Annotated in this window: 37 protein-coding genes (1 of these 37 running past the window's edge); 1 reads left to right on the forward strand and 36 read right to left on the reverse strand. The window is 41.3% G+C overall.

Features of this window, described 5'->3' with window-relative positions; genetic code table 11:
- Positions 1-116: 116 nt before the first annotated feature.
- The 7 genes from OCK74_RS28045 to OCK74_RS24215 all read right to left on the reverse strand — a co-directional run bounded on the left by OCK74_RS28045 (position 117) and on the right by OCK74_RS24215 (position 6,208).
- Entirely contained in the window at positions 117-383 is a 267-nt protein-coding gene (locus OCK74_RS28045; RefSeq protein ID WP_423803178.1) for a DDE-type integrase/transposase/recombinase, read from the reverse strand.
- Positions 358-564, reverse strand: coding sequence for a DDE-type integrase/transposase/recombinase (locus OCK74_RS24190; protein WP_279299683.1), 207 nt, complete (start codon positions 562-564; stop codon positions 358-360). The genes OCK74_RS28045 and OCK74_RS24190 overlap by 26 nt, the downstream gene beginning before the upstream one ends.
- Positions 565-769: 205 nt before the next feature.
- Positions 770-2,374, reverse strand: coding sequence for an alpha-L-fucosidase (locus OCK74_RS24195; protein WP_279299684.1), 1,605 nt, complete (start codon positions 2,372-2,374; stop codon positions 770-772).
- 62 nt (positions 2,375-2,436) lie between these two features.
- Positions 2,437-3,450 carry a zinc-binding alcohol dehydrogenase family protein gene (locus OCK74_RS24200; protein ID WP_279299685.1) on the reverse strand — a complete coding sequence of 338 codons (1,014 nt, stop codon included), beginning with the start codon at positions 3,448-3,450 and terminating at the stop codon, positions 2,437-2,439.
- 30 nt (positions 3,451-3,480) lie between these two features.
- Entirely contained in the window at positions 3,481-4,509 is a 1,029-nt protein-coding gene (locus tag OCK74_RS24205; protein WP_279299686.1) for an aldo/keto reductase, read from the reverse strand.
- Positions 4,510-4,548: 39 nt separating this feature from the next.
- Complete coding sequence (gene fucP, locus OCK74_RS24210; RefSeq protein WP_279299687.1) at positions 4,549-5,796, reverse strand: L-fucose:H+ symporter permease; 1,248 nt, start codon at positions 5,794-5,796, stop codon at positions 4,549-4,551.
- Positions 5,797-5,863: 67 nt separating this feature from the next.
- A complete protein-coding gene (locus OCK74_RS24215; RefSeq protein WP_279299688.1) occupies positions 5,864-6,208 on the reverse strand; it encodes an L-rhamnose mutarotase in 345 nt (114 codons plus the stop codon).
- Between the two features lie 805 nt (positions 6,209-7,013).
- Here OCK74_RS24215 and OCK74_RS24220 point away from each other — a divergent pair.
- The gene (locus OCK74_RS24220) at positions 7,014-7,295 is read left to right on the forward strand and encodes a helix-turn-helix domain-containing protein (RefSeq protein ID WP_279299731.1); all 282 of its coding nucleotides are present in this window, start codon (positions 7,014-7,016) and stop codon (positions 7,293-7,295) included.
- Between the two features lie 260 nt (positions 7,296-7,555).
- Here the strand turns inward: OCK74_RS24220 and OCK74_RS24225 are convergent, their stop codons facing one another.
- The 29 genes from OCK74_RS24225 to OCK74_RS24365 form a co-directional block, all read right to left on the reverse strand.
- A complete protein-coding gene (locus OCK74_RS24225) occupies positions 7,556-8,596 on the reverse strand; it encodes a LacI family DNA-binding transcriptional regulator (protein ID WP_279299689.1) in 1,041 nt (346 codons plus the stop codon).
- 99 nt (positions 8,597-8,695) lie between these two features.
- The gene (locus OCK74_RS24230; protein WP_279299690.1) at positions 8,696-10,774 is read right to left on the reverse strand and encodes a family 43 glycosylhydrolase; all 2,079 of its coding nucleotides are present in this window, start codon (positions 10,772-10,774) and stop codon (positions 8,696-8,698) included.
- Between the two features lie 147 nt (positions 10,775-10,921).
- Positions 10,922-12,838, reverse strand: a complete 1,917-nt coding sequence (locus tag OCK74_RS24235) for an alpha/beta hydrolase-fold protein (RefSeq protein ID WP_279299691.1) — start codon at positions 12,836-12,838, stop codon at positions 10,922-10,924.
- Between the two features lie 139 nt (positions 12,839-12,977).
- On the reverse strand, positions 12,978-14,006 hold the full coding sequence (locus OCK74_RS24240; RefSeq protein ID WP_279299692.1) for a DUF5627 domain-containing protein: 1,029 nt from the start codon (positions 14,004-14,006) through the stop codon (positions 12,978-12,980).
- A gap of 31 nt (positions 14,007-14,037) precedes the next feature.
- Positions 14,038-15,780, reverse strand: coding sequence for a RagB/SusD family nutrient uptake outer membrane protein (locus OCK74_RS24245; protein ID WP_279299693.1), 1,743 nt, complete (start codon positions 15,778-15,780; stop codon positions 14,038-14,040).
- Between the two features lie 30 nt (positions 15,781-15,810).
- Positions 15,811-18,801: a SusC/RagA family TonB-linked outer membrane protein gene (locus tag OCK74_RS24250; RefSeq protein ID WP_279299694.1), complete on the reverse strand. Its 2,991-nt coding sequence runs from the start codon at positions 18,799-18,801 to the stop codon at positions 15,811-15,813.
- An 85-nt stretch (positions 18,802-18,886) separates the two neighbouring features.
- Positions 18,887-20,734, reverse strand: a complete 1,848-nt coding sequence (locus OCK74_RS24255) for a RagB/SusD family nutrient uptake outer membrane protein (protein ID WP_279299695.1) — start codon at positions 20,732-20,734, stop codon at positions 18,887-18,889.
- 19 nt (positions 20,735-20,753) lie between these two features.
- Entirely contained in the window at positions 20,754-23,951 is a 3,198-nt protein-coding gene (locus OCK74_RS24260; RefSeq protein WP_279299696.1) for a SusC/RagA family TonB-linked outer membrane protein, read from the reverse strand.
- A 618-nt stretch (positions 23,952-24,569) separates the two neighbouring features.
- On the reverse strand, positions 24,570-25,157 hold the full coding sequence (locus OCK74_RS24265) for a carbohydrate-binding protein (protein ID WP_279299697.1): 588 nt from the start codon (positions 25,155-25,157) through the stop codon (positions 24,570-24,572).
- Between the two features lie 2 nt (positions 25,158-25,159).
- Positions 25,160-25,915: a family 43 glycosylhydrolase gene (locus OCK74_RS24270; RefSeq protein ID WP_279299698.1), complete on the reverse strand. Its 756-nt coding sequence runs from the start codon at positions 25,913-25,915 to the stop codon at positions 25,160-25,162.
- Positions 25,912-28,464 carry a glycoside hydrolase family 9 protein gene (locus OCK74_RS24275; RefSeq protein WP_279299699.1) on the reverse strand — a complete coding sequence of 851 codons (2,553 nt, stop codon included), beginning with the start codon at positions 28,462-28,464 and terminating at the stop codon, positions 25,912-25,914. Before OCK74_RS24275 ends, OCK74_RS24270 begins: the two co-directional genes overlap by 4 nt.
- Before the next feature lie 28 nt (positions 28,465-28,492).
- The gene (locus OCK74_RS24280; protein ID WP_279299700.1) at positions 28,493-29,596 is read right to left on the reverse strand and encodes an endo-1,4-beta-xylanase; all 1,104 of its coding nucleotides are present in this window, start codon (positions 29,594-29,596) and stop codon (positions 28,493-28,495) included.
- A 27-nt stretch (positions 29,597-29,623) separates the two neighbouring features.
- Complete coding sequence (locus tag OCK74_RS24285; protein ID WP_279299701.1) at positions 29,624-30,550, reverse strand: sialate O-acetylesterase; 927 nt, start codon at positions 30,548-30,550, stop codon at positions 29,624-29,626.
- A 64-nt stretch (positions 30,551-30,614) separates the two neighbouring features.
- The gene (locus OCK74_RS24290; RefSeq protein ID WP_279299702.1) at positions 30,615-32,597 is read right to left on the reverse strand and encodes a glycoside hydrolase family 97 protein; all 1,983 of its coding nucleotides are present in this window, start codon (positions 32,595-32,597) and stop codon (positions 30,615-30,617) included.
- 56 nt (positions 32,598-32,653) lie between these two features.
- Positions 32,654-34,237 (reverse strand): glycoside hydrolase family 43 protein, encoded by a 1,584-nt coding sequence (locus OCK74_RS24295; protein WP_279299703.1) that lies wholly within the window; start codon positions 34,235-34,237, stop codon positions 32,654-32,656.
- Positions 34,238-34,291: 54 nt separating this feature from the next.
- Positions 34,292-35,572: a family 8 glycosyl hydrolase gene (locus OCK74_RS24300; protein ID WP_279299704.1), complete on the reverse strand. Its 1,281-nt coding sequence runs from the start codon at positions 35,570-35,572 to the stop codon at positions 34,292-34,294.
- 99 nt (positions 35,573-35,671) lie between these two features.
- Positions 35,672-37,447 (reverse strand): glycoside hydrolase family 43 protein, encoded by a 1,776-nt coding sequence (locus OCK74_RS24305; protein WP_279299705.1) that lies wholly within the window; start codon positions 37,445-37,447, stop codon positions 35,672-35,674.
- Between the two features lie 237 nt (positions 37,448-37,684).
- A complete protein-coding gene (locus OCK74_RS24310) occupies positions 37,685-40,348 on the reverse strand; it encodes a DUF7133 domain-containing protein (protein WP_279299706.1) in 2,664 nt (887 codons plus the stop codon).
- Positions 40,349-40,369: 21 nt separating this feature from the next.
- Positions 40,370-41,143, reverse strand: a complete 774-nt coding sequence (locus OCK74_RS24315) for a ThuA domain-containing protein (protein ID WP_279299707.1) — start codon at positions 41,141-41,143, stop codon at positions 40,370-40,372.
- Between the two features lie 115 nt (positions 41,144-41,258).
- On the reverse strand, positions 41,259-41,492 hold the full coding sequence (locus OCK74_RS24320; protein ID WP_279299708.1) for a VOC family protein: 234 nt from the start codon (positions 41,490-41,492) through the stop codon (positions 41,259-41,261).
- Positions 41,493-41,710: 218 nt separating this feature from the next.
- Positions 41,711-44,239, reverse strand: coding sequence for a glycoside hydrolase family 95 protein (locus OCK74_RS24325; protein ID WP_279299709.1), 2,529 nt, complete (start codon positions 44,237-44,239; stop codon positions 41,711-41,713).
- A gap of 85 nt (positions 44,240-44,324) precedes the next feature.
- Complete coding sequence (locus tag OCK74_RS24330) at positions 44,325-46,937, reverse strand: glycoside hydrolase family 31 protein (protein ID WP_279299710.1); 2,613 nt, start codon at positions 46,935-46,937, stop codon at positions 44,325-44,327.
- 35 nt (positions 46,938-46,972) lie between these two features.
- Positions 46,973-48,904 carry a glycoside hydrolase family 97 protein gene (locus OCK74_RS24335; protein ID WP_279299711.1) on the reverse strand — a complete coding sequence of 644 codons (1,932 nt, stop codon included), beginning with the start codon at positions 48,902-48,904 and terminating at the stop codon, positions 46,973-46,975.
- Positions 48,905-48,929: 25 nt separating this feature from the next.
- Entirely contained in the window at positions 48,930-51,347 is a 2,418-nt protein-coding gene (locus tag OCK74_RS24340) for a glycoside hydrolase family 31 protein (protein ID WP_279299712.1), read from the reverse strand.
- Between the two features lie 78 nt (positions 51,348-51,425).
- Entirely contained in the window at positions 51,426-52,388 is a 963-nt protein-coding gene (locus OCK74_RS24345) for a glycoside hydrolase family 43 protein (protein WP_279299713.1), read from the reverse strand.
- Positions 52,389-52,486: 98 nt separating this feature from the next.
- On the reverse strand, positions 52,487-54,505 hold the full coding sequence (locus OCK74_RS24350) for an NPCBM/NEW2 domain-containing protein (RefSeq protein ID WP_279299714.1): 2,019 nt from the start codon (positions 54,503-54,505) through the stop codon (positions 52,487-52,489).
- A 101-nt stretch (positions 54,506-54,606) separates the two neighbouring features.
- Positions 54,607-55,974 (reverse strand): glycoside hydrolase family 43 protein, encoded by a 1,368-nt coding sequence (locus OCK74_RS24355; protein WP_279299715.1) that lies wholly within the window; start codon positions 55,972-55,974, stop codon positions 54,607-54,609.
- A gap of 54 nt (positions 55,975-56,028) precedes the next feature.
- A complete protein-coding gene (locus OCK74_RS24360) occupies positions 56,029-56,604 on the reverse strand; it encodes a fibronectin type III-like domain-contianing protein (protein ID WP_279299716.1) in 576 nt (191 codons plus the stop codon).
- Positions 56,605-56,901: 297 nt separating this feature from the next.
- Positions 56,902-57,671, reverse strand: partial view of an alpha-L-arabinofuranosidase C-terminal domain-containing protein gene (locus OCK74_RS24365; protein ID WP_279299717.1) — the final stretch only. Its footprint extends 1,318 nt past the window's final position; the window shows 770 of its 2,088 coding nt (coding positions 1,319-2,088); its start codon lies beyond the right edge, outside the window — the gene reads right to left on this strand; it ends in the stop codon at positions 56,902-56,904.

Here is a 57,671-nt window from a genome sequence, read left to right on the forward strand (position 1 = left end):
CTTCCACTAAATTTATCATCTAAACATTATCTTCAAAGAACTTCTTAACTTCTAACCGCTAATCTAAAGGTCGCATCTGTCAAATAGAGGAAGGAATTACTGGTTAAGAATTTTGTTTATGCTGCCAGAGAACAGAATGTCTTGTAGGAAGTTGCCAAAGGAAAGTTGACTTGTTCCTTCTTTATTATTCTCACCATTTCAATACCTATTAGTGTTCGTGATGCTGATTCAAAACTTTTGAACCCAAACATGATCTGAGTTCGCCATTTAATAAAACGATGATCTGCCCCTACCCTATTGTTTAGGTATTTACATTGTCTGATCCTTATTGTTTTAAGACACCTTTTGTTGAAGGTTCTAATTCGCCTCTTTATTTGCGCCACTTTGATCAATATTAATCAATTTTGGATAACCATGATTACGGATTGCTTTAACTAGAAACTTATGGGCTGCGTACTTGTTCCTCCTCTTAGTGAGCAGGAAATCAACTGTATTTCCACCCTTGTCTACAGGTCGATACAGGTACATCCATTCACCCTTCACTTTGATGTACGTTTCATTCATTCTCCTGTAAGTTTACAGCTTCCTTCAAGGCATGGTAAATGTCCCACTTAAAGTCCTGTTACCTATATACAGATCAATGTCATAAGATCTGAAACTGATGCCAGTGCCTGGCTAAAGAACATACAATCATCTGCATCGTCATCAATCAGTGGTTGCACTGCCTATCAATCCATTCAATTCAAAAAAGAAGTGATATCCTTATTGATTACACATGATCAATGCCTGAAATTTTAAGCGTGTAAGCATGTTCACATGGCTTTTGAGCGGGTAATGTTACTTTTAATCCTTCTTCATCTCTTGTAAATTGAACCTTGCCGTAGCCAAGCAATTCAACATTATCTATCCTGCCCACCTTTTGCTCGCTGTTTGTGGATAAAGGCCTAATCACTACCTGCTGCCCTTCTGGCCAACCCATAAAGAAAGCATATAAGTTATTCCCTTTGGTGGTAAACCGCATATCCTCATGCGTAAACTGCTTACGGTTACCTTCATTGAACTGTAGTGCAGAATTGACTTCTTTCTCATTTTTTGTTACCTGCGACTGTGGGCCAACACCAAAGATCTTCCAGGGACGTGTAGCATAAATACCTTCACTATTTACGGCCATCCACTTTGTAATGCTATCCAGTACCGTTAATTCATCGCTATCCAGCATACCACTGGCTGGTAAAGGAAAGTTGAGCATCAGGTTTCCATTCCGGCTCACAATATCTACCAGCAGATCAATGACCGTCTTTGTTGATTTATAACGACCTACCCTGTCCCTGTTGTAATGCCAGTCGCCAATACAGGTGTCTGTTTGCCATGGTTGCGGCCAGACGCTCTCCACAACGCCACGCTCCACATCAAAGACACAAATACCAGTTCCCGGAGCAGAATCCTCAGGCCTTTTACTGGTATACACCGCCTGTGTTTTGCCTCCGTTCTTTGCAGCACTTTTATTATACAAATGAGCTAATAAATTGAGACCATGTTCTTCAAAGGGCATGTGACCATCGCAATATAAAAGGTCAGGTTCGTATTGATCCACAAGGTCTTTCATTCTGTCAAACCAATGCTTTTTCCAGCTACAGGGAATGCTATTCTCATTCCAATCGAGTCTGTTGAATACTTCTTCACATGTACCATAAAACTCAAAGTTCTTGGGATCAGCGCCATCGTAAGGAATACCCGCCAAAGGGCCATCTTTATCACTCCCTTTACTGGTAGAAAACCATTTATAAGTAATCCATAAATGATCGCTGATGCCAAATTTTAAACCATGCTTCTGTGCTGCTTTTTTAAAGAGACCAACTATATCTTTTTTCGGTCCCATGTTCACAGAGTTCCAGCGGTTATGCTTGGAGTTCCACAAATCAAAATTATCGTGATGCACCCCCATGGTCATGAAATATTGAGCACCAGCTTTCTTATATAAACCGAGCAGGTAATCAGCATCAAACTTTTCTGCTTTCCAGGCTGGTATGGTATCCTTGAAACCAAATTTGGATGGGTGACCATAAGTCTTCACATGATGCTCATATTGCTTTTGACCTTGGATATACATGTTACGTGCATACCAGTCACCAGCTTCTACGGCCGATTGTGGCCCCCAATGTGCCCAGATACCAAACTTGGCATCGCGGAACCAATCCGGAACCTGGTAACTTCTTAGGGAAGCTCTTGTCCCTACAAAGGGCCCCTTACCTATGGGCGGTATTTCGGCAGGAGTGTTGGTATCAACCTTGCTAAGTGCAAGAGCAGGATTCAGTTGCAATGCAGGAACCCCTAAGGCGAGACTTTTTAAAATATTTCTTCTAGAAATCGACATTTTGTACGGTTTGTTTTAATGTTTTAAAAATTAGAACTGCTATAACATCCTTCAACACTGATCTACACCAATTCAACAATGGCTTTGATGACGCCGAATTCAGGTTTCAGCCAATTGGCGAATTCATCTTTTACCTGGTTAAATAAGACGCGGTGGGTGATGTAAGTAGTGGGTTTCACCCATCCTTTCTTCATGCAAGTCACTACGTGCTCAAAGTCGATTCGGTTGGCATTGCGGCTGCTCATCAGCGTTGCTTCCCGCTTGTGAAACTCCGGATGGCTCACCACCAGTTCTCCTTTTTGCAGGCCTACCAGTACATACCTTGCACCATGGGCCATGTATAAAAAGCCGCCATTGATGGCATTTCTGTTTCCTGTTGCATCGATCACTACTGTAGGGAAATCACCATTTGTAATCTCTTTAAGGCGTTCTGTAACATTTTCTGTTGCTGCATTGATGGTATAGGCAACATTCAACTTGTCTTTGCAAAACTGCAAACGCTGGTCATTGATGTCCAGGGCAATCACCTGACCACCGGCAATGCGGGCAAACTCCATTATGCCCAGTCCGATGGGACCAGCACCCATGACCAGGACAAACTCACCGGGCTGCACCCCAGCCCTGCGTACTCCATGGGCACCAATCGCCAGGGGTTCTACCAGTGCCAATTCGTCGAAGGATAGTCCTTCACCATGGATCAGCGAGTAAGAAGGAACGCTAAGATATTCCGCCATACCACCATGGATGTGCACCCCGTATACTTTGATGTGTTGGCAGCAGTGCTCTTTGCCGCTGCGGCAGGCGATGCATTTACCACAGTAGAAGTAAGGTATAAAGGTTACGGCTTCCCCGGGTTCAAAACCTTTGGCGTCTCCGGCTACGTATTCTGCAGCCAGCTCGTGCCCTAAAATACGTGGGTATTCAAAATAAGGCTGTGTGCCTTCGTAGGCATGCAGGTCGGTGCCACAAATGCCAATGCGTTTAATTTTCAGGAGGGAATATCCTTCCTCTAATACGGGTTGTTCAATTTCCTGGTATTCGAACTGTCCGGGTGTGGTGCAAATCAATGACTTCATTGATCAATATTATCTGGTTATTAAAATTGTTTACAGGTATGGATAATCATCCCTAATTAACCCTTTTGCTTTCATAGAAGTCCAGAATTCAACAGGGATTTCAATACTGGCTAAATCTATATTTTCTTTTACCCGTTTTTGAGCAGTTGTATTTAAAGCAACACTTGCTACTCCGGGCACTTTCAATGCAAATTGCACACAAGCTGCTGCAGGCTTAATGCCGAAACTTTGACACAACTCAAAGAAGTCTGCCCTCCATTGAAAAAGTGCTTTATTGGCAGGCGCTGTAGGCTCAATTAATTTATAATCATAATAATCACTACCTATGAGAAAACCGGAATGAAAAACAGCCGAGTTAATGATGGTTACACCTTTCTTTTGTAATTCCTGAATAAAGTCCAGAAGTTCTTTTGGATGATTCTTAATGGTCAGGCTGTTGGCAATCATTACCCAATCTAGTTGCACATCATTGGCTATACTCTGAATCACTTTCCAGTTCTTAGCGCCAACGCCAATGGCCTGAATTTTACCCGTTTGCTTTAAATCATACAAGGCTTCATAAGCATCCAGTATATCCTCATATAGCTTCGCCGCATGATTAGCATCCCTGGCATTAGCGAGGTATTCATCAGGGTCATGTACGGAAACCATTTGAGGTGTGTAGCCACCAAGCAATTCATTGCCCTGTTCAAAGCATTCGATAATGCCATCATAGCTTATTTTCTGAATGGCATCATGTTGAAGGTCTTTCCAAACCCCAGGCTCAAAAGTGGGTTCATCGGTTTTCAGTTCAGTTCTCAACCATCCCAGTTTATTACTGATGATAACATTTTCTGGTTTTACATTGAGTGCTTTGAGACTCTTGCCTAGAGATTCTAGAGCCAGGCCGGCCCCATATTTTCCCGCCGTGTCAAAAACAACAGGTTTTGGAGAATGGCAGAAACATTCCTTTACGATTTCACATTTGGTAGTCTCATCCAGGGCTACATACAGATTACCCAAACCACTGGTCCCAAAAACAACAGGAGGCATATCGCTACTGGAAACTTCATTTTTCATTTTATACAAATTAAATTTCATTTGCCATACCCTAGAACATCAATGTGCCGCAGATAACTGCACGCTCCCAACACTAATGTTTTTGATGGCAAAATATAGAACCATTAAAAGACAGACTGCAGGAACAAGGTATGCCGCTTGTATATTGCTGGCATCTGATACCCTGCCCATGATTACAGGAAACACTGCCCCGCCCACAATTGACATGATCACAAGTGAAGAGCCTTCTTTTGTTTTTGTACCCAGGCCTCTTACACTCAAAGCAAAAATGGTAGGGAACATGATGGAGAGAAAAAATTGGACTGCAATCAAAGCATACACGGAAGCCTTACCATTCGTGGAAATGGCCACCAACAACAAGGACATCACAATCACACTATAAACAGCCAACAAACGTGGAGGTGCTATAAATTTCATTAAGAATGTTCCTACAAACCGCCCCAACATAAAACCTAGTAAAGCACCAGACAAATAATAAGCTGCCGAAACTTCATCAATACCAGCCACCCTTTCTGAGAAACGGATGAAAAAACTGCTGATGCAAACCTGCGCACCCACATAAAAGAATTGGGCCAATACACCTAGCATCAGGTTCTTCTCTTTTACAATGGAACCTTCCACTTCTAGGGAATCATCTTCCTTGATTTCAGGCAGTGGTGTCCTCCATAAGAATAGCGCTACCATTAATACCACTATTCCAATAACGATGTATGGTATCTGTACAGAAGATGCTTCTTTGTTCAAATAATCATTAAGCTGCCCGGCAGTCATACCGGCTTCTTCCTGGGCTGACAATGTTTTACCGGAAAGAATAAACCTTCCGCCGATCAAAGGAGCTAAAAACGCAGCCAATCCATTAAATGATTGTGCAAAGTTCAAACGCTGTGTACCGGTAGCAGGGTCTCCTAAAACAGTCATATAAGGATTAGCGGCTGTTTCCAAAAAGGCAAGCCCACTGGCGATAATGAATAAAGCACTCAGAAAAAAAGCATAGGATCTCGTAGCAGCCGCGGGGAAAAACAAAAAGGCACCAAAGGCAAATAAGAGCAGGCCAAGGATAATACCGCCTTTATACCCAAACCGGTTCATAAATTTACCGGCAGGAATGGCTAGCAGAAAATAAGCAATGTAGGATGCTGAATCAATGAAGGCCGATTGTGTATCACTCAACTGACACGCCTTCTTTAAATGCGGAATTAAAATAGGATTTAGGTTTAAAGCAAAACCCCACAGGAAAAACAAAGAAGTAATCAAAATAATAGCAAAACCGTTATTGTGTGTTTTCATTGAACAACTTTTTTATCTATAAACACCTTTTCAAAACTATTTTTATCTATTGGATTTTATATGAGTCTTATACTCCATGAGCATATAACTGAAAAATTTTGTCCATCAAAATCCACTTCTCTCCTGCTTTGGCCCAGGGCAGGGGTTTTTGAAATTTCCACATGAGCTCTTCCCACTCCTGCACCTTAGCATTAGCGGCATCCATTACAGATTTCCGCTCAAAGGAAAAAGAATCATCAGTGTCCATGATCATGAACAAACGGTTGCCTGTCCGGTAAATCTCCATGTTGACAATACCACTATCCACAATACTCTTTTGCACTTCGGGCCATACATGCTGGTGCCATTCTTCATATTCTGCAATCAGAGTAGGGTCTTCCTTTAAATCCAGGGCTAAACAGTATTTATTCATATTCAACACTCTTGTCGCTTAATTAATAAATGTTATTGATGCTTTTTTTATTAAGTATCCGGTTTATTGAATGAAAGGTGAAGGGCTCATTGCGCTGAACAAATTTAAATGAGATACGTGCTCTCAGTATTGCATGAAAAAGACTTTGTCTTATACAAATCCGACATTTCACCATAAATTTGATCAGTAAAAATCAGGTATAAGCAGAAGGATATTAAAACATTTCTTTTCCCTGCTACACGTTGACTATGTGAAGTTGAATTAGAAATGGAATTAGACCAATGTCATCAGCCCTTATTACCGTTTGTATTTTATTGATGAAGGTAAAGGCTTTATTTCCAATTCCCAGGAAACCGTAACATTAGAGGCCGGGTATATGTATATCATTCCTAGTTATACCTTGTGTAATCTTAGCTGTCAGGATTATTTGAGTCAGTATTTCATTCATTTTTTTGAAGAATCTCCGGACGGCATTTCCCTATTCCACAATAACCGGACACTCAAAAAAGTACCAGCGAATGAAACAGATATTGCCAACTTCAAAAGAATCCTACAAATCAATCCAGGCAGGGGCATTAACCGTTCTGATAATCCTTAAGTTTATGAAAAGAATGTTTATTATAAGGGATACCAGGAACTGAACAACATGCAGAGTATGTCTGCATACTTTGAAACGCAGTGAATTATTTTACAATTACTCTCCAGGTTTTTAAGTACGAGCCGGCTTACGCAGAAGAGTGCAAACGCTATCTCGTCAAAGATCCTGGATGCCATCAGCTACATTCAGGTCAACTTAAATCAAAACCTGACTGTTACGCATCTTGCAGAAAGAGCGAATCAACACCAGGATTATTTTTCAAGAATGTTTTTTCAATATGCGGGTATAAGACCACTTGCCTATATTCATGAAAAGCGGATTGAACGGGCTCAATACCTGCTTACTACCACTAATATGTCTTATGCCGAAGTAGCCGCAGAAACAGGATTTGAAAATCTGCCTCATTTCTCCAGAATTTTTAAAAAGGCTACCAGCCTAACTCCTGGTCAGTACAGACAGCAAAATCAATCGGTTAATACATTACAATAACATACGTCTTAATTGTTGAAATGAATGAAACAAATGTTGGAAACACTATTAGTCAGGCAATCAGTGGATCAATAACATAAACATAATTGATCGCAATGATAGATTTCTCTTTTTATACAATGAGATAAAAAAGCCCACTGTGGAAACAGTAGGCTTGCTGTTTTCTATGCTATTTTCCTTACTATAACATCATGGCTTTTGCACATAGGCTTGAGCACCTCCCCTGTATACATCAACTAGTTGCTTGACCAGGTAAACATCTACCTTTTGATCTTATTGCTTTTGGTCCTTGTAGTTGATGCGCGAACAAGCAATTCAGAATTCATTACGATGCAATAACGCTCCTGAGTGGTGCCAAAGTTTATTTCCTCTATCAAAGTTTCTGCTGCCTTGGCCCCTATTTCAAAGCCAGGATAATTGAAAGTTGTCAATTGAGGCTCTACCACCCAGCTGACCATATCATTATTGAAACCTACTAAGGCAATGTCTTCCGGAATCTTGATACCTGCCCTTTGAAAGCGTTGTGTAAAAAGGGCTGCACATAAATCATCAGCTATAAAAATACCATCCGGCAATTCTTTTCTTTGCATGATCTGTTGAGCAATCAGGATACAGTCTTCTTCACTAAAATCACTAACCAGCAAATCATCTTTTCTACACCGTAAACCAAATTTTGACAAGGCACTTTGATACCCTTTCCACCTGTCTGAATACGACTTTTTATTCAGGCTCCCTGCAACATGCATGAGGTTCCGGCAGCCCTGCTGAATTAAATGTACCGCAGCCTCATAACCTGCTTTATAATTATCGACCATGATTTTGATTCCAGGACCATCTTCTTCCACATTATCAATGAAAACGACTGGCATTTTCTTATTGCTAAATACATCAAAACGCGACAGAATATTGGTATTACAGGACAGAGCTACGATCAAGCCATCCACTCGCTTATTAAATAGATGGGCAATCTGCTCTACTTCTCTTTCAGGAGACTCCTCAGAAAGACTGATCACAACATCATACTTAGCCTTTGTTGCTTCTTGCTCTATACCACTTAGTACCGAAGTCAAAAAATCCCTATTGAGCTTAGATACCAATACACCAATGGTATTGGTTTTCTTTGACCTGAGATCAGATGCAAATCGATTAGGGCGGTAACCGAGTGCACCAGACAGTTCGATGATCTTCTTTTTGGTTAATTCATTAACAGATGGATTGTCTTTTAATGCGCGGCTCACCGTCGAGGCAGAAACATTCGCAATTTTCGCCAAGTCATATATGGTCACTTCCTTTACCTGCATTTGATGTATTTACTATTACCAAAAATTTATGAAATTTTAAATTATTTATAAATATCTGACATTGAAAGCTGACAGCTATATTCGCACATAAAGGCCCCTTTAAAAGCTATGCTTTGTAACAACATCAAAATTTGCAGTATTTGCCTTTTTCTTATTTGCTGATCTAGAGCCAAAAGTTTTTATTGCTGCTTTACGATAGGTAAACTGAATGCTATTGATATAAAACGCGTTTTGAACTGACGGAAACTTTAAGTATACATCATGTTGGCCGTATACATTGGAAATCGCTTGGCTAAAGCTTTTCCATTGATTCACGCCACCTGTCTTAGTAATTGGAATTGTCGCAATGAGGGTACCCGTTTGCAGGTCATCTAACCATACTTCAAGATTACCACCAACAGTAGAGGAAGCAGCAACATCAATCTTAACCGGTGCCCTCAGATCTTTTCCTAGATCTACTCCGGATAACATCAACCACCCACCATGAGCTGAAGTATTGGTAACCACCTTACCTGGTGACATGTTTACCTTTTCAATTCCATAGAAATTTTTATATCCAGCAACAGGCAATTCTGAAAAACCATCCTTATAAACAAAAAAGTCAAAATCGGCGGCTTTTCCTTCAGCAAACAAACCAACACTAGTACCTACCCAAGAATTAAAATTAGGCTGTTCCTTATCTAAGTTAACAGAACTGATTGGAGCACCTACAGCAATCCAGGTATTTCCATCACCACTATAATAAGCAGTTAAGCTATGTTCCTTTCTTTCAATTTTCAGCCAAACTGTATTACCAAATGTATTGGAGATGTTGCGCCTGGCCGTATCAAATTGAAACACGATTTTCTTACCATTATCAAATCCACTGTAAAGCCGTGCAAATACTCTTTGATTTCCATTAGTGAGATAAATACCGGCTTTAGCTACCGTATCAGTTGCATTCAAATCAACACGGGTTACAGCAGAATAATAATGATCTGTCTCTTTTTGCACAAGATGTGCTCTGGCTGTATCAGGAGTTAGCCGCAACCAGCCCCTTCTTGATGAAAGCGAGTATTGGCTGGCAGACTTCCTGCTTAAAAAATGCCACCAAACTTCCAAAGAATCACCATCGAAATAATCAGAACGAACACTTCGCCAAGGAATGCCGGACTTGGGTAATTTGGGCTTTGCAAAAGGGGCACTTGCTGGTGCTACACCCCATGGCCTATCACCTTCCCAAATCACCTGGTATAATGAGGATTGCCGACCCAAGCCCGACCAGTCGTCTCCATTAACCCGTTCATAGCTTTGACCAATGGTCCACCATGTACCTTCAGCTAGCTGAATAGGCGCGGATATATGATTAGGACTTCTGAATTTATTATTTGGATCAGTGATCGGTTTAAAAAAATTACCCAATCTTTCCCATTTGGAAGAGTCTGCCGTCAATGCAGAGGCTCTCAAGACATATTGCCCACCTGAAACATCGCCAGCAGGAAAATAATAGTAGTAGCCATTTCGCTTGCACATCACTGGCCCTTCTGCCCAACTGTATTGCAGTTTGGCATTGATCCAATCAAGATTGATCACAGTATCTGTCAATTGCCCGTCTCTTCCAATAGCTTGTATGCGGTTGGTTTTCTGGCCGTTCTTGATCAGCATATAAGGTTTGCCATCGTCGTCTACAAAGATAGAGTTGTCATAGCCCAGAGGCCCTGTTGTGGAATTGGTTTTTACTTGCTCAGGTGCAGACCAAGGTCCCACTGGTGAAATAGCCTTGGAAAACCATTGACCGTTGGCAGAAAAATAAATCCAGTAAGAACCATAAAAATAAGTGATAGCTCCCTGCCAAATGCCTGCTGAAGGTCTATCTGTTACAAAACTTGCATTTGATGGAAAAACTACTCTGCTAATTACCTCCCAATGAACCAGGTCATTTGAATGGTATATAGGAAGGTAAGGTGTAAAATGGAAAGATGACCCACAGTGATAAAAGTCATCACCAACTTTTAACAGGGTAGGGTCAGGGTGATCGCCCGGCAATACAGGATTGACATAGGTATTGACCTGTCTGTAATAGTCTGAAGAATCAACGACCATAATACTTTGCACATCTGCTTTCGGACCTTGGGCCATGAGATTATCCTTCAATACAAATAAAGAGAGACAAGCAATTGCTATAATTCTTAAAAACATTTTCTTTTATCAATTTCGTTAGTAGCAAGGAGGTAAAAGTATGCGGATGCATATTTTTTTAATAGATCATTTGTTGATATAAATGAAACAAATGTTCAAAAGACATACTATATGTAAGGATCAAGAGTTGCTTTATGTTGTATCTTTCTATTGAAACAACTGCTGTGCAAAATTGTAAAGGTTATTTCTCCACACAGGCCAGGTATGCCCCCCAGGATATTCGCTGTAGGTATACCTTACATTATATTCATTGAATTTTGAAAGCATGATCTTACAGTTATTGTATGCGATATCTTCCTTGCCTCCCATGGCGATCCAAAGTAATTTCAAATTGTTGTTGATCATGGTTGCATTAGTCTTCATAAAAACATACTGCGGATCCGAAAGCGCAGGTTGATTAGCGAACCAGCCAGAACTAAATACGCCGAGATAAGAAAAAAGTTGTGTGTTTTTAATTCCTGCATACATGGTTTGTATTCCACCCATGGACAAACCGGCCAATGCTCTGTTTTTTGAATCGGTTTCTGTTCTATAGTTCTTCTCAACAAAAGGAATCACTGATTGCTTTATTTCGTTCTCAAATGATCTTAAAGCATTTTCACTGAATGCCGCCATACCCATATTGCCATCCAGCATCACCACAAGCATGGGTTTTGCTCTCTTTTCAGCAATGAGGTTATCCAGAATAAGATCTGTTCGCCCCTGTGTAGCCCATCCTCTTTCGTCTTCACCACCTCCATGCAACAGGTAAAGAACGGGGTATTTTTCATTTGGATTGATATCATAACCAGGCGGAGTATAGATACAAAAGCGACGCCATGAATTAGTAACTGTGGAGTAATACCTCTTTATTCTTACATCCCCATGAGGGACATCTTTTTCGGCATAATAGCTTCCGCCAGCAAAAGGTATTTCTATACCACTTGCCATACGGCCCATACCATAAAAAGTTTCACTTGCCGGATCTGCAACGGCTACGCCATCAATCAATAGTGAATAATAATGAAAGCCCTCTCCTATGGAGTCTGTAGTTACCACCCAATATCCACCCGTGTCTCTCGTCATATCATATTTCTTAACCAGATCAATTTGCACCTTTTGTGCTTCCGGAGCTTTGATGCGGAAAACTACACGGTTATCGGGTAAAATCTGCGGGTACTTTGCAGATCGTATATTGGTAGATGCAGGCGTTCCTAATACCGTATATTTTGAAAATGAAGAAATATCTACAGGTTTGAACAGTAATTGTGAAAACATGTACAAACCATTTTTCCAAACTTTAAAATCATGCACTCCAGGTTCTATGTAATAGATATGTGGAACATTTTTTTGGTAGAGAAAATCGTGTGTCCGCCTGCTGAATGTGATCAGGCCATCATTGTCACCGCAAGAGATCCAAAGCAGCTTTAATTTCCTTTTGGCTTCTTCCGGATCTGGAACCAATTCTTCTGGTCTTTTGGTATTAGGAGCTGATGAAAATCCACCCACCCAGGCAAATTTGTCCAGGTTACCCAATCCGAAGTTTAGAGATTGTCCTCCTCCCATGGAAAGCCCTGCTATGGCACGATGTTGCTGGTCCTTAAGTACTGGGTATTTCTTTTCAATAAAAGGAATCAAATCATTGAGCAGGTCTTTTTCAAAAGTAGCAAAAGCCTGAACTTTATCCGGAGCCATAATATTCCCTGTTGCACGGTCATTTTTCATGGCCCTGCCATTCGGCATGACCACAATCATGGGCACAACCTTGTTGTCAGCATACAAGTTATCCAGGATCACTTGTGGCTGTCCCCCGTTCAACCATTCTTTTTCATCGCCACCAATGCCATGTAGCAGGTACAAAACCGGGTATTTTTTCTTCTTGGAAAAACCGGGTGGTGTATAGATTAAGGCCTTTCGGGTGGTATCTACAGTATTGGATGTATAGCTAATGGTATCAATCTTTCCATGTGGGATACCTGCACGTTCCACATCAAAACCTTGCGGAGCCTGTTTCACTATTTCCTGCGCATAGCCATAGAAGTTAAACATTGCAAGGAGGGATAAAGCGAAAACTAGTTTTTTCATTTCTTGTATCGTTTAATAATCACTGATAAAAAGCGAATAGACATGACACATTTCAGGAATATTCAGATCAGAGAAACATTTATGCCCTTTCATCTGAATGATTGGGTAGTGTCATGTCTATTACAAGTCAGTCTATAACTTATTGAAATATGGGTGTAAATGTTTCCATCTTTACTCCCCTGTCACGTATAACCAAAGTATCGGTAAGATTATGCGTGGTTGTTCCGAAATCAACTTTATATTTCAAATAAAGTACGTCCCTTTTTTCATTTCCCCACATATCGCCTTTTTTCACCAACTCACCATTACCCGAAACTGTATAGGAAGCAGATGCTGGGCCAGAAACCGTGCATTTACCACTATTGTCAAAGTTCAGAACCAACTGGAAGGGCGCATTGATATTGCCTTTGTTTTTTGCATTCAAAAACATTGAGTCCTGTGTCATGGACTTTGTAAATAAATTGACTACTTCATCCTTTTCCACATAGGAATTATGATAAACAATTGTTGTATCCAGAGCAGTATTACCATTGCTTCCTTTCACTTCATCAACGCCCCTTCTAAGATAAGCACCATGAAAAGGATTGATGTATTTTATTCCAAAAAGAACATAGTCTTTAGGTACGACACCCCAATCGGTAGCTTTGCGATGATCAGGAGAAGACAGGGTGCTTTGACCTCTCAATACAGAATCTGCATTTGTTACAGAGTTCATCTTCAGAGGGATAACAAATGTGTTCTTTATGGCACGAGGGTCAGCGAAAAAGGCATCTGTTAGCTGAACTTCAAGACCACCCATTATCTTGCCCGAAGGAATTGAAATTTTCATATCCTTTGGCAAGATGTAATAATTAGCAGGCATGGCAATAACCTGATCTCCATTTGATGCGTTAAATTTCAGATTCTGGGCAAGAGCATTGTCAACCGATACTTCAATAGAAATATCTTTTTTGTTTTCATACACACCACCCATGGTAGCCATGACCAGGAACTTGTGCTGATTATCCAAAGTATTGTCATAGATATCCTCTCCCAATACAAGCGTTCTCAGAGGTGATTGATAAGGGAAATATACCGTTGTGTACTTGTAATCGGCAAACTCCCAATCTTTATTACATGCAGTAAGTATAGAGAGTAAAATAAATGACATTAAAAAAACTCGTTTCATTTCATTATACATTAATGATTAAAGATTAGTGTTACCACCCTTTGTTTTGTTGAAGGTTTGCTTTCATAACCTCAGTGATAGTAATAGGACCATAATACATGAAATCAGAATACTGCCTGTTTTCTACAGGTTGCACGTTATAAGTGTTGTTTGTAATCATTACACCCTTTGCCTGTTCAGTCAGATTTTCTTTCCAGCGGCGCAAATCCCAGAAACGAAAACCTTCAAAGCTTAATTCCAATCTTCTTTCATTACGGATCAACTGACGCATGCCTTCCTTTGTGGTGATAGACACCTGATAGTTATCGGGTTGTGTGATTCCGGCTCTTTTACGAATGGCTGCAATAACGTCGCGGGCAGAATAGCCATACGAACCGGTACCCTCAGGCCCCCAGGCTTCATTGGCAGCCTCGGCATAAGCAAGGAAGATTTCGGTATACCGGATATGAACCGGATAATGTTTCTGAACAGATGTTGAGGTTGGATTCAAATTCACATCTTCTCTCATCAACTTACGTAAGTAGTACCCGGTTCTGGTTGATGTAGGAAGAACGTTAACCGCATCATTGGTGGGATTATCTGTTTTGGTCCAGATGGTTTTATTTGATATAGTTCTACCGTTAACCAGGATATAGTTCCTTAACCTCGGATCACGGTTCGCATATGGATCTGTTGCCACATAACCACTAGCTGGATCTGATATTGGGTATCCGTTAGACATAGGAAAGGCATCTACCAGGTTTTGAGTTGGATTCACCCTTCCGTTCCCGAACAGTGTTGGTGGGAAGTTATTTTGCTCCAGGTTATTACTTTGTACGATACTGCCTCTCCACAACATTTCCTTTTGATCAACACCCGTTTCAAGATTAAGTGGGTTAACATTATTCGCGGTATAAAACAATCCACCCTGGGGATCCAGGCCATTCAAGCCACCATTGAGCTTAAGCACCTCACCTGCATAGTTTGCTGCGGCTTCCCATTTGACCATATCTCCTTGTGGGTTATAAGCAGGGCTGGCTGCCAGTAAAGCTGCTTTTGCCCGGATTGCTTTTACGATGCGTGCAGAAACACGTTGCCTATTGAAATTGCCAAAAACCCTATTGTAATCTTCCAATTTGATACCGCTATATTTAGAGGGCACCTGTCCTACATTAGCATAATCTAAGGGTAAATATTTCTCTGCTTCAGCTAAATCAGTATAAATCTGCTGAATGCATTCGGCAAACGTGTTGCGCTGTTTTGAAAAATCAGAATTAGGTTCAAGTGCTTCTGTAATGATGGGCACACCTAACAATTCACCACTGGCGCTGTATCCGGCATGAGCCTGAAGAAGGTTCAACAGAAACAATGCCCGCAAGCCGTAAGCTTCGCCTTTTAAACGATCATTGAACAAAACTCTCAAATCCTTATTTGTCGAAAACCAGTTCACACTATCTACTTCCCTAAGGAAAAGGTTCACATACATGATCGCGGTATATGAATTATTCCATTGATCCATAGGGTTGTTTGCTGCCGACCATGCACCTGTTGCCATATACAAAAGCTGACTACCCTTATCATTGGTTACGGCATCATCTGTAGCTACTTCACTAAATGAGTATCCATTTGTTGGAAGCCTGGTGTAGGCATTCATTAATATACCCTCTGCAAAATAGGGATCTTTATAAATATCTTCCAATGTACGGTGATTATCGTCAAGCGGAGACAAAATGTTCTTTTTGCACCCGGCAAACAGCATCCCGATAACAACAAGTACCAGTATTTTTTTACACATGTTTATCATTTTATTCTGTGAGGTCATTTTTTAGAATTTGGCTCTGATTCCAACATTATAATTCCTGAACTGAGGTGTGCCGGCAACAGATAACTCCATGATTTTTCTATTCTTTGAGAATGTGTACAGGTTAGCGCCTGAAACATATACGCCAAGATCCTTTACAAATGAATTACCCAAAACATTGCTAGAAAAATTGTAAGTAAGCTGCACTTTGCTCAGTCTGAACCCATCTGCCTTAAATAACCAAAAATCAGAGTTCCTGAAATTATTGTTGCTTTGTTGGGAGCTCAGGCGTGGGAATGTCGCAGTTGTTTTGGAATTTTCTGTCCATCTGTTGCGCACCACTTCTGAATACTTGTTGTCACCATCTACCCAATAATAGTCATTGTTCTTTAAGCCATATCCACCATTAGATCCTGTACCCAGCAAAAACAAATTGAAGTTTTTGTAGGTGGTGGTGAAGTTGATTCCGTAAGTGAAAGGAGCTATCCAACGGCCAATCATCACTTCATCCCTGTTATCAATTACATTATCGCCATTTTGATCAACGTATTTAATATCACCCGGTCTTATATCACCGAACAACTGTTTTGGACTTTTGGCTATATCATTTTGATCCATGAAGAAACCGTTACTAACTAGCCCAAATATGGCATCAACAGGTTTACCTGCTCTGTTTTGATAAGCATCGGGATACAGTTCATCACGTTTGGTAAATGTTGATTTAACATAAGTGGCGCTTGCTCCCAAACTCAGGGCTACACTACCCACTTTCTTGTTCACGTTCAACATTACATCTACCCCTGTTCTTTGATGTGCATTGTAGTTGGTATACGGAATGAATGAACTGAAATAGTTTGGATATTGTGAAAAGCGCTGGGTTGGAAGTTCAACCATCTGTGTTCTAAAGAAAGTGGTTTGAAGATTCAACAGGTTGTTGAAAAAAGCACTTTCTAAACTTGCATTCAACTCTTTTCGCTTTGGAAAAGAAAGATCAGACCTCAATCCATATAAAGAGGTAGTTGCCTGGTTGAAAGCTTGCAGGCCATCATTCCATGTAAAACCTCCCTGTCTTGTATAAATGTTGTTATATTGATAGTATCCGCTTATATCCAAATCGGTGTTCAAAATACCTGCAGAAACTGATAGCTTTAAATGGTCCACAGACTTGGAACCAGCCAGGAAGTTTTCAGCACTCAACAACCAGCCGAGGCTTACTGTGGGCGAAAATGCAGCCCGTCTGCCTTCTGGTAATTTTGTAGAATTCACATAAGCACCGGTAAAATCAGCCCAATACTTATGTTTGTAATTATACGCAAGTTGAAGTCCTAGATGTGTATTCATTAATGGTTGGTAGATGCTATCTTTCTTAAAGGAAGTGGCATAACCAAGCAACATTGCCGAAATATTGTGAGTTTCATTTAGAGATTTCTCATAACTGAGCCAGGATGAAAAACCAAGATTCTGGCGCTGGGTAGTGTTACTTATATTCTGGATACCCGGACGGTTATCGTTTCCAAATTTTTGGATACTGGTAATCGAATCAGCAGTAGCATTCCAGGTAGGCGCATAAACTGCATAAGTGTTGCTAATGGATTGAATATAAGAATTGGCATAGTCCAGATTGAACAAGGTATGGAAAGACAATCCTTGCAAAACCCTGCTTAGGTTGAAGTCGATACCATTGGTCACCTGGAAGGTACGCCTGATGAATTTATCATAACCCGCCACGTACAAGTCGGCAAGAGGGTTTGTCTGAAACTGCTGCGCTCCACCCAACAAGTATTGTTCATCAATAATATTGCGGCTGCTTTTTACCAAATCCTGGGAAGACTTGGCACCGTCAACTATCAAGCTTGTTGGGATCAACGGAGTCACCCTGTGTGGCAACAGCGTTGCAGCGTTATTCCAATAGTTAGTTCTTCCCCTTCGGCTGTCGTTAAATATAGCTGAAACATATACAGAACTAGATATAAAATCATTGAGCTTTAAATCTACATTTCCTCTAACATTAAAGCGATTGTCGCCTTCATTCTTACCTTCACCTACATTCAACAAAGTAGATCCGTTATACCAGCCAATATTAGAATAAAACCTGGCAATATTATTTCCACCAGAGAATTCAGCATTGGCATCGGTAGCATGCTGATACTTCTTAAGATAATCTGATGAATAATAATCTACACTTGGGTATCTGTATTTATTACCACTACGATAGTTTTCAATAGTAGTGGCATCAAAAAGCTCAGGTAAGCCATCATTGCGGCGGGCTTCGTTATAAAGCGACATGTACTCAGCCGAGTTGAGGTACTGAGGGAGCTCTTTCGGGGTGGCAATTCCGGTATTCACCCTCACGCCTATTTTGCGACTGTTTGCCTCTCCTTTTTTAGTTGTGATCAGGATAACGCCTTTTGCAGCCTGGCTACCATAAAGGGCTACAGCATTGACACCTTTCAATACAGTGATCTGCTTTACTTCGTTTAGTGTAATATCACTGTATTCGCGACGCACACCATCAATCATCACGATTGCATTTTCCAGTCCCCAGATATTATCGCTCCACAACAATCCGCCTACTCTTCCATTGATACCTCCTTCAACTGAAAAGTTGTAATCGCGGTCAAGGTATTTTTCTGGATTCAACACACTTATGGCACCATTCAAGTCTTGTTTATCTACTTTTTTAAAGGCTACATTCACTTCGTCAGACTCGTTATCTCTTGCAAGTGTGATTCTTCCCGACAATGCTCCCACTCTAAAGCTTTGCATTTTGAAACCTTTGGCATTGATCAACATAATTGAGTTCGCAGGCAGCTGTATTGAGAACTGGCCTGATTTATTGGTACTGGTTACCGTCTTTCCCTCATTACCTGTAACCAGCGCACCTGAAACAGGCGCGCCTTTTTCATCATAAACTGTTGATTTTACAATGACTTCATTAGCATTCTGCGCTTTTACATTCCCGTAAAAACAAAAGAACACTACACAGAAAGCCATCCATATTTTGATATACTTCATTGATTTTTTTTTAGAAATGATATCTTTTGTTTGCTGCTTTGTTGATAGTCTTGTCATCTTTTAAACTAGCAAAGCTGAATACCTGTTACCATCCAGGGTTTTGTCCGAATGTTGGATAAAGATTTACCTGGTTGGTTGGTAAAGGAAGCCAATTGTGCTTCTTTTCAAATATCCTTGTAACCACCACTCTTTCTCTCAGGTTGGTTGGCTTACCATCTGATCCGCGGCCAAAATCGACAACCGTTTTTTCCCTGTACTTTTTCTCACCGGCAACATTCCACCTGCGCAGGTCGTGCCAGCGCAAACCTTCAAAGGCAAGCTCCACGGCTCTCTCTCGCATCAATTCTCCCATAAATGCATCTTTGGAGCCTGTATATCTAGCATCTACTGCTGGAACATTTGCCCTTGCTCTTACAATGTTTACAGCTTCCTCCGCTGTTTTGTATCCCGGATGGCTACTTTGAGGTGTTCCGTATCCTTGCAACACGGCTTCAGCATACATCAGATACACATCTGCCAAACGCAGATAGGGTATTACTATATTGATATTGTTCCATTCATTGTCGACATTATTGCAACCATCTGTTACAAACTTGCGAACTAAGTAGCCTGTGCGGCTTGCAGTACTTTCAATCCGTAAATCACCCTTCAAATTCTGTGGTTTATTATCAGTATAAAGTATCGCAAAACGATAGTCAGCGTTACCACTACCTCGAATCATCCGTACCCCGTCGTAAGTAATGCATTTATAAAAGCGGGGATCGCGTTTTGTCCATGGATCTGTAATATCATAGCCAGAACCTGCAGCATCGATGGGCAGGCCGTTGTCCATACCAAAATAATTGACATAATTGGCAGCGGGTGAAGATATACCAGCCTCACCGCCTAATGGTGGTGGTATAAACATGTTTACCAACGACCATCTTGATTGCCATCCTGCGTAGGTAGGAGGACCAAAGATAACCTCAGGATAACCGGGATGCTTCCCATAACCTGAGATGGTATACCAGTTTTCGCTGTATTTTTCCCAAGGCAATAGCTTGTAATAAGCTTGTCCCTCATCTGACAATTTCAGTACCCTGTAAAAGGCCTCGGCTGCCTGTTTGCACAAATCCTGATCATATGCTGCAGGTCCACCAGATGCCTGGTTCATCATTGGGCTTGCTGCATAAAGCAGATTTTTGCCCTTAAATGCCAGCGCAGCAGATTTGGTTATACGTTGCTGGTTGTTATTTTTTGTTTGCTCACCAACAGCGGTATTATCCCAATTGGCAGGTAATAATGCAGCTGCATCCTCAAAATCTTTAGCAGCACGAAGAGCAGTTTCACGATAGCTTAATCTCGGTAATTCCAGCTTTGCTGAACTAGACAGCACCGTATCGATATAGGGAAGACCGCCCCAGAAACTCATTAACTGGAAATGGAAATAGCCACGGAAAAACAGGAGCTGTCCTTTGATCACATTCTTTTCCTCTTCGGTGGCATCCACCAGTTTATCCAGGTTTGCCAAGCCAAGATTGGCTTTGCGTATACCATACCAGCTCAATGGCCACAAACCCTTGTCATGACCTTCATTTGGGTTAGTATTAGGTCCGCTGTCATCCAGCCAGCTGTTATCCCAGCCGCCTCCCCCTGTTCTCCATGCCCAATAATTACCATTGTCGAATTCAGCACTCAATCTGTAGTTAGCATTGGTGGTCGATAAAATATCATCACCTGTATTCCACTCATTATTCCAGGTAGACTTAGACATATCGGGCAGGCAGGCATATAACTCTTCCGTAAAACCCTGGAAATTGCGGAAATTGACAAACACATCTTTCTCAGAAATATTGGCATCCAATGGCCTGTCCAGATATTTTTTACAGGACACTACTCCAAGGACCATCAGGAATATGCCTGTTGATATAATTATTCTTCTAAAAACTTTCATTGTATAAACTATTTGCTGGTTATAAACTCAGATTCAAGCCCAGGTTGATGCGACGAACGGTTGGGTATGCACCTTGTCCCGCATAGTTGCTTGAGCCAATATTTGCTTCGCGATCGTCTGGCATTTTACTCCAGAAAAGGAGGTTGTTACCATTAACATAAACACGCATGGATTGGATCCCAGCCCTTTTCAACCAAACAGGATTCAAAGAATAAGCTATTTCAGCTGATTTCAAACGGACATAAGAACCGTCATAGTTGTAGAAATCTCCATAGCTATACACCCTTGTTTTCCACCGGGGCAGATAGGACGTTGCATCTGGGTTATCCCTTGTCCAATAGTCTCCCTGTTTGAAAACGGAATTCAATGCCGCACCGAAGTTGGTTTGCGTAAGATTCCTTGTTACATTATTGACACCATAGAATTGAAGGAATACAGATAAGCGTTTGTAGTCAAAACCAATACTACCTGTATACGTATTCTGCGGTCTTTCCGGGTAAGCATATGGTACAACATCGTAGTCATTGATCGCTCCATCGCCATTGAAGTCAATAAGATTAAAGTTTCCGGGCAGTTTATTATTATCATACTGATTGACAATAGTGCTGCCATAAACTTCATCCCATGTATTGTAAAACCCTGTGCGTATCTGAGATGTATATTGTCCTATTTGGAAACCTGCTCTTTTTAGATAAGCATCCAACAATTGAGGATCATCACGATCAATAATTCTGTCTTTTGCATGGGTTAGCGCTATATTCGACCACAAGCGTACATCCTTATTCAGTTTTTTATTGAACTTCAATTCTAATTCATATCCTTTCACCTCTGTTTTACCCAGGTTGGCAACAGGAGGTTGACCACCAAAATAAACAGGTACAGCTCTTTGGCCGCCGGCTATTAATATATCATAACGATAATCCCGGTACACATCAACACTACCTTCCAGCATTCCATTCAGGACCGAATACTCCAGACCAACGTTTGTTTTTGCTACGGTTTCCCAATGTACATCCGGGTTTCCTATGGCTGTTTCTCTAAACCATACATAAGGGCTGTTATTACCTCCCGCATCACCCATATGCACTTGACCTCCATTTGCCCATTGTGTCAGATACAGATAACGTCCAGCACCAACGCGGTCATTTCCTACCAAACCGTATGAACCGCGGATTTTCAATGTCCTTAACCAGGAGATATCTTTCATGAAGTTTTCATTCGTCAACGTCCAACCTACAGCTGCAGAAGGGAAAAAGTCAAACCTGTAATCAGGTCCGAACTGGTCAGAACCATTATAAGCTCCGTTGAACTCGGCAAAATAGCGGTTAGCAAAATTGTAAGTAGTACGGAACACCCAGTCCTCACGATAGTTAGCAAAATTGCTACCTGTCGCATTTTCATCACGGCTAAACAGGCCCATTGCTGTGATATTATGCTTGCCAATTTTAGCCGAATGGTTTAATTGCAATTGGTAGAACTTTTTTCTTCTTGTTGACCCATTCTGCATAGCATCAGCCCTTACCGACCATTGCGGCACTATATACTCAAATTGATTGGCGCCTGTTGTATTACGATATTGAACGGTTCCATTAGGGTAGATATATTTCTGGATACCACTTCCATCATCAAAAATGCCACCCTGAGAAACAAAAGTGTTATCCAGAGAAAATGTTCCTTTAAAATTGAGGTTCTTTACCAACATACTCAAATCCTGGGTAAGCGTGAAATCGGTATTGATCGTGGTGGTCTTGGTGTTTCTTACACCGTTATTTCCAAGTATTTGAGCAGGGTTATTGGTAGACACCGGATCAAGTGGATAATAACCATAAGTACCATCATTATACTGAGGATAAAAAAGATCAGGTGCATTACCATATATCCCCTGGTACCATGAATACTCAAAACCACTCCAGGAATCTTGCCTGTTTCCATGAAGTCCGGAAAGGTTTGCTGCAAGGTTGGTAGTACCTGTTAATTTAAAATCAAGATTGGCACGGATATTCAACCTGTCATAAAAGAATCCCGGTTCATAGCCTTTTCCATTGCTTGGGATCTTCATGATGTCGCCTTCATGGAGCACGTCTACTGCCGTAAAATATTTTACAAAACCCGATCCTCCTGAAATATTGATGTTCGCATTTTGCGCCCAAGCCATCTTTTTAACGGACTCATCCTGCCAATCAATATTAGGGTATTGTTGGGCCTCCTGCTCGTTGGCCGGATGGCGGTATTTATCAATAATAGCAAAAGGGGTATAATCCTGCCATGATGCGGGACTCAAGGCAAGTTCCCTTTCAATAGCCTGATTTCTGATTGTTAAGGCATCGTAAGCATCATACTTTTGTGGCAAACGGGATGGGATTTTCATAGTAGAGTTAGCGGTGATATTGATGTTCGCTTTCCCTTCAGCCCCTCTCTTGGTAGTAATCAATACTACACCATTGGCACCTTTCACACCAAAAACTGCTGTAGCAGAGGCATCTTTCAACACAGATATACTTTCTACGGAACCAACATCCACTCCGCTCAGCGAGCGTTCGATCCCGTCCACTAATATCAGTGGACCGCTGCCGTTCCATGTACCCTGACCTCTAATATAAATAGTGGGATCTTCTGCCCCGGGAAGTCCCGTACCTTGTACTGTAATGACACCCGGTACATTGCCGGTCAAAGCCGCACCGATATTAGACACACCTCCTGCTCTTTGCAATACAGCGCCAGTTGTTTGGGTTATAGCACCTACAACACTCTCCTTTTTCTGTCTTCCATAGCCAATAACAACCACATCCTCCATTGCCTGGGCTGCAGGTGATAACTGAACAAAGAGATTAGTTTGTTTTTCTGCCACTCCTATTTCTTTTGAAGAATAACCCACAAAAGAAAAGACCAGAACAGCTTTTGAATTTGCAACTTTAATGGTAAATGATCCATCACTTTTCGTTACTGTTGCATTATTGGTACCCTTTTCTGTTACACTTGCCCCAGCAAGCGGTTCTCCCTTATCATTTACTACTTTTCCGCTTACCGTTTCTGCGAAAGGGTCGGACACTTTTTCCTCATCACTAAGGCTTAAGCTGTTGTGATCGGGAGCGTTGCCAACTGCAAAGGATTGAATAGAAAAATTACAAATTAGAAGCATGGTAAACTTTGCCATTAACAGGCATTTGCAAGCCAGGCGGGTCCTACCAGGCGATAGGCCTCGTTCATTTTTTTTCATTCTCTAGTTTAATGTTTAATGAAAGGAATTTGCTCAGGGGAGAGCATTAGATTACTGATTAAAACACAGTGGAAAATGTCTCTGCATTCTCCGTTTCTTAGTAAGTGTGGGATTCATTAAGTAACTCTTTTCATATGCAGTCGTTTTAAGTTGACAAAAAAGCAATCATCTCATCTGCTGACAAAATGACTTACAGCATTCATTAACAAAATAGCTATTACAAAAAATAAAAGTCTATCCGCCTTCAGGTGATGCCAAAACTAAATACTGGACAATACCTTGACTGATTCATTTGTTGAAACTTATGGAACAAATGTTTTTAGCACTTAAAAAAACTGCTATTAAGCAGAAGAATCCAGGATTTAAGGAGGCTTTCAAACTCGTTCGTGTGTGGCTGTTTTAGCGAAAATGCAAGAATGTCCCTCTGCCAGTGAACAGTAACTGTACATCTGCAATTCCAGAATGCACTGTTCCTCACCTTCCTGAATTTGCAGATGTACAGTTACTTGGCTTCCTTGCTCGCAACCGTTCTTTTAATTTTATAATGATATAATTTATGTGTTCAGGCAAAGAATCAAAATGGATAAACCGTCAAATTGACACCAAGCAGCTGGTTTGCTATTGGAAACTAATCCAGTCAACATCCACCTTTCCATTACCTTTTAATTGTACAACAAGGTTTTTGATTCCAGGTTGCACGGCTGCAATTGATTTTTTTACAATATGCCAATTGCTTCCTTTGGGGATATTTACTTCAGCAATGACGGGGCCTGAAGCATCTTTTGTCCTGATGACCAATGATGCCGCTGTTGCTGAAGCAGCTCTTATACTTACCGACTTTGCAGCTTTCTTTCCGAATTCAACGCAGTTGTATTGTATCCAGGTACCGGGTTTATCAAGAATTGTTTTCCAGCCCTGGAACTTGTTGAGTGTGTCCAAAAAATCTATAGCAGCTTCTTCGCTTTTAGTACTGAAGCGATCCATCTGAATTTGTGTAGTTGCATCTGTTACACCAATACCACGTAACGTAGGTATTACTTTTTTAATAGTACCATCTTCGTTAAAAAACAAACTATCTGCCCTGATCGATCTTGCTTTATCGAAATTTGGCGAATAATCATTGTGATGATAAAACAAGTACCATTGATTTTTAAATTGTATTATTGAATGATGATTTGTCCAGCAACCTGTTGGAGATTCATCCATAATTACACCGGTAACTTTAAATGGCCCCAATGGATTATTACAATGGCGTATTCCAGTCTTTCAATTTTATGCTCCACATGCGGGTAGGTTAAATAATAAATCCCATTCCGTTCAAACAGGTATGGACCTTCTTTCAGTCCTTTGTCAGGGAGCTCTTTTAATATAACAGGGTCGGAAGCCAATTCCAACATGTTTTCTTTTAGCTTTGCGCAATAAATATTTCCCTGCGACCAATATAGGTAAGCCTGCCCGTCCTTATCAATAAACACATTCGGATCAATGCCCCGGACATTTTTAATGGGTGTTGGCTGAGGGACAAAGGGGCCCTGGGGCTTATCAGCCACAGCCACGCCAACCGTAAATCCTCTTCCATGGGTAATGGTGTCTTTAGGCGAAGTTGGAAAATAGAAATAATATTTTCCGTTTCTGTATATACAATCCGGCGCCCACATACTATAGCTGTCAGGCCTTACCCATGGCACTTTGTTCTGGCTTACAATCACGCCATGATCGGTCCAGTCGGTTAAGTTTACTGAAGAAAACACGTGATAATCTTCCATACAAAACCAGCCAACACGGCCTTTGCCGGGTGTGGCCAGAATATCATGTGAAGGATAAATATATACCCTGTCTCCGAATACTCTTGCAGAGGGATCAGCAGAATACATATTCCGGATGAGTGGATTTTGGGCAAAGGTGCTGATCGTCAAAAAAATAATTAAACTAATGAGCACTAAATATGACTTACCGTATCTCATAACTTTTTTTCTTTACCTTTTGCTAAATCAGCAGCAGCAGCGGCAAGAAAAATATAGTCACCACAACCACCCACCGTTACTTCATTTTCACCCCAGAAAAATGGCCAGTCTTCTTTGTTCTCGGGAAAATCTGGTTTCAATACCAGTATGCCAGGTACAATGCCACCTGCAATAAAACTGAAATCGGCCCTATTGTTTCCATAAGTAATTTTTTTGGAAACAGTACCTACAGATGAAACAAACGAGACATTGGAATAAGGATGACAGCCAAAAATATAATTGAGGCCCCTGTACACGTATTCAGCCGTAATAATATCGGGGAAATATTTATTGGCGTAATAGTTTGTAGTGGCAAAATTCACCACTCCCCCACTGCCACCCCATCCACCCAAGGCAATCGGCACGCCAAACGGATTTTGTTTTTCGTACTGATCACAAAATGCTCTATACTTTACTACATAATCGTGCAATTTCTGTTTATACACCTCATCCATGTAAGGATAAGCCTGCAACGCTAGCTTTATCCCAAAGGAAACATTCCTGTCGAGTGATTCCCAAATACCTTCCTTGAATGCTGCTTCGTAGCGCTCTTCTTTTGTGGTGATATAAAGCTGCAATGCTGCACCTATCTTCAGGTTTCTACCGAACCTTGTCGCAAATCTTGTTGTATCAGTCCCGTTTTCATTTTCATTCCATAGCTGCTTTGCAAAGGCCAAACATTGTTGAGACAAGGTATCGTTATAGCCCTTTAATGCACGGCTGGCTGCTGCCAACGCAGCAGCAGTTGAGTAGTCAAGAAAAGTTGAGCGCTCTGTAAAAGCCCACCGGTCATCCATAGTACCGCTCGACCTGCCATCGCTATGGTATGGCTTCAGATTGGAATTATAGGGAAGGTTATCTGTTTCAGTGGAAGCGTCGCCCAGATGATGGTATTGATGCAGATTGGGAACGATGATGCCCCGCACGGGGTGACCGATATTTTTTACCTGTGCCACCATGTTCAATGTGCCATGCTCTATTTGTTGCAGCATATCCGGTTTGCCATCAGGTCGGTGGATATCCACATAACGCGATGGATAATCAACAAATGTTTGATCTCGGTCAATTCTGAAATGCTCCCAAGCATCTACCAGGCTTGATACGGCATTGCAATGTGAGCCGGTTTGGATATCAAAATCACCCGCGTCAAACCAACCGCCTACATCCAGCCCGGGTATACGTTCCAGCGGTTTATATTTTGTTTGCGTGGAAGCTCCCATGCTGTAACCATCAAAGAACGGAATATTGACAGGTGCCTGGAGTGCATCATCCAGAAAAGGAGCGCCATGCCATACGCGATACGCTTCATTCACCTGCATGTGATCCATTTGCACGGGAAACCATACATCCAGTGTTGGATGCCAGCTATCATTGTATACACCGGCTTTAATAGAGAATGTATTTGTTTTCTGGTTGCCATATTGAATATAATATAGCCCCGGATCTTTCACAGTACTAAAATCAAACTTCAAATAATTATACCGCAGGTATCTTCCCCAGAGTTTTACGTTACCTTTTAATTTTTCTATTGAATTCCCTTCGACTGTAACTTGGAAAAGGGATGCCGTTTTTAAAGGTGTATCATTTTTGTCCAGTTCAATAACGGCAACCTTCTCCTGGTGGGAATTATATCCTACCTGCGAAAAGCCAATCACTGGTTTACGTTTCCAATTAGTGATCGCATTTGGTTCAAGGTACCAGGATAGTACTCTGCCTGTTTTGTTTGCCGGCAACAAACTGCGAACAATAAACCAACCGTTCTGACCCAGATTACGTCCGTCAAACAGCATGATATCATTAGCAGATTGAATTTTTATTTGATGCTCAGGATCTTCCGGCGCCAGCACAATAGTTTTACCGGAAGCAATTGATTTCGGAACAATGAATTCTCCCCTCCCCCGATCATCAAATGTTGTAAAATTGGCAAACTGTTGTATTTTTTTACTCCCCGGCTCAATCTTCATATCGCTTGAAGGATACAATGGAAAATAACCGGGTTTGCCATCGGCGAGATAAGATTTTTCAAAATAAGCAGAGGGCAAAAACTCAAGATTCAATCCGGCACTGCCTACCAGTTTTTCGGGAACGGGTTGATCCAAATAAACGCTGATTTCAATGCCTTTATCCTTTGCTGTAACTACCAATCTTGAATTGAAGTCAAATTCTTTATAACGCAAAGTTGCTTCAATTTTATTGCTGGCCTTATTCACTTTGCGATTTACCAACTCCGGTATCTGATCCCACTGTTCCGGTGTGTTTTGCAGCCTTACCGCACCACCGGTAGCAGTTCTTACTCCATGATGAATCATTTCAATACCGGCAGTTTTTTCATCGAAGAACATACCGTTGTACTGACTATTGAAAACCAATACATTCACACCTCTGGTTTCAAAATATCCTGAATCATTGAGCTGAAGCTTTTGACCAAAAGAAAAATTTGCGAACAGGACTAAACAAATAGCCAGACTGAAAGCTTTTGATACCCCTTTGAAAGTATTCCTCGTTTGCATTATTATTTATTTTAAAGGCCAACAAGCATTACTGATTAAAACTCACCACATCCCAATAAGCTTTCTTGGGTTGACGATTCATATCAAAGAGCAAAGGATAATTTTTTCTACCCCTTCCATCCAACCAACTATAGCGGTCACTGACATTCCAGAAGGTCACACCGGTTATCTTGTCTTTGTGTTGGCGGAAAACATCAAACACCATTTTGTATTTATCCCGTTGCAGTTGCTCCATTTCAGGAGTAAAGGTGGCAGTCGTGTCACGTTGCCCCTGAATAAGCTGACCACCCTGGCGGCCACCATACACCGATACATCAAGTTCAGTTACCTGTACCTGTAAGCCAAGTGAAGAAAACATTTGAATGGATTTTTCCAGCTCTTCTTTTGGAGGATTGTTGACTGACCAATGGCCCTGCAAGCCTACACCGTGAATAGGTACCCCGGCATCTTTCAAACTTTTTACCAGGCGGTAGATCCGATCGCGTTTGCCAGGCATTTCGGTATTGTAGTCATTGTAAAAAAGAATAGCTTTCGGGTCGGCAGCATGTGCATATTCAAAGGCTTTTGCAATGAACTCCTCACCGCAGATCCGATACCATGCTGTGTTTCTAAGGTAATTTGAATTATTGTCGTCGATAGCTTCGTTCACCACATCCCAGGCATACACATAATTTTTATACCGGTTCACTACCGTTGTTATATGTTCCTTCAGTCTTTGCAGCAATACCGCCTTTGACACCGTATCACCTTTTTCATTTTTAAACATCCAGGACGGAGCCTGCGCATGCCAGCACAATGTGTGCCCTCGCAACTTCATTCCATGCTTTTTAGCAAAAGCAGCAATGGAGTCGGCGTCTTTCCAGTAATATTCATTTTCCTTGGGATGAATTGGCTCCATTTTCATCGCGTTTTCCGCAGTCAGACTATTGAAATGGTTGACAATCACTGCCGAATCCTCTCCGTGAAGCGAGCGGGGCGCAACAGCGACGCCCATCGTAAAATAACCTTTGTAGTGATCCTTTAATCCTTTGGTAGTACTCAATGTCGACCGGCTTATTTTTCCGCTGTTGGAGCAATAACCAAATAATAACATACCTGAAAAGCCAATCAGTATGTTTCCTAATCTTTTCATAAGCGTTATTTTTTTATTTAGATTTATTCATTTGACATCATGCGATGGAACACTCAAACCGTTTTTACTTTCAGAGGAAGAGTCAGATTTCTTAGAGGTATATCCTAATAATGAAAGCATTTTTATCCCGTAACGCTTTCCTAACTCGCGATAGCCTGCTGCATCAAAATGGAGCCTGTCGGCGGATGTTTTTGTGCAACCGCTGGACGAGATCACATAGGCATTCGGAATGGTTTGGGGTAATCTGGCTATGATTTTGTTCATGCTGGCACAGGCGCCGTCCTGGTCGGCGCTGACCAGTTCACCGGCCAGCAAAGGCACTGCGTTTGGCTTCAGGTTTAAATCGTGCAACAGGTTGTCATAAACCCCTTTTACTTTCTTGGGCCATGTGGAATCGCCCGTATTTGATTCGCCCTGATGTAAAAGTATTCCCTTGATCACACCATCTTTCTGCGCAAGCTTTGCCATTTCTATCAGACGAGCATATGGGTTGCCATCGTATTCCTTGATTATACCAATCATCCACGATGGTGCGGTGGAAACATAAGATTGGTAATTATCCTTATCGAACAACTCGATCTTGCACCCGCCAATGGAAACATTGATGACGCCAACCCTAATGTTCTTTGGAAGATTTTCAACCAATGTTCTTCCAAAATAATCAGCCGGAGTAAGCCCGGTACGACAGCGGCACAGAGGCGGAACAGCCGTGTACCACAGGCCTTTTTCTCTGCCCAAGTTGGGACAATTCACTGCCTCCAGCACTTTGAACCGGTTATCCACTGTTGTATCCTGCGGTTCAAATTTTGCATTGCCCTCCATGTTTGATTGTCCGAAACACAGGAATATATAGAAGTTGGGATCCTGTGAAAAAGAGGTTACACTAAAACAGAGCAATCCTGCCAATAATAATAAGCTACGTTTGAACTTCATTTTGTTTTTGATGGCACGCATATAGTTCGTTTTTATTAGTAATGGATGATACACTTTATCCTGATTGCTGCTTTTTATTCTTTTTCTATTCAAATACTGCAACAAATCCATCATTTGCCATCAGTGTAATATTCATCTTACCTGTTGACGGCAACTCTACATGCTTCCATTCAAATGAAGGTTCGTCGCCGTTGGCATTACCCGAGGCAATGAGACCACCCTTACGATTTTTTAAAAAGGGCACATCCAGCGTAAGTTGCTTTTCTTTGTTTTCACCATTGATGCCCGCTATATACCACCGGTTGCCGTTCTTTCTTGCCACTACATAATGCTGCCCTGGATAACCATCAATAAATTTTACATCTTCCCAGTTGTCGGGAAGCTTTCTTAAAAAATCTTTTAGGTATTCCGGCATATACGTCATACCGTCGGGACTTTCAGCATAATGTTGAATACCCGATAAAAACACAACAGCAGTAGCCAATTCAAAAGCTGCTGTGGTAGCCCGCTTTATACGTGGAATCCTATAAAGGTTCATCGGGGTAAAATCCATGGGGTCAAATGCATTGCGCACCATGGCGCACATTACCGAATGCGACGGAGCCCTTTCTGCGTCCTGCTGGCTAAAGGTGATCATTTCATAACCATATACAGCTTCGGTGGTCATCAGGTTAGGAAAGGTTCTATGCAAACCTCGAGGCAGTGTAGTCCCATGAAAATTGACCAGCAAATGATAGGCTGCCGCATCCTCCAGGATATCGTAATAATAATTGATCATGGACTGCCCATCGCCACCAAAAAAGTCGATCTTAATGCCTCTTATGCCCATGGCCTGCAATCGAGAAAACTCCTTCATGCGGCTTTCATGGGTCAGCAGTTTGTCTTTGGGTGTGAACTTCACCGTATTCCAGCTTCCGGCCGAATTGTACCATAGCAACAACTCCACATTTTTCCCTCTGGCATAATCTGCAAGCAGCTGAACCGAATCGTAGCCAATACGTTTATCCCATTCAGCATCAATGAGGCAGTATTGCCATTTCATGTCTGCGGCAAAATCGATGTATCTTTTCTGCACGCCGTAGGTAGTCGAATCATCCTTTTTTAAAATCCAGCTCCATGATGATTTGCCCGGTTTGATAAAGGATGCATCCATTTTCCTTGCAGGCAATGCAAGGTCAGTACCCAACGTAGATTCCGCAATTGTTTTTAAATCTCCTATCGCAATAACTCTCCAGGGTGTTTTCCAGGGCAAGGTGGATTCGGGATTTAAAGTTGCTTTTCCATTAGTAAAAACTTCCGGCGACTGAGGAAAATTAATTTTGTATTCATTGTCAGGAGCGTCTTTTTGTAATGCAGTGCCGCAATAGGTTCTTCCCAATGCCGCTTCGGTTATGAGCAGCCATGTATCATTGTATTTAAACAAGGCAGGGTATACCCATCCATTTTTTGACGGAGATGGAGTGCCTGTTGCAATGTCCATCATATAATGAGCTTCATAAGAGGGATTCGTATGTTCAAATCCTGTTTGGGCTTCGGTTTTAGGTTGCAGCCAAGCCCTTGTGCCCTCATTAAAATGAAAGCTGGTGGTTTCAGCCGTTATTTTTTTTATATCAGTAGATTTTTCGGGAAACTCATAACGGAAAACCACTCCATCATTGGATACCTGAAAAACAATATTCATTCTTTTGCCTGAAGCCGTTTTCGTTTCAATGATTCTTTTAATAGCAGTATATGTGATATTTTTCTTCTTTGCTGTAAGAATATTGTAATTGTCTTTGATCATTTCAGGCGAAGAAGCTCTGACAACTTGTAAATTTTGCGAAAAGTCTTCATCACCCCTGATCAATCCAAGTCTTGAATCTTTAAGTACAACTTCTCCATTATACGATATGTTGTAGCGAGCTTGTCTAGGATTACAGGTTACAACAATCTTTTCATCCGGGCTGGTGATCATATAGTTCTGTGGCTGTGCATGGCAAAAGAAATAGCACACAGAGAGTATAAACAGAACAACCATTTGCTTCATTATTTTCAGCTCCTTTATTGTTTTTTTTATTCGTTTATTCATTTTACATTTTAAATGCTGACTTACTTTAATAAACCAGTCAACATCAAGGAATTTCCTTACTTCCTTTGTTGCTGGTGGATTTGATCGTTGATATGGAAAAAATCGAAATCCACAAAGCCGCCAACGTTTTTAGTGGCATAGTTAAACAAGCCAAACCGGTAACCCATGAAGTGAGGAATGGTATAAGCCATTTTAAGCTGAGTGCCTATAGGCGTCCATGATTGACCATTAAGGCTATAAAAGAAATCAGCTACGTCTTTTTTATCGGTGAAATTGCACTCAGCTTTAAAGTAAACAGTCTTTTGCGTGATGGGCACACTTTGAACTTCTATAGGTTTTCCTGTACTTGCATTCATCATCACTATAGTTCTGCTGCTGCCGTTTACTTTAACACCCACCAAACCATAGTTTTTTTGTAAAAGGCACAACCCGGCAAAGTCGCCGTCTTTCATGTTTGATACATCAAGAGCAGTACTGCCAGAACATACCGGTCCAATGGTGCGTTGCGTTAATGTATTTTTGGCCAATAGAAAAGCTGTATCCACCCGTCCGGTTCTCAAACGCAAATAGCCTTTTCTTTCACTAACCGACCAAAGTTTGTTGTCAGGATTATGATTCCACTGCCATATTAATGGCAGTGCAGCCTCCCCTTTACGACGGGAAAATTCATCGGATGCTACAATACCTGGTATTAAGCCTTTACTAGCCGGAAGGTTAAGCGTTTGGGGCACTTTACCATCAACACCCAATACAGGCCAGCCATCCTGCCATTTTACGGGAACGAGATAGGGAATACGGCCTACAGCACCAAAATCACGGAACAAATAAGCATACCAATTCCCATCAGGAGCGTCAATAAGTCCACCCTGGGCGACGCCTAAATCCTGCAAAACAACCCTACCTTCATAGGGGCCGGTAATTTTATCAGCCCTGTGTACAACCACTGTACGCATACCGCCTCTGGGCCAGGTGATGTTAAAAAGGTAATATTTCCCATTCACTTTAAATAGCTGGGATCCTTCGGCAGGCAATCCAATGTTAGGACCAGAGGGAGCACTGGCATTTTCGATAATCACCTGTTCTGAAGTGCCGGGTTTTACACCAGAGGCATCGGCATTGAGTTCAACCAACCGTAGTTTGCCTCCGCCGTAGATCATATACACACGGCCATCATCATCGAAAAACAAGGAATGGTCATGAAAACTCGGTCTGAAGGAGGCTACATTCCAGGGTCCTTTCTCTATATTCTTTGAAGAGTAAACATATGTCTTGCCGGTTGTTTGGGCAAAGGTGGAAACATAGAAAGTACCGTTATGGTAGCGTATGCTGCTAGCCCATGAGCCTCTTCCGTAGGTGCTTTTCCCATTATCAAGATTTAGTTCATCAACATTTGCCAACGTATCGTAAGCATAATTTACCAGTTGCCAGTTCACAAGATCTTTGGATTTCATAATAGGTACACCCGGACTCATATGCATGGTAGTACTGCTCATATAGTAAGTATCCCCCACACGGAGCATGGCCATATCTGGAACATCGGCAAAAATTATGGGGTTCTGTGCCTGCTTTACCTGCGCAAATGAATGATTGAATTGAAAAAACGCAGTTATCGCTATAATGCTTACATAAATATTTTTCATCTTATTGATCTTACCAACCATTATTTGGTTGAGTAAGGATTTTTTTCTGAAATGTTAATGTTTTTGTGGTTCTACAATCTGGTATTTGCCGGATAAATGCATCAGGCTGAATAAATACAATAAGCCATCATAATAAGGATCGAAGTACCCATCTTCATAGGGCTCCAATTTGGCGTTCCAAAGTGCATGCACAAAATCCAAGCTACTTTTTTCTTTGTTGATAAGAGAAGCCGATGCAGCAGTAGCGACCAAACCAAGCGAGTGTCTGAGCTTTTTTACACTGCCGGCTTGCAGTATAGAATCGGGACGGGAACCATCCAGGTTAAACTGATCTTCGAATGTATTGATTCCTTTGGATCTCAGGAAGTTTTGAAAGCGACGGGCATATTCTTCCTGCCAGGTTTTATCCTTACCAAACCAAACATAGTCCATAGCTATATTCATGGGCACCCTCCAGGAGTCATAGCGAAAACCTACAGGCATCCAGGGTGCAGGGTGTGGCGCACCACTGAACTCCGTATAATCCGCATTCAGTCCGGTTACCGGATGGCAGGCCCGGTGTAAAAAGGCTCGGGAAGTATCAGCACACGCCCTGTAATACTGTTCATGCCCATCTTTTGCATACATAGCCCACACCTCATAAAAAGCTGGCAGGTGGTAGGAAGGATCGGTCCAGTTGTAACCACTTCCTTCCGGCACAAAGGCGATTTGCTTATGCTGGGTGTTAATCAGGTTGTAAATGCCACCGGTACCATCTTTTTTCCACATGGCATCCAATATTCTTCTTGCCTCATTGTAATAATGAATACCTGTATTATTTCCCCATCTGTTGGCTGCAAACAAAAGAGAGGTAATGTAGTACAATTCCCCATCTGAAGCAGAGCCTTCGGAGTTCTTCTTCATGGTTTTGACATTGATACTCCAGGCAAAATACCCTTCCCTTGGTCCCTCCTGGTGCTGCAGGTATTTTTTCGACCATCTCCAGATTCGATCAAAGACATCCTTCTTGTTCAACTGTACCGCTATCATCATGCCATAGGAAAGGCCCTCTGTTCGGGCATCATGATTCTTTAGATCGGAGACATAGCCCATGGAATCGCCTACCTCGAAATAGACACGATTAGGACCTTCAAAAATATCGTAATAAGCTTTGGCTATTTTCTGATCAATAGCTGCCTGACTGTATCCTGCTTCATGGAAAAGATTCCGGTAAGCAACAGGCGCAGCTTTGTTGGTCAATTGATTACCTTGCTTTTTATTTTGACAAAATGCTGGGTAAGGTTTAAAAGAAACAATTACAAGTATCAGCATGAAGCCGAACTTCAAACACTGCATAATGATTTTGGAATTTAATTTTTTATGTTGCATTACGTACAAAATATTCATGTATGGCGGCCAAATGCTTCCATTAACAATGTAAATTTGAAAAACGGTTTATTTATACATGGGATCATCCCCCTTGTACCAAAGCCATTTAAAAAAAGCTTTATTTGTAGTGGATGCACCTGAAGATGTAGCATACAGGCCAAAGCAACAACCGATAAATCCACCTGCTTCATGTGTACTTAAAAACTTCGCATCTACCTTATCTTTCAATTGTTTCCAATCATTGGACTGCTGGGCAAAATGGAAACTGTAATACGCTCCTTCTGCCCTGATACGAAGCAAAACCTTTTTTGATGAAACACTCAAAGGAGCCTGAGCGAGTAAATCCATTGTTTTGCCACTAGTGTTGCCTTTAAATAGCTGTACCACTTCCCGATCATTATCTTTAGACTTACAGATAAAGTAGAAGTGTTTTTCATCCTGAAAGATTACCAGGCCAGCCTTTTCAAGATCATTACCAGCTGAAAAATTGAGTTCAGTTTCAGCAGAACAATGCAAGTGCTGCTGGCGTTTACCTATAAAAGCTGGATTTCCCAAGTCCATAATAGTTTCTGGCTTTAACTTCAAGGTCAATCCATTGGCTTTATCCAAACTAAAAGAATTGCTGTCACAACTCCTTAAGAATAATAATGCAGGATCAAGCTCTTTTTCAAATTGCAGTTTGTATTCGAAATTACCACTCTGAGGCAGCACTTTATTTGCCTTTATTTCCTTGTAATTTCGAACATAAGAATACTGTATTTCCTTTTGTTCCGGATTAACAATTGGCCATTCATCTTTCCACTCAACAGGCGCAATAAAGGTTTCACGTCCCGTATTGTAGAAATCTCCTGTATATGGCCTTACTGCCAGAAAAATTGCATAGGTTTTTCCATCCGGCCCCTCTACAAACTGTGCGTGGCCGGCCGATGTAACCGGGTGCTTCCGGTCTTCCGGCAGATCACGTTGTGTTAGTATGGGATTATATTCATAAGGCACGTATGGCCCCCATGGCGATCTGCTTCTAAATACAACTTCCGAGTGGTTTACAGAAGTACCCCCTTCAGCAGCATACAGATAGTACCAATCTTTCCTTTTCATGATATGCGGTCCCTCAATCCATACAGGTTTTTTGCTGATATCCACTCCCCCATTTACCAATATTTTTTCTTGTCCAACGACCTTAAGATTTACAGGATCAAACTCATACATCCTGATGGTCCTGTGGCCTTCATACAGTGGCTTAAAATCAGGAGCATCACTATTGTATATAATATAAGCCTTTTCTTCGTCAAAGAACAGAGAGGGATCAATTCCTCGAACCTGAGGTAACCACACGGCATCACTCCAGGGACCAGCCGGATCTTTAGCTGTGACTACGAAATTGCCCCTGTGATCGATATTGGTACAGGTTACATAATATGTGCCATTGTGATAACTGATAGCTGGAGCAAACAAGCCTCTTGTCATACGTTGCCCCACAAAGTTCATTTGAGAGGCCCTGTTGATCACACTACCGATCTGTTTCCAGTTCTTTAGGTCTTTACTATGGAAAACAGGTATACCAGGGAAATAAGAAAAAGTGGAGTTGACAAGAAAATAATCTGATCCCACCTTAACCACACTAGGATCAGGGTAAAAACCAGCCAGAATTGGATTTACCAGTGTAATAGATTGTGCATATATGAAATTAGATGAAACAAAAAAGAGGATAGCCAGAAAACAAATATTGATTTTAAGGCGCTTACCCTGAAATATGAATTGCCGTTGTTTTAAGCCGAAATGGCTTTGAGCAAAACTAATTAACCCGACAAGCAACAAAAAAAAAGAAAATATATTTTTCATTTTATTGGATCGTTAGCCTAAAATAAATTAACGAAATATTCCGGCAACTACACCTCACAGCTCACTAACCTAGTGATAATTGCCAGAGACATGAATACTCTGTAGTCAATTTCAAAACTAAGTTGTGGATAATACATATACTGCTTCATTTGTTGAAGTTTATGGAACAAATGTTTGCTAATGCCGTGATCGGCATTTGGATTTATATTTTCAAAACTATACTAACACTATTAACCTTTACTCCAGTGACTTAATCCATTCGGCAATTTTAGTCAGTTCCGCTTTAGCCACTTGTGCCATAGGTGGCATTACAGCATAGCCTGGCCAATTGGATGGTTTTGGTTTTTGAATGAGTTGTATTATTTGAGCTACTGAATATTTTCTTTTTGCTATTTCCTTATATGATGGACCGATCAATTTTGCCGTTGGATTGTGACAGGTAAGGCAAGTATTCTTTTGTAATAACGGTTGCACATCAGCAAAGTTCCATTTTTTGCCAGCAGGAGGAGTGGTTTTAACCATCGCTTTTTTATTGGTACCAGTGTTGGTACTATTTGAAGAGGTTTTACCGGATGTATTGGAAGCGCTACTATTAGTGGTTATGGCTGCGGTAGTCGTCGATTGTGCTCCATTCTCCAGTTCTTCCAATGTCCATGGTGCAGTTCTGGATCCTGTTGCGGTTCTGATACGGGCCACTTCGGCAGACGATACAAATGGAGAGATGGTATCGCCCGGCCTGCGGAAACGGCGACCTGCATTTCCAAATTCATAACGTACGTAGTTCACTACCGATGCTACCCATTCATCTGTATTAGCTCCCAACGAAGGCATCACAGAGGGATATTCTTTTCCATCAATTGGTCCTTGCAAACCATGAAGTATAATCTTTACCATGTTTGCTTTGTCGCCGTTTATTCTCTTGGATTCTATCAATGGCGGTGCAGCCAGTGCATTAGAGCCTGCAACAGCAAGTCCTTTGCCACCGGGCCCATGACATGTAACACAAAGAGAAGTAAATATGCCAGAACCAGCCAAGATCAATTTTCTTTCCTCTGCAGGCATGTTTGCCAGCCTGCTTCCGTAGGTTTTAAAATCCACATTGCGATCCATTGATCTTTGCGCAGCAGCAAAGATTTCATTTGTTTCATTTGCCGCCAGCAACTCCTGAGGAAACAATGCCCCTCTTGAAGGTTTTATACTATAAAACGATAAGAACAACTGCAGACGCACATCATGCGAAAGGTCGTTCTTCAATTCAAAAAGCCTTGCAATCATGTCAGCATCATTCTTTTTAAGAAAGGATTCGCTGATGATAATAGCAGCTTTTCTTATCTGTGGATGTTCGTCTTTTAATGCAGTATATAAAATATCCCTGTCGATTGCCTCTAATCCTTCCAATGTCCATAAGGCATGCAGGCGGGCCAGGTGAGAAGGCTTTGCTGCCAGGCTTGCCTGCTCTCCACGAACAATTTGTTTCAGTGTGGGCACCACTGATTTATCATTCAATATGATGATCTGCTTTTGTGCATTATCTCTCCACCATCCGTTTTTATAATCCAAATAGGTAACCAATTTACTAGCAGGTTCATCCATCATTTTTGGATTCTCTCCCCGCTTATATCCATCATGTACCAGACGATAGATCCTTCCATGTCCCACGTTCTTTTCTAAGCCTTTTGCATCAATTTTCGTACGAAGAAAAGATCCGGGTCTTGTCCAGTTGCCTTGTTGAATAATACCACGGTGCATATCCACGATATAAAGGTTGCCATCAGGACCTGTATAAGAATTCACAGGTCTGAAATTCATATCGGTAGACGCAATAAACTCCTGGCGGTAGTAAGCATTTTGTACAGTAATCTTTCCTTTCAGGTTAATCACTTTTGCACAACGGATAATTCTCGCCACCGGCTCACAAACGATATAGTCACCCACCATATCTTGCGGCAAGGTATTTCCTCTGTATATAGACTGTCCACAAGCACCCGTAAAATGGTTCAGCGTACTATCAGCCCGCAAACGCATTAAACCACCCTGTACATCCGGAGTAGCGATAATGGGCCATACCTGTTGAAATTCGTTGCTTACCTGGTCTGGCATATCGAGTGCTCCGTAAGAAGGATTCATCTGCACCCGCACCATGGGATTTTCTCCACCGGCACTGGAAAGAAACAGACGGCCATAGTCATCATGGGTTACACCCCATTGCCCACCTGGGCCGGAATGAAGGGAATCTGTTTGCAACATACCGTTTCTGTAACGGAAGCGAATAGCATCATAGGTTATATAAATATAGTTATCGATATTCCAGTCAAGACCGCTACGCTGATGCTCCATGTTGGCGTCGCCCAAGCGATAATCATCTTTCTGAAATACCGTTCTTTTCTGATCTGCTTTTCCATCTCCATTTGTGTCTTTATAAGCATTGATGGTGATGGTATTGGTTTCGTTTACCAACAACTCATTATTTACACATAAGATCATCCTGGGCAATAACAAGCTGTCAATAAACACAGAACTTTTGTCCATTTTGCCGTCATTATCCGTGTCTTCAAGCAGAGATACACGGCTTACAGGTCTTTGCTCGCCTGTAGCATCAGCATCCTGCATATAGGTAAGCATTTCAGCTACATACATTCTTGCATTGCCATCCCATGCAATAGCAACAGGCTCTTTGATCATGGGTTCGCTGGCCACCAGCTCCAGGTGATAACCAGGAGGCAGGTTGAATTTTTTTAAACTTTCTTCAGGGCTTAAATAGTCAACCGAAGGTGTAGAATCAAAAGATCGAATAGGGTAAGGAGTGCCCATTTTATTTTGAACAGTATACTTCGGTTCACTACAGTTATAAATAATTACACACAGGAACAGTAGACCTGCAATAGAAATATACTTTTTCATGAAATTTCTGAATCAAATATTTTATTTGGTGGATGCAATATTTATTGAATTTGCTTCGGAACTAGCGCCTATCACATATTTGATGCCTCCTAAAACATGTTGCTGGTATAGTGGGTCTTGCCATGATTTATTATCGTGGCCCAATGCTGTATAAAAACCTCTACCTCCGTCATATTCATGATACCAGGCCATTGGATGATTGTAGCCATTGCCTCCACCTGAATAACTATTTTCATCAATTGTGATAAGTACATTTAAATCAATACCGATCCATTTGAAGTTATACAGTTCATCAAAACGTTTCCATACTTTTGGCAGATGTGCTGTAGCGATATGGTTGCTATTTACCACATTAAAAACTGCCTCCTGCTGTCTTGGATGGTTTTTAAAATAAGCGCCATTCAGCCCACCAAACCATTCCCAGTCGTATTCAGTATCAGCAGCAGAATGCAATCCTACATAGCCGCCTCCATTACGGATGAATTGTTCAAATGCCTTTTGCTGCTCCTCATTTAACACATCACCTGTAGTGCATAAAAAAATCACTGCAGCGTATTGTTTTAGATTTTCGACAGTGAAAGCCTCAGAACTTTCTGTAGTATCAACGGCAAATTTGTTTTTCTTTCCCATCTCCCCTATTTCTATTTTTCCTGCCTCTATGGCCGATGTATGACGGAAACCTGCGGTTTTACTAAATACAAGAACCTTCTTTTGCTTGGGTACGGAAAAACTGGTCATTACGAATGAAACAGCAAGCAATAAAAGAAATAATAAATGCAATTGAATTCTTTTCACTTTTGTATGGCATTTAAGAAGTAAAGTGTGAATGAACAGAATTAACAAATTAAGCCAATTTTAAGCTTTTAATAATTTATTGTAGAAAATAAATATAAATTCAAGTGAACAGGCTCTATTCAAGTGGCCCGATCAATTCTATAAAATTCCCATCAGGATCCTGCACGAACACAAAATGTGAATTTCTATTCAAAGGTGTGGGAGTACTTCCAAGGAAAGGCACTTTCATTTGTTTCAGTCTTTCAATGATTGGTTTCAACGCTTTCACATTGATAGTAATATACTGCATGCCTACATCATCCTGAATGTAGTTTTGTTTGGAATGAGTAGCTTTTTTGCCAAAGCTCATAAGTTTCCATTCATTGACATCAGCACTGTTTTAGAGCTTTAGCACTGTCACAGAAAAAGGCACACCATTGGGATTGAGTGTTAGAGATACAAGTCATAAAGCCTGCAACTAGCAATAAAGAAAATTTTACCAGGATTCTATTCATCTTTTTGAAACTTATAAAAATGGATAAATTCTATTTTTTTATCTAAATGCAGCAATTTTTATTTCGACTGCAATTATTTAATCTGCAAATTTGTGCTCCCTTTAAAATAACCTGCATTCAAATCAAAATATTGCTGTGCAATAAAAGTGTACGTTTTCCCTGCCTGAGTCGGAAAATCATAAACCATTGTCTCTTTTACCTCTAAAGGTGTAACCGTTGCCTTTGGTGAAATAAGAGGTGCAGGTGTATCTTCAACCTGATAAAAAGAATTTGGATTTTTACCAGTTGCAGCTTTCAATACACCACCTGAACTTAATTTCATTGCATTAGGAATCCGCAAACGTAGATTGCCGCCTAATTTTGATTTGATCACTGCTTTCACAAGCCTTGCATCTTTCCATTCCATGCTCACAATTTCAAAGCCACCTATTGCACGCAGCCCAGTGATACTACCATTTTGCCAAACATCAGGTAGAGCAGGCAGTAGGTGCATTTCACCATTAGCACTTTGCATCAGCATTTCTGTAATACCAGAAGTACAACCGAAGTTGCCATCGATCTGAAATGGTGGGTGGGCATCAAAAAGGTTGTTGTATGTGCCGCCACCGCCTTCACCCCGAACTGGACCAGTTCGAACAGGAGAAAGTTGGTTTTGAATTAATTTATATGCATGATTTCCGTCCAACATTCTGGCCCACCAGTTTACTTTCCACCCCATACTCCAACCAGTCGATATATCGCCACGATGAGTTAAGGTAGTTTTAGCTGCACTATATAATTGCGGTGTACGGTATGGAGAAATCTGATTAGATGGAAACAATCCATATAAATGTGAAATATGCCGGTGATTATCTTGCGGATCATCTATATCATCTAACCACTCCTGCAATTGACCGTGTTGACCAATTTGCATCGGTGGCAGGCGTTTGCGCATTTGTCTTAGTGTATCAATAAAGTCTGCATCTTTTTTCAAAATTTCTCCCGCCCTTATAGTGGAACTGAATATATCAAAGACAATCTGGTTGGTCATGGTTGTTCCTGCGTCAAGAGAAGAACCCTGGTGTGCTCTGGGTGCATTTTCAGGCGACATATCGGGATTGATCACCAACCAATGTTTTGTTGGATGCTCGATCAGGAAATCAACATAAAATGTTGCGGCGTCTTTCAAAATAGGATAAACAGAAGCCAGGAAAGCTTTATCTCCACTGTACAGATAGTGTTCCCAAAGATGCTGGCTAGTCCACCCTCCTGCTGCACTCCATACACCCCATAAAGCACCGTCAATAGCACCTGTAGCACGCCAAATATCGGTATTATGGTGCGCCATCCATCCCCTTGCTCCGTACATCTCTCTTGCTGTTTGCCTACCTGCTACAGACAGATCTCTTACCATTTGCAGAAAAGGTTCATGCAATTCAGAAAGGTTTGTTTTTTCTGCAGGCCAATAGTTCATTTGCGCATTGATATTAATAGTGTATTTGCTATCCCAAGGTGGATTGATTTTATCATTCCATATTCCCTGCAGGTTAGCTGCCTGTCCTCCGGGTTGGGAAGAAGAAATCAACAAATAGCGACCGAACTGGTAGTATAATGTTACAAACTGCGGATCCTCAGTGTTAATAAAATTTTTTAATCGCTCATCAGTCGGAAGATTGGCAGCATCAGTAATACCAAGGTCTAATTTCACCCTGTTAAAATATTTTTGATAAGTAGCAATATGTGCGGGTAAAATTGCAGCAAAAGATTTCGAAAAAGCCTTATTTAAATAATTAGCAGCTCTTTTATTTTCATCACCACTGATGTCATTGTAATTATTAAAGTTGGTGGCAATAGAAATATAGATCGTTGCTGCATTTGCATTTTTAATAGTTATTGAAGTATCATCCGAAGTAAAAGTACCACCTTCAGGTTTCATGCGTACTATACCCTTAAAATTCACCATGCCTTTAACCCCCTCATGGTCCGAGGTTGTTCCTGCAATTGTTAATTCTTTAGCAGGTGTTGTTTTAACAACAGCTTTGAGCTGGGGCGTTGTAAAAGAAGCGGTAAAAGAAATGCTACTTGGTTTACTGGCAGTTAATCGCATTACAATAACACGGTCAGGAAAAGAGGCCAATGCTTCTCGTGTATAGGTTACACCATCAACCGTATAAGTGGTTTTGGTTACAGCTCTTTCGATATCTAATTCCCTATAGTAATTTGAATAGCTTTCATGTCCATCAAAAGAAATTTGAAGACTGCCCACAGGTTCAAACTTCTGGCCATGCGATTTTTTTGTAATGATCACTCTGTTGGCAATTCTTTCTGCTTCCTTTTGTTTACCCTCAAATATCAGTTTTCGTATTACTTCCAAAGAATCCAATGCTAATGGATTATCATTGCGGTTCGGGCTACCACTCCATACGGTATGTTCGTTTAACTGAATGGTTTCTTTTTCTACGTTTCCATAAACCATGGCACCCAACCGTCCGTTACCAATGGGCATTGCATTCTCCCAAACTCTACCTGATGGCTTGTTGTACCAAAGCTTTAAACCTGGTTTGTTTTGAGAAAAGCCTATTGTTGTTACAAATAGCAAAGCAATAAAGAGTACTTTTTTCATTTATTTACAATTATCATTAAAGTCAAAATTTATGTTCCTCAAATATTTACAGTTCCATAAGTGGAAATTCATAAATAAGCTGTCATCATCTTCTCGGTACAGATATTTTTTCCCCTGTATAAACAATGGACTTTACTTTCGGGCTGATACATGTTCCATATCCTTGCGATTCACTTACCCAAACAATATTGAATACCTGCTTTTTCAATGCTCCCTCATAACTCCCCTGCTGTCTATCAATCGTAAGTATTTTCTGTTGCTCATTCCATCGAAAGGGGATTACCTTATATTTTCCTTTTTCATAGTTGTAGTTATCGCCTTCATCGCTGTATAATAGAAATTGTGCATCTGCACCAGGATAAATTCTAATTTCAAGTGTGTCCATCGATTTTTCTGCGGTGGATTGTAAAAATTTACCCATAGGAACAATTGAACCGGCTTTAACAAAAACAGGAATCCTGTCTTGTGGCGAAGCCGTTTTTATAGTTTGTCCGCCATTGAAACGATGGCCTGTCCAGAAATCATACCATGCTGGAGACTTCGGCAAATAAACATTCCATTCAGAAACATTCGGTTCAGTAACTGGTGCTACAAGGAAAGCTTTACCAAACATGTATTGATAGGATTGTCCGATAGCAGTTGGATCGTTTTTAAAATCCATTACCAACGGACGCATGATGGTAGATCCTTTGCTTACAACTTGCCATCCTTCTGAATATATATAAGGCAGCAAGCGATACCGGAGATTAAGCATGCTTCTCATATTTGTTTCAACTGCCTCCCCATACTTCCAGGGTTCAGTTTCAGTTTGATAACCATGCATGCGGAAAATAGTATTGAATGTACCCCATTGAAACCATCGCGTGAGAATATCGTGATACTTCGAGTCAGTATATTGTGAACGGCCGGGGCGGAAAAAGCCACCGATATCTGTTGTCCAGTAAGGCATCCCTGTTAAAGAATAATTTAATCCCGCCACAATCTGTCTTTTAAAAGCATCCCAATTCCAGCCAATATCCCCCGACCAGTTAATAGTACCAAATCGTTGTTGGCCGGCATAAGCTGAACGGGTAAGGATGGCTACTCTCTTCTGGTTGTTTGTTTTACGTTGTCCTTCATAAACCGCTTTGCTTACAAACAGTGGATAAGTAAGTCTATAGAAATCTCCTAATCCAAAATAAGTTTGTTTATCTGTTAAGGCATCATTCTCTGGTTCTGTAGCATCCATCCACCAAGAATCAACACCATAACTGAACAGGTTTTTGTTCAAAGCACTCCAATGCGTATACTGTGTTTCAGGGTTATAGATATCGATCCAAGGACTGTTAGGGATGTATAAATTTTTAGAATTATATTCTTTAGCTATCTCCGACTTTTTATCCAGGTTTTCCCAAACTGAAATAGAAAAATGCGCATTCAAATCATGCAATTGTTTGATAAACTGATCCGGATTGGGATAATTGGTCTCATCAAATTTCGGAACACCCCATCCGTACTTGCCCCAATATTGCCAGTCCTGAACAATCACATCCATGGGAAGTTTTCTTTTTCTGAATTCTTGTACCGTTTCAACCAAGTGTTTGCCTGACGTATATCGTTCACGACATTGCCAGAAACCATAAGCCCACAAAGGAAGCATAGGTACATTACCTGACAGACTGCGATAGTTGTTAATTACATCATCTGCATTTCTTCCATAAAATACTATATAGTCGAGCGACCTGGCATTTGGTGAACGGAAGGTGGTTTCGTTGCCTGCAGGCTTCCAGGATAATTTTGGCTTATTGGTTGACCTGCAAACTACTTGCACGCTGTGTTCTCCGGCTTTCAATTTTACCAACTTACTTGCTGCGGGAGGAAGCCATAAGTTTGATTGGTCAATGTAAGGAGTACCATCAATTATTACCAGGTGGCGGTTATCCATATTTCCCAAATCCAGCATTACAGAGTATTCACCATCCTCATCAACTGTAAACTTTCCTGTGTACAGCAATTGTTGCTGGGAAACACGCTGTGTACCTGAAGTCGTCGTTACTTCAGCATCACGTTTCTCGCCGGATGCGGTATCATTTTTCAAAAGCTGAACGACATTATCCGCAGGATTAAAATAAGTAAGTCCATACTGATGCCATAAGATCCCATAGCCTCTGCTTGAATAAAGAAAAGGAATAGAAATCTGCGTGTTGACCTGGATCAATTTACGACTGATGTTTCGCAGGTTATACGCCCCATCCTGAAACTGCCCCAATCCAAACAAATACTCATCCGCAGGTGAATCAAAACTTTGCTCTGCAACAAAACAGGGTTCGCCTGAAACAGAATCAGGTAGTAATTTCCTGCTTCCCGCTTTTTCACAAAGGAATATCTTTCCAGTTTGATCACTATACTCAATTACTCCTGTTTGTTTGTCAAAAAGCACCGTTACTGAATTTGTACTCAGTTTCAGTTTTGATCCTGTTTCAACAAACTTGAATGCAGGTACAGGGAGCTTGTTAATTAAAACAAATTCACGTTCTTCTTTCATTTTATTTTTTTCCCATTGCACTCTTACCGCTTGGTCCGATAAAGGAATAATATTCAATAATCCTTCAGAAAGCTGTATGGAAACCCGGTCTTTCTGCAAACTGTGTTTTTGATAAACCTGTCCGAATACAAGAGCAGGTATCAATCCAATCAATAAAAGGAGTTTTAACTTCATCGTGCTGCTTGACTATAATTTTTTAATAATTTGAGCTACTGTATTGGCACTAAAGATGCAGCAAAACCACCACGGCGAAGCATCCTGACATCCACAGAACTGGATTTATCCACCACCTGGTATTTTGTTGCGAACGCTTTGTCGTGTTTTCCATCAGCAATCAATGTCAGTTTATACTTTACCTTATCCGGCAAAAAACCGAATTGCAAGGTTTTCTGCTTTTCCCTGATTTCAGCATTAATTCCACCGATGTACCAGGCATCTCCTTTGCGACGGGCCATCAGAACATCCTTACCGGGATAACCCTCAAGCAATTTGGTTTCATCCCAGGCATTGGGAACACATTTGAGAAAAGCTTTTGCTGCATCCGGCAATTCCAGATAACCTTCCGGGCGATCCGCCAGGTGTTGCAAACCGGATTCAAACAATACACTCAAGGCCAGCTCGTGCCCGTATGATGTCAAATGCGGAAACTGAGAATTGGTAAAGGTCACCGGTGTATAATCCATAGGGCCCACTACATTACGCGTAAAGGGAAGGATGGTATTATGCTCCGGGGCTGTCGTCGTAAATTCCGGCCCGTTGTTATACCACTCGGCACCCCGCACGCCTTCATAAGTCATCAGGTTGGGATAAGTTCTGGACCATCCCCTGGGTACCAGGCAACCATGGAAATAAACCAACATTTCAAATTGGGCTGCATCTTCCAATATATCCAGGTAATATTTGATCATATCCTGCTTTTCGCTCTCAAAGAAATCGATCTTAACACCTGCAAATCCCATCTTTTTCAGCTTGGTAAATTCTTCTACCCGGTTTTCGTGGGTCAGCATGCGGTCTTTGGGCGTAGAGGATACCCATGTATGGTTACCTCCCGAATTGTACCAGATCAAAGGCTTTACACCTTTGGATACAATATACTTTGCCGCGTCTTCAATATTGCCTCCGTTTGACATAGCATCCCATTCCCAGTCCAACAACATATAGGGCCAGTTCATCCGTGCTGCCAGGTCAGCAAATTCACAAACCACTTTGTAGTCTTTTGTACCATGGTTGCTGGACCAATAGTTCCATGATACCAGTCCTGGTTTGATCCAATCCGTATTCTTTACAACAGAGGGAGAAGATACATCATCCACCAAAGTAGATGATACAATATCCGAAAGGCTGCCCATGATCATGACCCGCCATGGTGACTTCCAGGGAAGTGTAATGGTGGGTGTTGATGAACCCATTCCTCTTCCATCTTTTGGGTTGGGGAATGTAATTTTATATTTTGATGCATCCACCTGGTTACTGAGTTTAGATCCGCAATAGGTCCTGTTCACATCAGATTCGTGCAACAGGTACCAGCAGGAACTGTCCTTTAATTGGAACAGAACAGGGTAACACCATTCCTGCTTTTGCACCTTATCGTCACTCATAGCCGTATAAAGACCTTCATTGGCGGGATTCCATTTTTCCATCCACCTCATCGTTTCATTAGGGACCGAGTAGGTAGTCAATTCATCCTTCATCTCAAAAGTCCCCTTCTTCTCAGGAAATCCGTAACGAAAGGCAACACCATCATTATAGGCTCTTATGATGATGTTCAATTTTGCTTTAGACGGGTTTTCAAAAGAAACTGTCACTTCATTGGCTGAATTCGTGCAAACCGATTTTTTACCGTGCAGAGCCGTGTACTGTTCGTTTATCAAAAGCGGTTTACCTGCTTTCAGGAATTTCAGCTCACTGGAAAAATCCTGGTCGCTTCTCGAAAGCCCAAGATCGATACGTGGAATCGCTTCCGAAATTTTTTCATTATCTGAATATGAGGCCTTAAGATACCATGCTCCTACATCATTATTTTGGCTACTAAAAAGTGCTACATTGATCTTTTGATTCGGAGATTGAACTATTAGCTTTTGGACAAATGCGGAACAAGTGCTGAGTGCAAAAAAAATAGCTGAAACAACCGTTGACTTCATTACAATATTTACTGTTTGTTTTTCTTTAAAATTTAACGGCAACTTTTTTCCCTGTATAAGTTATTACTTTATCAGGTTCATTAACTGTATTTTCTCCAACACTTTTACCAGTATTGACGATTACTATATTGAACTTTCTACTATCAAGCATTACGGGGAAAGAGCCATTCCTGTTACTTATTGTCAGTGTTCTCTTTTTATCGTCCCAACTAAACGAGATGGTGGAGTAAATACCTTTCTCATAATTATAGTTGTCATTATCATCTTCATACAACACAAATTTCCCATCGGCTCCAGGATAGATGCGTATTTCAAGATTGTCCCATTTTTTCTCTTCAGCAAATTGAACTTCAGGACCAAAAGGAATAATAGAACCGGCTTTTACATACAGGGGGATCATATCAATAGGTGTTTCTTTATTAACTTTAGTACCACCCATTAACTTTTCTCCAGTCCAGAAATCAAACCAGTTAGCGCCAGCAGGCAAATAGGTTTCTTTAGATTTGATGGAACTGAAGTCTTCCTCCTGGATGAATCTTTGTCCACTTGTGCCAGGTTTTATATACATAGCTTTAGCAACCGGGCTCACCAAAAGCGATTTGCCAAATAGGTACTGATCGTTAATATCCAAAGCCTGTTTATCTTTTGGAAAATCCATCATGAGTGCCCGCATCATGCTCGATTGATTTGCTGTGACATCCCAGGCCGTAGAATAGATATAAGGCAAAAACCGGTAACGCAGATTGATGAACTTTTCTATAGCATCATAGTATTTATTTCCTTTTTGCCCAAACTGGTAAATTTCACGGGGAGCATCTGCGCCATGTGAACGCATCATTGGACAGAATGTACCAAATTGAAGCCAGCGCACATACAATTCACGGTATTCAGGATCTTTTAGCTTTCCAGGAAATTTAGAAAGAAAGAATCCTCCGATATCGCTATTCCAGTAAGGAATGCCGGTGAGTGAAAAGTTCAATCCTGCAGATATTTGATTACGGAGTGCATCCCAGGAAGCTGTCACATCTCCGGACCATGTATTGGCACCATAACGTTGCTGGCCAGCAAAGGCTGAACGTGTTAGTATAAAGACTCTTTTACTTGAATCAACGGCACGTTGATGTGTATAAACACCACCAACTGTCATTAAAGGAAAAGCGTTTCGTACTTTCCTGAAAGAACCCAAATAAGTTTTATTATCTAAATCAGATGGCTTAAAATCAAGATGATCAGGCTCTGATGAATCCATCCACCAACCATCTAACCCAAGTGAATACATTTTTCTCAAATAGTTCCAATAAATGTTTCGGGCTTCCGGGTTGTAAGGATCATACACCCTTACTCCGGAAGGATAATCCCGGTTGGGTGGCCATTTTTCAGAACCAGATTGCGGCCATGTGGTAAAATCTAAAAGTGCATTTATTTTCTCTAGATCCCGGTACTGTTTTGTATGAGGGCCAAAAGAATTCCAAATGGATATGATCATATGCGCATTCAGGTTATGCGCTTCTATAATCATCTTCTGCGGATCCGGGAAATCAACGTTGAGAAACTCCATGGCATTCCATAGGTAATTATTACCCCAATACTGCCAGTCCTGAATGATACCATCAATCGGAACGCCCAATTTGCGGTATTGCTTCACTACGTCTATTAATTCATCCTGGCTTTTATAGCGTTCTTTACTCTGCCAGAAACCATATGTCCATAGGGGAAACATCGGCGCTTGCCCAGACAGATCACGCATGCATGCAACCACACCATCGGCATTGCCACCATACATAAAGTAATAGTCAATACCTTCCCCCACATCAGATGTGAAAGATGTGCCTTCTGTATTGTCAATAAACTGAGTTGGCGAATAATTATCCCAGAAGACGCCGAATCCTTTTACTGATTGAAAAAAAGGAATATAATCATCCGTATTACCCTGGACCATATGAAGCGTAAGATTTCGTTGCACCATTTTACCCCCCTGTTGCTGGCCCAAACCATAGATGGCCTCATCATTATCCAATACAAATGATTGTGAAACCTTGTATGTATTGTTACCTGCATCATTAAAGGATGTAAACTTTACACCTTCATCCTTTTCTTTTAAAAGCAGATTTCCTGATATGAAATAACTTATATCTCCTGATTTCATATTCAGACTCACAAGTAGCTTATTCGTTTTCAGATATAGTAAATCTCCTTGCTGTTGAACATTGAACGTTGTTTTTCCTGGCTTCTTAATTACAGAAAGGCTTTCTTTGTTAAAACTGTTGCCGGCTGGCGATTTTAACACCCTGATGATGGCAGGACTGTATAACTGCAGTTCTATTTCTATACCATTGATATTGGTTTTAATACCCAGGTCTGTTTTTTTATATGTCTGTGCGCTACTGTTTATGCTCGTAAAAAGGAGTACAAACAAAAATGTATAAACACTGCATTTCGGCATCTTTTAATTTTATTTTATAGCTTTTGAATACAAAACACTAATCGTGTCCACCTTGTATGTTCATTTTTTTCTGACATCTCACTTTACGCGACTAACACCCTCTGTAGTTTGTACGATCTTTTTAATGCTTCCATCCGGGTTGTAATACATATAATCTACACAGATAGACCGGCGATAACTACCACCTGTAGGAAGTGTTCCATTATGATAAAAGAAGTAGCTTTTGCCTTTATAGTCTATAATACCTGGATGTGTGGTAAAACTATTAGGCACATTTTCCTGGATGATGCCTCTGTATGTCCAGGGTCCGGCTATATTTGAAGCGGTGCAGTATTCGATCATTTCAGGTTTTGTCCCAGCACTTGCATAAACCAGGTAATACATACCTTTCCGTTTGTAAATCCAGGGCCCTTCAATATAATGTTCCGGTTTAAAAGTGGTAATTGACCCACCCAGTTCAATCATGTTTTCTTTCAACTTGACCCATTTGCAACTGCCATTACCCCAAAAGAGATAAGCCTGCCCATCATCGTCGATAAAAACAGTTGGGTCTATATCATCCCAACTATGTTTCATATCGGTGGTCATTTCATTAGTAATAAGTGCTTTTCCTATAGCATCTTTGAAAGGCCCTGAAGGTCTATCTGAAACAGCCACACCTATTGCTGCGCCTCCATTGCTATTGCTGTCCTTTTTGTGAAAGGTTGAAACAAACCAATAAAACTTGCCATTCCTTTCAATACATTGAGCTGCATAAGCATCTCCGGTAGCCCATGAAAAAGTATTAGGTGACAAGACAGTGCCATAATCCTTCCAGTTTACCATATCAGTGGAGGAGAAAACATGCCAGTCGGGCATTTTATAGTTGGTGGCTGTGGTTGACGCTGTATCATGACCAGTGTACAGGAATAAAGTATCCTTATAAACGATTGGAGCCGGATCGGCAGTGAAAATGTGCTTGATGATCGGGTTTTGTGCCAGTAAAGTGTTAAATGGCAGTAAAAGTGTTAAGCCGCATATTATAATTCTTGCAAGTCTCATATATGTGAATCTAGTTTTAGAATTTATTAATGTTTATTATCTATGAAAAATCATTTGCCCGACTTGAATATCAAGTGTTACAAAACAGGGGAAAATCGTCACTTCACAGGCGTAAATTTGTACAGAAGCACCCCATGCACCGGAACATCAATGAGAAGATGATCACTTTTTGTATTGAGAGAACGGATATCCTTCTGCCTCCACAAGTCACGTATCTTCTGCTTGCCAGTTATCCCGAGTTTCTCAAAGTCTTTATAGGAAAAATTAACTTTTTCGAGCCCAAAATTGCAGAAACCCACTGCATGGCTACCATCTTCAAGCTCTTTCACATAGATACGCAGCTCACCAATACTTTGAACGCAGGTTGCCTGCTTGCCCAGCGGATCCTGGTTAATTTCGATCACTTCATCATTTGTAAGCAGATTCAGCGTAAACTCATCAAGTTTTTCCATATCACATCCAATGAGGAGTGGTGCCGAAAAGAGACTCCATTGGCTAAAGTGGAGATATTGTTCGTCAGGTTTAAGTTTGCTCGGATGTGGATTTCCCCAGCCTACAGTTCCTACGACCAGCATATCAGGATCGTTCCAGTTTCCCGGTTTAGCCCATGCAGCGGCTTTATCCTGAGCCAGCGCTATATTTTTAACACTCACCCATGTATCGGTGATATCATTTGTAGTGCGCCAGCAAGCACCACCCACCGAATTGCCCCACTTCCATACATCTGACATACCATATTGGCATAGGCTGTAAACGATATCGCGAGGTTGCTGAAGAAGGTAATCACCCATCAATTTAAAGGGTTTAATAGCTACTGGAAGATTACCACCGCCCTGGTATGACAAAGAGGCTACTTTGTATGGATCATTACCCGGCATACCATTGATGACACCACCGTAACTACACCAATCATATTTCAGATAATCAAAACCCCATTTGGCATAACTTTCAGCATCTTGTTTTTCATAACTATAACTACCTGCACAGCCACCACAGGTCCATGGTCCGGGGCTAGAATAGAGACCAATTTTCAACCCGAGCTTATGTACGTAATCAGTAAGTACTTTCATATCGCCAAACCTGGCATTAGGTAGAATATTGCCTGCTTCATCACGCAAATTGCCACGCAAGGTTTGGTCTTTAGAGTCGCGGTGGTTCTGCCAGAAATCGTCAATATTGATATAGGTCCAGCCGTGATTGACCAGTCCGCTTTTTACCATGGCTTCAGCGGCCCGCTTTACCTTATCTGCCGAGACCTCACCGGCAAAACAGTTCCAACTGTTCCAGCCCATTGGTGGTGTGAGCGCAATGCGGTCGCCACAGACAATGCGTAGTTTTTTTTCTGCCCTTCCCTTTGCATTCTTTGCACTTAAGGAAACTTCAAATGTTCCAGCTTTGGAAAGCTTACCAGTAATGATGCCGGTTTCTGGATCTATCTGCAGCCCGGAAGGCAACCCTTTGACCGAAAAGCTCATTGGCCGGTCACCGGTCGCTGCTATCAGAAATTGAAAGGGAGAACCGGGACGCACGCCGAAAACACTGGCGCTATTGATCTTTGGTTTGGCAGAAGGTGAAGGTGTGAGCAAATAGGGCTTACTGGATACAGGATTGGTAGTAACAAAGGTATTCACGCCCGTGGTCTCAAATTTCGCATCTGCCCAATCTGCATGGTCATAGTAGTTGTCATTGCCACCATCGGTTACTACTAATTCGAGTTTTTGTACACGGGTAAGTGGTACGGAGCAAGGCTTAGGAGCTTCGCCTAAGTGCATAATACCACTCGACCAAAGCTTTTTGTTATCTCCATATACTATAAATTCAACAGCTGGCTCATGTCCTTCTATCTCATCATCAATCCCTACATGAGCAGTGAATGATGTCGCTTTTCCATCCAGTTGAATAAATAAGGAACTCTCCGCATGTGTTCCAAAGCCACGCTCGAATGTTTTACCACCGATTGATAGGACCTTACCATCGATAGATTTATTCTTTTTAGGTATTCCATAACCCTGGGTTGCAACACTAAGATCTAACTGGTCGAGCCATACTGTTTGAGCAGATAGTCGATTAGTTCCGGTCAGGTTCAGCGCTATAATAAGCCCAACCAAGGTGATCAATCTTATTTTTTACATTCATGATGTTTATACTTTATTGAAGCTTGCATTTTATTGTATGCGTTGTTATTGTTGAACGGCAGGACAACAGGATTTTTCAGTTCTTATTTACTATCAAGTTTCCACCAGTCGAAATTGAATAATTTGCCTTCGCCACCTTTGAAAACTAAATACACATCATGCCCTCCTTTAACCTTTTTCACTTTACATGATTGTTTTGTCCAGTTAAGCATGCCTCCTGTACTTTGAACATTGCAGGCGCCAATCAATTCACCATTGAGACTATCGATAAGGATCTCAATGCTAGCTCCCCCAGATAAAGAAGCTACATTGGCCTCAAACCAGTTTGCTTTATCTCGAAAATGAACATCTCTAACCTTAATGTAATCGCCGTTGTCAATATCGGTTACATACATACCGGCTATACTGTCTGAAGCTGTCTCCACTCCCACTTCCCATGCAATCGTTTCAGCTTCCACCCGTTTATAAGGATTCAATTGGGAAACACTGGAAACCCCTTCAACAGTTGGAGTTATGCGAGGTATGGTGCCATCAGGATTATATTGAAATTCATCAACACAGACCGAACGGGTAAAACCGCCGCCGCCGGGCAAAGCACCGTTGTGATTGAACAGATACGTTTTACCCTTATACACTATGACGCCGGGATGATTGGTGAAAGCACCGCCTTTTTGTATGACAGACATGATCGTATCTCTGTACTTCCATGGACCAGTTGGGCTTGTGCTGGTGGAATAGGCCAGATGCTCAGGAACACCACCTGTAGGATACAGCAGGTAATACAATCCTTTTCTCTTGTATAGCCATGGACCTTCTTCGTAGGAAGAAGGTCTTTTGTCCGCATCTTTATACCGTACATTAAATCCTTCTTTTGTTAAGGGTACGTTTACTATATCGCTGGAATAGGAAATCATGTCCTCATTTAATTTGACATATTTCAGATAAGGATTTCCCCAATACAAATATGCCTGGCCATCATCATCAATAAAAACGGTGGGATCAATATCACCGTTGCCACTATGCACCAATGGTTTTCCAAGTGCATCTACAAATGGCCCGGTTGGCCTATCGGAAACAGCTACTCCAATAGCCATGCCTTTACCATTTTCCTGGTTCATGGGCACATACCAGTAAAACTTTCCGTTGCGGTATATACATTGTCCTGCCCAGGCATCTTTTTGAGCCCATTTAAAAGTTTTAAGTGATAAGGGAGACCCATGATCGGTCCAGTTGACCATATCTGTAGAAGAATAACACCGCCAGTCCTTCATGGTAAACCAGGTAGAACGATCTTCATCATGACCCGTATATAACCAAACAGTGTCCTTATAAACCATCGGAGCCGGATCGGCAGTGTAAATGGTTTGAATGATCGGGTTTTGAGCCTTGATAGAAAAGGCTGATATAAGTACAAAAAAAGAAGCAGTAATATTTTTTAAAAGTTTTCTCATTATCAGACATTAGCTATTGGTATAAGATTTATTTATGGTTAGGATTATAAATGATTAGAGCACGTTCACTTTGGTCATTTTCAGATCTTTTGCGGCCGAACTGTTACCGTACCAGATTTCATATGCTCCGGGAGTTACTTTCATAACACCACTTGTGGTATCAAAAAACTCAAAAGCATTATATGGAAGATCAATTATGGCCTGAATAGTCTTTCCTGCGCCAACACCTACTCTTTTAAAACATCTTAAGGTTTTTGTTGGGCCACCTGCATCATTTACTTTCCGAACATACACTTGCACCACTTCTGCGCCCTCTCTTCTGCCGGTGTTTGAAACAGGAATGGTGAGCTGGAGGTCTTCATTTTTTCTGATCTCTGTTTTACTGGTTTGCGCATTACCAATTGTAAAGCTGGTATAGCATAATCCATACCCAAAGGTAAAAAGAGGCGCTTCGCTCATATAGCGATAGGTTCTTCCTTTCATCGTGTAATCTTCAAAATGGGGTAACTGAGTGGTGTCTTTATAAAATCTAATGGGAAGTTTTCCAGATGGATTAAAATCCCCGGACAAAATATCTGCAACAGCCTGCCCCGGCTGTGGTGACCCGGCCTTTGACAATCTGTTGAGCAAAAACTGTGGAACAACAAAGGCTTAAAATAGTCAAAAGCAGAAAACAATGGCCTTTTTCACTTTGCGTCCTGAATACTCTTTTGTGAGAGCGATGCTTCTCTTTTTGCAAGCAATTTTCCATGGCTTTTTTTGAAGTGATAAACATTAAACAAATAGCAAGCTTTTAATCCTTAATTAAGGCATAGTGAGAAAGAGTTTTCATAATGAAGCAAGGAAGTTGGGTATCCTCTTTTCTCTGCAATTAGGATTAAACAGCAGCAAGTCTTTCTTTATTTAAGAATTCAATTCTATTATTTTCTATTTTCCGATTTGCAATTGAAATATGCTTACAGAGTAAGGATCGAGCGACCTGGTAAACACCGAAGCAATACCTTTTATTTTTGAAGCAACCGGTACGATCTTTTCAGGATCAGTAATGGTATTGGTGGCTTCTGGTTTATCACCTTTAATAACCACCAATGTGGCCTCTGGAGAAACTTTGCCAATACCCATTAAATTGATCTCAACTGGTTGCTTTTTTCCTAATGTATTCACAACTTTAAGATAAATAGCTCCTGTTTTTTCATCCTTTGTGGCTGAATAGAATACAGTAGGAACAAGCGGCGGTGTTGTTTTGCCATCAGCACTATCTCTTCGGGTAAGAGGTCTGGGTTGTGTTGGTATATTTTCCGCTGTCATCGGCACGATCTTATCACCTAAATAATGACTGAACATTTTCTGTACATGATAAGAGGGCGCCCCATAACTGTTCAAAGTATTGTAGCCAATCAAATCAGAGTCCCATTGCCATGCTTTAGGAGCTGTGGTCGTGGCGGTGTTCACATTCACAAACAAAGGAGCATAGCAAGACATGATCACGATGTCTGAATTGCGTTCCATACCGGTCATCCATGCAGCATCTCCCAATGCAGCAATTAAATTAGTGGTCGGTGCACCTTCCCGTGTAGCCCATTCTCCCACGAATATTTTGGGACCATTGCGGTCATAGCTATCATATTGTGAAGCGTTTTCCCACATTGCCCATGAGTTCCGGTAATAATGCTCATCGAGTACTGCCGGCTTTTTAC

The organism is Paraflavisolibacter caeni, assembly GCF_025628885.1.
Lineage (GTDB): Bacteria > Bacteroidota > Bacteroidia > Chitinophagales > Chitinophagaceae > Flavisolibacter > Flavisolibacter caeni.

Bases quoted from the DNA above. Each gene is read 5' to 3' on its own strand.
- OCK74_RS24190 (WP_279299683.1), bottom strand. From the start codon at position 564: ATGAATGAAACGTACATCAAAGTGAAGGGTGAATGGATGTACCTGTAT.
- OCK74_RS24195 (WP_279299684.1), bottom strand. From the start codon at position 2,374: ATGTCGATTTCTAGAAGAAATATTTTAAAAAGTCTCGCCTTAGGGGTT.
- OCK74_RS24200 (WP_279299685.1), bottom strand. From the start codon at position 3,450: ATGAAGTCATTGATTTGCACCACACCCGGACAGTTCGAATACCAGGAA.
- OCK74_RS24205 (WP_279299686.1), bottom strand. From the start codon at position 4,509: ATGAAAAATGAAGTTTCCAGTAGCGATATGCCTCCTGTTGTTTTTGGG.
- fucP (WP_279299687.1), bottom strand. From the start codon at position 5,796: ATGAAAACACACAATAACGGTTTTGCTATTATTTTGATTACTTCTTTG.
- OCK74_RS24215 (WP_279299688.1), bottom strand. From the start codon at position 6,208: ATGAATAAATACTGTTTAGCCCTGGATTTAAAGGAAGACCCTACTCTG.
- OCK74_RS24225 (WP_279299689.1), bottom strand. From the start codon at position 8,596: ATGCAGGTAAAGGAAGTGACCATATATGACTTGGCGAAAATTGCGAAT.
- OCK74_RS24230 (WP_279299690.1), bottom strand. From the start codon at position 10,774: ATGTTTTTAAGAATTATAGCAATTGCTTGTCTCTCTTTATTTGTATTG.
- OCK74_RS24235 (WP_279299691.1), bottom strand. From the start codon at position 12,838: ATGAAAAAACTAGTTTTCGCTTTATCCCTCCTTGCAATGTTTAACTTC.
- OCK74_RS24240 (WP_279299692.1), bottom strand. From the start codon at position 14,006: ATGAAACGAGTTTTTTTAATGTCATTTATTTTACTCTCTATACTTACT.
- OCK74_RS24245 (WP_279299693.1), bottom strand. From the start codon at position 15,780: ATGTGTAAAAAAATACTGGTACTTGTTGTTATCGGGATGCTGTTTGCC.
- OCK74_RS24250 (WP_279299694.1), bottom strand. From the start codon at position 18,801: ATGAAGTATATCAAAATATGGATGGCTTTCTGTGTAGTGTTCTTTTGT.
- OCK74_RS24255 (WP_279299695.1), bottom strand. From the start codon at position 20,734: ATGAAAGTTTTTAGAAGAATAATTATATCAACAGGCATATTCCTGATG.
- OCK74_RS24260 (WP_279299696.1), bottom strand. From the start codon at position 23,951: ATGAAAAAAAATGAACGAGGCCTATCGCCTGGTAGGACCCGCCTGGCT.
- OCK74_RS24265 (WP_279299697.1), bottom strand. From the start codon at position 25,157: ATGGATGAATCTCCAACAGGTTGCTGGACAAATCATCATTCAATAATA.
- OCK74_RS24270 (WP_279299698.1), bottom strand. From the start codon at position 25,915: ATGAGATACGGTAAGTCATATTTAGTGCTCATTAGTTTAATTATTTTT.
- OCK74_RS24275 (WP_279299699.1), bottom strand. From the start codon at position 28,464: ATGCAAACGAGGAATACTTTCAAAGGGGTATCAAAAGCTTTCAGTCTG.
- OCK74_RS24280 (WP_279299700.1), bottom strand. From the start codon at position 29,596: ATGAAAAGATTAGGAAACATACTGATTGGCTTTTCAGGTATGTTATTA.
- OCK74_RS24285 (WP_279299701.1), bottom strand. From the start codon at position 30,550: ATGCGTGCCATCAAAAACAAAATGAAGTTCAAACGTAGCTTATTATTA.
- OCK74_RS24290 (WP_279299702.1), bottom strand. From the start codon at position 32,597: ATGAATAAACGAATAAAAAAAACAATAAAGGAGCTGAAAATAATGAAG.
- OCK74_RS24295 (WP_279299703.1), bottom strand. From the start codon at position 34,237: ATGAAAAATATTTATGTAAGCATTATAGCGATAACTGCGTTTTTTCAA.
- OCK74_RS24300 (WP_279299704.1), bottom strand. From the start codon at position 35,572: ATGCAGTGTTTGAAGTTCGGCTTCATGCTGATACTTGTAATTGTTTCT.
- OCK74_RS24305 (WP_279299705.1), bottom strand. From the start codon at position 37,447: ATGAAAAATATATTTTCTTTTTTTTTGTTGCTTGTCGGGTTAATTAGT.
- OCK74_RS24310 (WP_279299706.1), bottom strand. From the start codon at position 40,348: ATGAAAAAGTATATTTCTATTGCAGGTCTACTGTTCCTGTGTGTAATT.
- OCK74_RS24320 (WP_279299708.1), bottom strand. From the start codon at position 41,492: ATGAGCTTTGGCAAAAAAGCTACTCATTCCAAACAAAACTACATTCAG.
- OCK74_RS24325 (WP_279299709.1), bottom strand. From the start codon at position 44,239: ATGAAAAAAGTACTCTTTATTGCTTTGCTATTTGTAACAACAATAGGC.
- OCK74_RS24330 (WP_279299710.1), bottom strand. From the start codon at position 46,937: ATGAAGTTAAAACTCCTTTTATTGATTGGATTGATACCTGCTCTTGTA.
- OCK74_RS24335 (WP_279299711.1), bottom strand. From the start codon at position 48,904: ATGAAGTCAACGGTTGTTTCAGCTATTTTTTTTGCACTCAGCACTTGT.
- OCK74_RS24340 (WP_279299712.1), bottom strand. From the start codon at position 51,347: ATGCCGAAATGCAGTGTTTATACATTTTTGTTTGTACTCCTTTTTACG.
- OCK74_RS24345 (WP_279299713.1), bottom strand. From the start codon at position 52,388: ATGAGACTTGCAAGAATTATAATATGCGGCTTAACACTTTTACTGCCA.
- OCK74_RS24355 (WP_279299715.1), bottom strand. From the start codon at position 55,974: ATGAGAAAACTTTTAAAAAATATTACTGCTTCTTTTTTTGTACTTATA.